Source organism: Glycomyces paridis, from assembly GCF_004912155.1.
Lineage (GTDB): Bacteria > Actinomycetota > Actinomycetes > Mycobacteriales > Micromonosporaceae > Glycomyces > Glycomyces paridis.
On sequence record NZ_STGX01000020.1, the window covers coordinates 56,274 to 111,264 of the forward strand.

Annotated in this window: 56 protein-coding genes, 1 tRNA gene and 1 pseudogene (2 of these 58 only partly in view); 16 read left to right on the top strand and 42 right to left on the bottom strand. The window is 71.4% G+C overall.

Annotation, left to right across the window (positions count from 1 at the left end; all coding sequences use genetic code 11):
* Positions 1–246: the 5' end (the start) of an aldo/keto reductase gene (locus tag E9998_RS21970; protein WP_136531845.1), read on the bottom strand. The gene continues 597 nt to the left of window position 1, outside the view; the window shows 246 of its 843 coding nt (coding positions 1–246); it begins with the start codon at positions 244–246; its stop codon lies off the left edge, out of view.
* Between the two features lie 166 nt (positions 247–412).
* On the opposite strand from E9998_RS21970, the gene mscL reads away from it, so the two are divergent.
* The 3 genes from mscL to E9998_RS21985 all read left to right on the top strand — a co-directional run bounded on the left by mscL (position 413) and on the right by E9998_RS21985 (position 2,673).
* Positions 413–799, top strand: coding sequence for a large conductance mechanosensitive channel protein MscL (gene mscL / locus E9998_RS21975; protein WP_136531846.1), 387 nt, complete (start codon positions 413–415; stop codon positions 797–799).
* Between the two features lie 152 nt (positions 800–951).
* Positions 952–1,773: a VOC family protein gene (locus E9998_RS25565; protein WP_158299937.1), complete on the top strand. Its 822-nt coding sequence runs from the start codon at positions 952–954 to the stop codon at positions 1,771–1,773.
* Positions 1,774–1,866: 93 nt separating this feature from the next.
* Positions 1,867–2,673: a VOC family protein gene (locus tag E9998_RS21985; protein WP_136531847.1), complete on the top strand. Its 807-nt coding sequence runs from the start codon at positions 1,867–1,869 to the stop codon at positions 2,671–2,673.
* A gap of 46 nt (positions 2,674–2,719) precedes the next feature.
* Here E9998_RS21985 and E9998_RS21990 read toward each other — a convergent pair whose 3' ends face one another.
* The 5 genes from E9998_RS21990 to E9998_RS22010 form a co-directional block, all read right to left on the bottom strand.
* The gene (locus E9998_RS21990) at positions 2,720–3,118 is read right to left on the bottom strand and encodes a type II toxin-antitoxin system VapC family toxin (RefSeq protein WP_136531848.1); all 399 of its coding nucleotides are present in this window, start codon (positions 3,116–3,118) and stop codon (positions 2,720–2,722) included.
* Positions 3,115–3,345: a FitA-like ribbon-helix-helix domain-containing protein gene (locus E9998_RS21995; RefSeq protein WP_136531849.1), complete on the bottom strand. Its 231-nt coding sequence runs from the start codon at positions 3,343–3,345 to the stop codon at positions 3,115–3,117. The genes E9998_RS21990 and E9998_RS21995 overlap by 4 nt, the downstream gene beginning before the upstream one ends.
* 94 nt (positions 3,346–3,439) lie before the next feature.
* The gene (locus E9998_RS22000; RefSeq protein WP_136531898.1) at positions 3,440–3,775 is read right to left on the bottom strand and encodes a glyoxalase superfamily protein; all 336 of its coding nucleotides are present in this window, start codon (positions 3,773–3,775) and stop codon (positions 3,440–3,442) included.
* Between the two features lie 152 nt (positions 3,776–3,927).
* The gene (locus tag E9998_RS22005) at positions 3,928–4,971 is read right to left on the bottom strand and encodes a glycerophosphodiester phosphodiesterase family protein (RefSeq protein ID WP_136531850.1); all 1,044 of its coding nucleotides are present in this window, start codon (positions 4,969–4,971) and stop codon (positions 3,928–3,930) included.
* Between the two features lie 117 nt (positions 4,972–5,088).
* Positions 5,089–5,661 (bottom strand): TetR family transcriptional regulator, encoded by a 573-nt coding sequence (locus E9998_RS22010; RefSeq protein ID WP_136531851.1) that lies wholly within the window; start codon positions 5,659–5,661, stop codon positions 5,089–5,091.
* Positions 5,662–5,753: 92 nt separating this feature from the next.
* Here E9998_RS22010 and E9998_RS22015 point away from each other — a divergent pair, with 92 nt between their 5' ends.
* Entirely contained in the window at positions 5,754–6,719 is a 966-nt protein-coding gene (locus E9998_RS22015) for an aldo/keto reductase (protein WP_136531852.1), read from the top strand.
* 49 nt (positions 6,720–6,768) lie between these two features.
* Here the strand turns inward: E9998_RS22015 and E9998_RS22020 are convergent, their stop codons facing one another.
* From E9998_RS22020 to E9998_RS22055, 8 genes are all read right to left on the bottom strand, one after another.
* On the bottom strand, positions 6,769–8,538 hold the full coding sequence (locus E9998_RS22020) for an ABC transporter ATP-binding protein (protein WP_204745595.1): 1,770 nt from the start codon (positions 8,536–8,538) through the stop codon (positions 6,769–6,771).
* A 149-nt stretch (positions 8,539–8,687) separates the two neighbouring features.
* Entirely contained in the window at positions 8,688–10,574 is a 1,887-nt protein-coding gene (locus E9998_RS22025) for a CASTOR/POLLUX-related putative ion channel (RefSeq protein WP_136531854.1), read from the bottom strand.
* Positions 10,575–10,841: 267 nt separating this feature from the next.
* A complete protein-coding gene (gene fxlM / locus E9998_RS22030) occupies positions 10,842–12,068 on the bottom strand; it encodes a methyltransferase, FxLD system (RefSeq protein WP_158299938.1) in 1,227 nt (408 codons plus the stop codon).
* Positions 12,069–12,146: 78 nt separating this feature from the next.
* Positions 12,147–13,004, bottom strand: coding sequence for a hypothetical protein (locus tag E9998_RS22035; protein ID WP_136531856.1), 858 nt, complete (start codon positions 13,002–13,004; stop codon positions 12,147–12,149).
* A gap of 49 nt (positions 13,005–13,053) precedes the next feature.
* Positions 13,054–13,629 (bottom strand): RBBP9/YdeN family alpha/beta hydrolase, encoded by a 576-nt coding sequence (locus E9998_RS22040; RefSeq protein ID WP_136531857.1) that lies wholly within the window; start codon positions 13,627–13,629, stop codon positions 13,054–13,056.
* Between the two features lie 108 nt (positions 13,630–13,737).
* Positions 13,738–14,544, bottom strand: coding sequence for a class I SAM-dependent methyltransferase (locus E9998_RS22045; RefSeq protein ID WP_136531858.1), 807 nt, complete (start codon positions 14,542–14,544; stop codon positions 13,738–13,740).
* A 170-nt stretch (positions 14,545–14,714) separates the two neighbouring features.
* Entirely contained in the window at positions 14,715–15,332 is a 618-nt protein-coding gene (locus E9998_RS22050; RefSeq protein WP_136531859.1) for a LysE family translocator, read from the bottom strand.
* An 86-nt stretch (positions 15,333–15,418) separates the two neighbouring features.
* Complete coding sequence (locus tag E9998_RS22055) at positions 15,419–16,111, bottom strand: YqeB family protein (RefSeq protein ID WP_136531860.1); 693 nt, start codon at positions 16,109–16,111, stop codon at positions 15,419–15,421.
* A gap of 218 nt (positions 16,112–16,329) precedes the next feature.
* Here E9998_RS22055 and E9998_RS22060 point away from each other — a divergent pair, with 218 nt between their 5' ends.
* The 3 genes from E9998_RS22060 (at position 16,330) to E9998_RS22070 (ending at position 18,775) form a co-directional block, all read left to right on the top strand.
* Positions 16,330–17,085 (top strand): VOC family protein, encoded by a 756-nt coding sequence (locus E9998_RS22060; RefSeq protein WP_136531861.1) that lies wholly within the window; start codon positions 16,330–16,332, stop codon positions 17,083–17,085.
* A 141-nt stretch (positions 17,086–17,226) separates the two neighbouring features.
* Complete coding sequence (locus tag E9998_RS26550) at positions 17,227–18,135, top strand: glycoside hydrolase family 19 protein (RefSeq protein WP_136531862.1); 909 nt, start codon at positions 17,227–17,229, stop codon at positions 18,133–18,135.
* Between the two features lie 208 nt (positions 18,136–18,343).
* Positions 18,344–18,775 carry a hypothetical protein gene (locus E9998_RS22070; RefSeq protein ID WP_136531863.1) on the top strand — a complete coding sequence of 144 codons (432 nt, stop codon included), beginning with the start codon at positions 18,344–18,346 and terminating at the stop codon, positions 18,773–18,775.
* A 55-nt stretch (positions 18,776–18,830) separates the two neighbouring features.
* Here E9998_RS22070 and E9998_RS22075 read toward each other — a convergent pair whose 3' ends face one another.
* Genes E9998_RS22075 through E9998_RS22085 form a run of 3 tightly spaced genes read right to left on the bottom strand, consistent with a single transcriptional unit; the run spans position 18,831 to position 22,748 of the window.
* Positions 18,831–20,927: an iron ABC transporter permease gene (locus tag E9998_RS22075; RefSeq protein ID WP_136531864.1), complete on the bottom strand. Its 2,097-nt coding sequence runs from the start codon at positions 20,925–20,927 to the stop codon at positions 18,831–18,833.
* Complete coding sequence (locus E9998_RS22080) at positions 20,924–21,913, bottom strand: ABC transporter substrate-binding protein (protein ID WP_136531865.1); 990 nt, start codon at positions 21,911–21,913, stop codon at positions 20,924–20,926. The genes E9998_RS22075 and E9998_RS22080 overlap by 4 nt, the downstream gene beginning before the upstream one ends.
* Positions 21,914–21,923: 10 nt before the next feature.
* The gene (locus E9998_RS22085; protein WP_136531866.1) at positions 21,924–22,748 is read right to left on the bottom strand and encodes an ABC transporter ATP-binding protein; all 825 of its coding nucleotides are present in this window, start codon (positions 22,746–22,748) and stop codon (positions 21,924–21,926) included.
* Positions 22,749–23,022: 274 nt separating this feature from the next.
* Between E9998_RS22085 and E9998_RS22090 the strand changes: the two genes are divergently transcribed.
* A complete protein-coding gene (locus tag E9998_RS22090) occupies positions 23,023–23,298 on the top strand; it encodes a helix-turn-helix domain-containing protein (protein ID WP_136531867.1) in 276 nt (91 codons plus the stop codon).
* 56 nt (positions 23,299–23,354) lie between these two features.
* On the opposite strand, the gene E9998_RS22095 is transcribed toward E9998_RS22090, so the two are convergent.
* Together E9998_RS22095 and E9998_RS22100 are read right to left on the bottom strand one after the other, a co-directional pair.
* Positions 23,355–23,630, bottom strand: coding sequence for a Smr/MutS family protein (locus tag E9998_RS22095; protein WP_136531868.1), 276 nt, complete (start codon positions 23,628–23,630; stop codon positions 23,355–23,357).
* A gap of 205 nt (positions 23,631–23,835) precedes the next feature.
* Positions 23,836–24,753 (bottom strand): cation diffusion facilitator family transporter, encoded by a 918-nt coding sequence (locus E9998_RS22100; RefSeq protein WP_136531869.1) that lies wholly within the window; start codon positions 24,751–24,753, stop codon positions 23,836–23,838.
* 380 nt (positions 24,754–25,133) lie between these two features.
* Here E9998_RS22100 and E9998_RS22105 point away from each other — a divergent pair, with 380 nt between their 5' ends.
* Positions 25,134–26,357: an MFS transporter gene (locus E9998_RS22105; protein ID WP_204745596.1), complete on the top strand. Its 1,224-nt coding sequence runs from the start codon at positions 25,134–25,136 to the stop codon at positions 26,355–26,357.
* Here the strand turns inward: E9998_RS22105 and E9998_RS22110 are convergent.
* Both E9998_RS22110 and E9998_RS22115 read right to left on the bottom strand, forming a co-directional pair.
* A complete protein-coding gene (locus tag E9998_RS22110; protein ID WP_136531870.1) occupies positions 26,354–26,866 on the bottom strand; it encodes a hypothetical protein in 513 nt (170 codons plus the stop codon). The two genes, E9998_RS22105 and E9998_RS22110, sit on opposite strands and share 4 nt — an antisense overlap.
* Positions 26,867–27,086: 220 nt before the next feature.
* Positions 27,087–28,082, bottom strand: a complete 996-nt coding sequence (locus E9998_RS22115; protein WP_136531871.1) for an AraC family transcriptional regulator — start codon at positions 28,080–28,082, stop codon at positions 27,087–27,089.
* A gap of 133 nt (positions 28,083–28,215) precedes the next feature.
* On the opposite strand from E9998_RS22115, the gene E9998_RS22120 reads away from it, so the two are divergent.
* Positions 28,216–28,650, top strand: a complete 435-nt coding sequence (locus E9998_RS22120) for a DUF6069 family protein (RefSeq protein WP_136531872.1) — start codon at positions 28,216–28,218, stop codon at positions 28,648–28,650.
* A 167-nt stretch (positions 28,651–28,817) separates the two neighbouring features.
* Here the strand turns inward: E9998_RS22120 and E9998_RS22125 are convergent.
* The 12 genes from E9998_RS22125 to hemW form a co-directional block, all read right to left on the bottom strand.
* Positions 28,818–28,891, bottom strand: a tRNA-Met gene (locus E9998_RS22125).
* Positions 28,892–29,039: 148 nt separating this feature from the next.
* On the bottom strand, positions 29,040–29,960 hold the full coding sequence (gene era / locus E9998_RS22130; protein WP_136531873.1) for a GTPase Era: 921 nt from the start codon (positions 29,958–29,960) through the stop codon (positions 29,040–29,042).
* On the bottom strand, positions 29,953–30,306 hold the full coding sequence (locus E9998_RS22135; protein ID WP_240037712.1) for a cytidine deaminase: 354 nt from the start codon (positions 30,304–30,306) through the stop codon (positions 29,953–29,955). Before E9998_RS22135 ends, era begins: the two co-directional genes overlap by 8 nt.
* A complete protein-coding gene (locus E9998_RS22140; protein ID WP_136531874.1) occupies positions 30,299–31,603 on the bottom strand; it encodes a hemolysin family protein in 1,305 nt (434 codons plus the stop codon). The genes E9998_RS22135 and E9998_RS22140 overlap by 8 nt, the downstream gene beginning before the upstream one ends.
* A gap of 6 nt (positions 31,604–31,609) precedes the next feature.
* Positions 31,610–32,083, bottom strand: coding sequence for an rRNA maturation RNase YbeY (gene ybeY / locus E9998_RS22145; RefSeq protein WP_136531875.1), 474 nt, complete (start codon positions 32,081–32,083; stop codon positions 31,610–31,612).
* Positions 32,061–33,128 (bottom strand): PhoH family protein, encoded by a 1,068-nt coding sequence (locus tag E9998_RS22150; protein WP_136531876.1) that lies wholly within the window; start codon positions 33,126–33,128, stop codon positions 32,061–32,063. The genes ybeY and E9998_RS22150 overlap by 23 nt, the downstream gene beginning before the upstream one ends.
* A gap of 141 nt (positions 33,129–33,269) precedes the next feature.
* The gene (locus E9998_RS22155) at positions 33,270–33,623 is read right to left on the bottom strand and encodes an HIT domain-containing protein (protein WP_136531877.1); all 354 of its coding nucleotides are present in this window, start codon (positions 33,621–33,623) and stop codon (positions 33,270–33,272) included.
* A 26-nt stretch (positions 33,624–33,649) separates the two neighbouring features.
* On the bottom strand, positions 33,650–34,375 hold the full coding sequence (locus tag E9998_RS22160) for a 16S rRNA (uracil(1498)-N(3))-methyltransferase (protein WP_136531878.1): 726 nt from the start codon (positions 34,373–34,375) through the stop codon (positions 33,650–33,652).
* 219 nt (positions 34,376–34,594) lie between these two features.
* On the bottom strand, positions 34,595–35,728 hold the full coding sequence (dnaJ, locus tag E9998_RS22165; RefSeq protein ID WP_136531879.1) for a molecular chaperone DnaJ: 1,134 nt from the start codon (positions 35,726–35,728) through the stop codon (positions 34,595–34,597).
* Between the two features lie 15 nt (positions 35,729–35,743).
* The gene (hrcA, locus tag E9998_RS22170; RefSeq protein ID WP_136531880.1) at positions 35,744–36,760 is read right to left on the bottom strand and encodes a heat-inducible transcriptional repressor HrcA; all 1,017 of its coding nucleotides are present in this window, start codon (positions 36,758–36,760) and stop codon (positions 35,744–35,746) included.
* Positions 36,761–36,879: 119 nt separating this feature from the next.
* Positions 36,880–38,022, bottom strand: a complete 1,143-nt coding sequence (locus tag E9998_RS22175; protein ID WP_136531881.1) for a CapA family protein — start codon at positions 38,020–38,022, stop codon at positions 36,880–36,882.
* Between the two features lie 172 nt (positions 38,023–38,194).
* Entirely contained in the window at positions 38,195–39,412 is a 1,218-nt protein-coding gene (hemW, locus tag E9998_RS22180; protein ID WP_136531882.1) for a radical SAM family heme chaperone HemW, read from the bottom strand.
* A gap of 18 nt (positions 39,413–39,430) precedes the next feature.
* On the opposite strand from hemW, the gene E9998_RS22185 reads away from it, so the two are divergent.
* From E9998_RS22185 to E9998_RS22200, 4 genes are all read left to right on the top strand, one after another.
* Entirely contained in the window at positions 39,431–40,195 is a 765-nt protein-coding gene (locus E9998_RS22185) for an enoyl-CoA hydratase-related protein (RefSeq protein WP_136531883.1), read from the top strand.
* Positions 40,196–40,227: 32 nt separating this feature from the next.
* A complete protein-coding gene (locus tag E9998_RS22190; RefSeq protein ID WP_136531884.1) occupies positions 40,228–41,079 on the top strand; it encodes a hypothetical protein in 852 nt (283 codons plus the stop codon).
* A 215-nt stretch (positions 41,080–41,294) separates the two neighbouring features.
* Positions 41,295–42,953 carry an alkaline phosphatase D family protein gene (locus E9998_RS22195; protein ID WP_136531885.1) on the top strand — a complete coding sequence of 553 codons (1,659 nt, stop codon included), beginning with the start codon at positions 41,295–41,297 and terminating at the stop codon, positions 42,951–42,953.
* 189 nt (positions 42,954–43,142) lie between these two features.
* A complete protein-coding gene (locus E9998_RS22200; protein ID WP_136531886.1) occupies positions 43,143–43,847 on the top strand; it encodes a hypothetical protein in 705 nt (234 codons plus the stop codon).
* A gap of 77 nt (positions 43,848–43,924) precedes the next feature.
* Here E9998_RS22200 and lepA read toward each other — a convergent pair whose 3' ends face one another.
* Both lepA and E9998_RS22210 read right to left on the bottom strand, forming a co-directional pair.
* Positions 43,925–45,757, bottom strand: coding sequence for a translation elongation factor 4 (lepA, locus tag E9998_RS22205; RefSeq protein WP_136531887.1), 1,833 nt, complete (start codon positions 45,755–45,757; stop codon positions 43,925–43,927).
* Between the two features lie 195 nt (positions 45,758–45,952).
* Entirely contained in the window at positions 45,953–46,963 is a 1,011-nt protein-coding gene (locus E9998_RS22210) for a hypothetical protein (RefSeq protein ID WP_136531888.1), read from the bottom strand.
* Positions 46,964–47,051: 88 nt separating this feature from the next.
* Here E9998_RS22210 and E9998_RS22215 point away from each other — a divergent pair, with 88 nt between their 5' ends.
* Positions 47,052–47,648, top strand: coding sequence for a TetR/AcrR family transcriptional regulator (locus E9998_RS22215; RefSeq protein WP_204745597.1), 597 nt, complete (start codon positions 47,052–47,054; stop codon positions 47,646–47,648).
* A 201-nt stretch (positions 47,649–47,849) separates the two neighbouring features.
* Entirely contained in the window at positions 47,850–48,122 is a 273-nt protein-coding gene (gene rpsT, locus E9998_RS22220) for a 30S ribosomal protein S20 (protein WP_030157089.1), read from the top strand.
* A 98-nt stretch (positions 48,123–48,220) separates the two neighbouring features.
* Here rpsT and E9998_RS22225 read toward each other — a convergent pair.
* The 7 genes and pseudogenes from E9998_RS22225 to E9998_RS22255 all read right to left on the bottom strand — a co-directional run.
* Positions 48,221–48,448, bottom strand: a pseudogene (locus E9998_RS22225) (hypothetical protein); the annotation flags it as partial.
* The gene (gene holA / locus E9998_RS22230) at positions 48,441–49,433 is read right to left on the bottom strand and encodes a DNA polymerase III subunit delta (protein ID WP_136531890.1); all 993 of its coding nucleotides are present in this window, start codon (positions 49,431–49,433) and stop codon (positions 48,441–48,443) included. The gene holA and the pseudogene E9998_RS22225, both read right to left, overlap by 8 nt.
* Before the next feature lie 606 nt (positions 49,434–50,039).
* The gene (locus tag E9998_RS22235) at positions 50,040–52,130 is read right to left on the bottom strand and encodes a ComEC/Rec2 family competence protein (RefSeq protein WP_158299939.1); all 2,091 of its coding nucleotides are present in this window, start codon (positions 52,128–52,130) and stop codon (positions 50,040–50,042) included.
* A 250-nt stretch (positions 52,131–52,380) separates the two neighbouring features.
* Positions 52,381–53,145 carry a helix-hairpin-helix domain-containing protein gene (locus E9998_RS22240; protein ID WP_158299940.1) on the bottom strand — a complete coding sequence of 255 codons (765 nt, stop codon included), beginning with the start codon at positions 53,143–53,145 and terminating at the stop codon, positions 52,381–52,383.
* Between the two features lie 179 nt (positions 53,146–53,324).
* Positions 53,325–54,173, bottom strand: coding sequence for a DegV family protein (locus E9998_RS22245; RefSeq protein WP_136531893.1), 849 nt, complete (start codon positions 54,171–54,173; stop codon positions 53,325–53,327).
* Positions 54,174–54,186: 13 nt separating this feature from the next.
* Positions 54,187–54,657, bottom strand: a complete 471-nt coding sequence (locus E9998_RS22250) for a hypothetical protein (protein ID WP_136531894.1) — start codon at positions 54,655–54,657, stop codon at positions 54,187–54,189.
* Positions 54,658–54,772: 115 nt separating this feature from the next.
* Positions 54,773–54,991, bottom strand: the final stretch of a protein-coding gene (locus E9998_RS22255) for a histidine phosphatase family protein (RefSeq protein ID WP_158299941.1). The gene runs 438 nt beyond the window's last position; only the last 219 of its 657 coding nucleotides appear in the window; its start codon lies beyond the right edge, outside the window; its stop codon occupies positions 54,773–54,775.

Sequence of the window (54,991 nt, forward strand, 5' to 3'; positions counted from 1 at the left end):
GGCGATCACGAGGCCGTCGGCGTAGGGGTGGAGGGCCTCGGCGATGAGGGACTCGTTGTCCCCCAGGGCGTAGGCGTCGGCGGTGTCGATGAAGGTGACGCCGAGTTCGACGGCGCGGCGCAGGACGGCGACGGCGGCCGCGCGGTCCTTCGGCGGGGTGAAGATGCCCGGGTCGCCGGAGAGGCGCATCGCGCCGTAGCCGAGCCGGTTGACGTTCAGGTCGCCGCCGATCACGATGTCGCTCATGGGTTCGCCTCTCAGAGTGCGTGCTGGTCCACGGCGGTGGTTCCGCCGCCGGTTACAACCGCCCGGCGTCCGGGCTTGTTCCCGTGCGGGTGATATCGGCTCCGCCACAGCGACACCGGGCCGCGCGGCGCTCGGGGGCCCGGGCGCGGATGGGAGGATCGTTGCCATGATCAAAGGGTTCAAAGAGTTCTTGATGCGCGGCAATGTGGTCGAACTGGCCGTCGCGGTGGTCATGGGTGCGGCGATGACCGCGCTGGTGGCGTCCTTCGGTGAGGCGTTCCTCAACCCGCTCATCACGTTGATCACCGGCGGCGCCGAGGTCGGCGGCAGCTTCACCGTCAACGGCGTGGAGTTCCCCTACGGCGCGTTCATCAACGGCATGCTGGTGTTCTTCCTGACGGCCGTGGCGGTGTACTTCGTGATCGTGCTGCCGATGAACACGCTGCGGGACAAGTTCATGTCGACCGAGGAGGAGGCCGAGGTGGTGCGCGAGGAGCAGGTCGTGCTGCTGGAGGAGATCCGGGACCTGCTGCGCGAGCAGCGCCGCGTCTGAACCGTCGTCCGCCGGGCCCGTCCGCAGTGCGCGGGCGGGCCCTCTCGTTTCCGTGCGGGCCGGGCGGGTATTCGGGCGCGACGGCTTGCGCGCGTCGCACCCTCGTGGGACGGTGAGACGTCATTCCGACCTGAGTTGTGGAGGAGCCGATCATGGCGACGTCGATACCGTTGGGCGCCCCGATCTGGGCCGATTCGAACACCCCGGACCTGCGCGGGGACCTGGAGTTCTACACGCGGCTGTTCAACTGGACGAGCTTCGACAGCGGGGAGCAGTTCGGGCACTACACGGAGCTGTGCCTGGGCACGACCGTGTCGACGGCGCGCGCGGTGGCCGGTCTGGGCGCGAACCCGCCCGGCGAGCCGGACCGGCCCGCGGCCTGGGGCGTGTCCTTCCACGTGGACGACTGCGTGCAGGCGGCGGCCGAGGCCGAGAAGCTGGGCGGCACGGTGGTCGGGCATCCGATGCGCATCGGCGACGACCTCGTGTACGCGGCGATGCGCGACCCGGACGGGGGCGCGTTCGGCCTGTTCGAGCCCTTGAACGACCACGTCGGTTTCACCGCGCGGGACGAGCCGGGCGCGGTGGTGTGGTTCGAGTACGTCTACGACGGCGCGCCGGTCGAGGCGATGCAGTTCTACTCGGAGCTGCTGAACTGGGCGCTGAAGGTGCCGGGCGCCGACGAGGTTCCGCACGAGGCGCCCTACGTGGGCCTGTGGACGCACCACGCGGGCGTCCTGCCGGGCGGCTCGGTGGAGTTCGGCGGGGCGCGCATGGCGCTCGGCCCCGAACTGGACCTGCGGCCGCACTGGCTGGCCTGCGTCGGGACCGATTCGGTGGACCTGACGGCGGCGAAGGCGGTCGACCTGGGCGGTTCGGTGGCGGTCGCGCCGGTGGACGACCCGGGCGGGCGCATGGCGGTCCTGGCCTCGCCGTCGGGGGCGCACTTCTCGGTCATGTCTTCCCGGGAGTGAGCCGTTTTCGCCTCCTGGCGGCCGGTCGCGTGCGACGGTGGTCAGGTTAGCCCTGTCGAGTCAGCCCTGTCCGAAGGCACGAAGGAGTGCGCCATGACCTCGATTCCGCTGGGTGCGCCCATTTGGGCGGACTCCCTGACCTCGGCCCTCGAGGACGACACCCGGTACTACGAGCAGCTGTTCGGGTGGGTGTCGGCCGACGCGGGCGAGGAGATGGGCCACTACACGACCTTCGGCGTCGCCGACGGCTCGCCGGCGCCCGGCCGCCCGGTCATGGGCATCATGCCGTGCCCGCCTGGCATGTCGCCCTCGCGCACCTGGAACCTCCAGTTCAAGGTCGAGTCCTGCGACGACGCGGCCGAACGGGCGGCGGCCCTGGGCGCCGCCCTGGTCGAGGAGCCGCAGGACGTGAGCGACATGCTCCGCTTCGCGATGCTGACCGACCCGAACGGCGCGTCCTTCGGCCTGGTCCAGGCCCTCGACCCCGAGACCGGCTTCGGCGTGTACGGCGAGCCGAACTCGGTCTCGTGGGCCGAGTACCACCACGACGGGGTCCCCGCCGAGGCGATGCGCTTCTACGAGGAACTGCTCGGCTGGCAGGTGGTCACGCCCCCTTGGGAGGCCGAGGACAACCCCCGCCCGTACGCGGCCCTGAGCCCCGCCGGCGGCGGCCCCGAGTTCGGCGGCTGCCACGCCGCCGAGGGTTTCGAGCTCAACCTGCCGCCGCAGTGGAGCGTCATGGTCGCCGTCGAGGACGCCGACGAGACCTGCGAACGCTCCGCCGAACTCGGCGGCGCCGTCGCCGCCCAACCCATGGACGTCCCCGGCCTCCGCGTCGCCGGCGTCGCCGCCCCCGGCGGCACCACGGTCGGCATCATGTCCCAACGCCCCTGGACCTGACCGAAACCCGGAGGCCCGCAACGCACACGCGTCGCGGGCCTCTGCGCTAGTCGGAATCTGGAACCCGGATGACGCAATCCGCACCAGGGGCCGCCGCGAGCTTCCGGTCGAACGTCCACAGTTCCGCGGCGAACCGCTCGGCCAGAGCGACGTAGGCCGCATCGTACGAGGTGAAGTTGTGCCGGAGCTCCCAAATGCGGAGCTCGAACGCGGCAGTCGGCACCCGTTCAAGATCCAGCTCACAGAGGTCGAAGAACGCCAGAGCGGCCCGTTCCTCGGTGAGGACCTTCCGGCGGCAGTACTTGCGGAGGATCGACATCACTTCGAGGTTGACGTGCCCTGGCGCCGCCAGCTCGTGTTCCTGGAGCGCGGCTCGGAGCCGTCTGTCGGAATCACTGAAGGACACCAGTGCCGGAGCGAGCACTGAGGCATCGACGACGATCACCGCGAGTCTCGGTCCTCGCGGATCATCGCCACGATCTCGTCGTGGTCGAGTTTCGGTCCGCCTCGGTGTTCGACTCTCGCGAGGACTTCGGCGACCGTGGGCTGCTGTGCTTCGCGGGTGAGCTTGCGATGGAGGTACTCCTGCATCGACATGCCCTCTGCCGCCGCACGGGTCTTCCACACCCGGTGGACCTCGTCGGACACGTTCTTCACCTGGATGTTCTTCATGGTTTCATGATAGCTCTCAAGCATGCGTAGAGCATACGTTTCATGCATTGTCAAACGGTGGATCAGCAAGTCCTCCGCGTGTCGCGGCGATCGCTCAGGCGTTGGGCCGGCCGATTCTGAGGCGGTTGCCGTCGGGGTCGCGGAGTTGGAGTTCGCGGGTGCCCCATTCGGTGTCCTCGGCGGTGGTGGCGAAGGCGGCGGCGATGGCGTCGATGTCGTTGAGGCGCAGGTAGACGACGCCGTCGGGGTGGGCGTCGCCGTGGTGTTCGGAGAGGAAGAGCCGCACCTCGCCGCGGGCGACCTCGACGAAGAGCGGGAGGCCCGGTTCGAAGCGGTGCTCCCACTGCTTGAGGAAGCCGAGCCGCTCGTACCAGGGCAGGGCCGCGGTGGCGTCGGAGACGCGGAGGATGGGAATCGCCTGTTCGTCCATGGGTCCGATCATGGCAGCGGGGTCCGACATGCGGTCGAGAATCGGTGGGCGGCGCGGCCTGCGAGAGGCGATAGGGAACGGCGAGGGGCCGCCCCGGCGGCAGGGCGGCCCCTCTTCTTCCGGTCGCGGCTCCTGGGGGGTCCGCGTCCCGGTCAGCAGTCGCGCGCGGCGACCGCCAGGTCCGGGAAGTCGCTGAAGACCGCGTCGACGCCGAGGTCGTAGAACAGCTCGAACTCGGCCTCGATGTCGCCCCACGCGGCGGGGTCGTCGCCCTCGCGCAGGTTCGCGGGAAGGAACGAGTTCTCGGCGCGGAAGGTCCAGACGTGCACGTCCAGGCCCCGGTCGTGGGCGCGCTCGACGATGTCGGTCGGCTCCGAGATCGAGCCGTCCGCTGCGCGCGGGAAGATGCGGTTCTTGTTGAGGCTCACCGTGTCGAGGGTGTCGGCGTACTCGTCGAGGTCGGCGTCGGAGATGGGGCCCTGGCCGTCGATGTTGAGGCCGATCCGGTTGTCCACGCGCTCGGCGATGTCGAGCAGGCTCTCGTACTCGAAGGACTGCACCCACACCGGCGACCGCTTGCGGTCGAGCTTGCGCTCCTCCAGCAGGTCGGCGAGCGCGTCCTCGATGCTCATGCCCTTGTCCTCGTAGTAGGACGGGTGCTTCATCTCCGGGTAGGTGATCACCCGCTCGTCGAGGGTGTCCACGTAGTCCAGGACCTCGTCGTACGTGACGAGCTGGAACTCGCCGTCGTGCGCGGCGCTCGCGGGGCGCAGGTCGGGCAGGCGCTCCTCGGCGCGGAGGGTCTTGAGCTCGGCGAGGGTGAAGTCGTCGGCGAAGAAGCCGGTGACGGGCCTGCCGTCGACGAGCTTGGTGGTGCGGCGGTCGGCGAACTCGGGGTGGGAGGCCACGTCGGTGGTCTCGTCGAGCACCGGCTCGTGCCGGGCGAGCAGTTCGCCGTCCTTGGTGAGGACGAGGTCGGGTTCGATCACGTCCGCGCCGAGCTCGACGGCGAGGGCGTAGGCCTCCAGGGTGTGCTCGGGGAGGTAGCCGCTGGCGCCGCGGTGGGCGATGACGAGCGGCTCGTCGTGGCGGTCGTGGTGGGGCTTGGCGGCCGCCGGGGAGGCGGTGAGGCCGATCAGCGCGCCGGCGGCGGCGAGCACGGCCGCGCCGCGCAGGAGGGTGCCCTTGCGGGACATGGAGGTCCTCTTCCTGTCGGGGGGACGGGTGCCCTCAGCAAACCGGTCCCGCCCGTATTCGGGCGGGACCTCGGTTGAACGGCGTCTGAAACGTGGCTGAAGAAATGCCTGGTCAGTCTATTTCGGAGAGTGCTGTGCACCGTCCAGGAACACGGCCACGACCGCGGCGCTGGCGGTCTCGGGGCCGATGCCGCCGCGGGCCAGGAGCCGCAGCGCCTGCGTGACGAGGCCGGTGAAGAGCGTGAAGAGCAGTTCGACGGGGAGGTCGGTGCGGATCTCGCCCGCGGCGACGCCGCGTTCGAGGAGGGTGCGGATCGGTTCGGCGAGGCGCCGTTCGAGGTCGGGGGACTTCCGGGGCTCGTCGCCGAGGTTCGCGAGGAAGGCGTAGCGGGACCCGGCGGTCATGAAGGCCCTGCACAGGCGCGAAAGGCCCTCGCGCAGGTCGACGGCGTCGGCGTCGGCGTCCGCGATCCGCCGCTCGACCTCGGCTGCCGCGGCGGCGACGAGTCCTTCGAGGAGGGCCTCGCGGTTGGGGAAGTGACGGTAGAGGGTGGCGCGGCCGACGCCGGCGGCGGCGGCGACCTCGGCGAGCCCGGCGGCGGGTCGGTCGGCGAAGACGAGGGCGGCCGCGGCGAGGAGGCGTTCGGAGACCGGGTCGAGCGGCCGGTCGGCGTCGGTCTGTCGGGTCATGGCAGGAGCCTACGTTAGAGACAAATATGTATTATGATGAGACATCATTGTCTCACGGCGATCCGATCGCCGCTACCCCGACGGGAGACGCCATGCGCACCCGCAGACTCGGCCGCACCGACCGCGAACTCACAGCGATCGGCTTGGGCTGCATGCAGTTCAGCAACACCGGAGCAAGCCGGCGCTTCTACGCCCCCACCGCGCAGGACACCGCCGCCGCCATCGTCCGCACCGCCCTCGACGGCGGCGTGAACTGGTTCGACACCGCCGAGATGTACGGCGGCGGGCACTCCGAGCGCGCCCTCACCACCGCGCTCCGCGACCTCGGCGTGCGACCCGGCGACGTCGCCGTCGCCACGAAGTGGCCGCCGCTGGGCCGCACCGCCCGCAGCATCGGGGCCACCGTCGGCGACCGCCTCGACGCGCTCCAGGGCTTCCCGATCGACCTCCACCAGATCCACATGCCCTGGGGATCCCTGTCCCCCATCGCATCGCAGGTCAAGGCCATGGCCGCACTGCAACTGGAGGGCAAGGTCGGCGCCGTGGGCGTCTCGGGGTTCGGCGCCGCCCAGATGGCACGCGCCGCCGCGATCCTCGAATCGAAGGGACTCACGCTGGCCTCCAACCAGATCCAGCTCAACCTGCTGCACCGCAACGCCGAGCGCGACGGCGTGCTGGAGACGGCGAAGAGGCTCGGCGTCACGCTCATCGCCTTCTCGCCCATGCGGTCGGGGCTGCTCACCGGGAAGTTCCACGACGAGCCCGAGCTCCTCGGGCGCGTCCAGCCGATCCGGCGGGTCCTCGGCGGGTTCAGCACGAGGACGCTCGAACGCACCCGCCCGCTCGTCGACGAGCTCGGAGCGGTCGCCGCCGCGCACGGCGCCTCGCGCGCGCAGATCGCCCTCGCGTGGCTGCTGGAACGCTACGGCGACACGGTCGTCGCCATCCCCGGCGCGTCCCGGCCCGAACAGGCGGCGGAACTCGCCGCCGCAGGCGACCTGCGGCTCACCGAGCGCGAGAGCGCGGCCCTGACGGAGCGCTCCGACCGGGCGCGCTGAGGGCCGCGACGACGGCGGGTCGCGCGGCGGTGCCGCGCGACCCGGGACCTCAGGCGGCCGTGAGCAGCTGGGACGCGGCCAGGCCGCGGTACAGCTCGTCGTTCTCGACCAGCTCGGCGTGGGTGCCGACCGCGCGGACCACGCCGGTGTCGAACACGACGATCTGGTCGGCGCTGGTGACCGTCGAGAGCCGGTGGGCGACGACCAGCACGTTCGTGCGCTCGGCGGCGTCGAGCATGACCTGCTTGAGCGCGGCCTCGTTGGCCGCGTCGAGCTGCGAGGTGGCCTCGTCGAGCAGCAGCAGGCGGGGCTTGCGCAGGAGCGCGCGGGCGATGGCGACGCGCTGGCGCTCGCCGCCGGAGAGCGTGGTGCCGCGGTAGCCGATCCGCGAGTCGAGCCCGTCGGGCAGCTTGTCGACCAGTTCGGTGAGGCGGGCGACCTTGACGACCTCGTCGATGTCGCCGTCGCCGGCGTCGGGCGCGGCCATGACGAGGTTCTCGCGCAGCGAGCCGTCGAGGACCGGCGCGTCCTGCTCGACGTAGCCGATGAGCCCGCGCAGCTCCTCCAGGGGCCAGTCGGCGACGTCGACGCCGTCGACGGTCACCGAGCCGGTGGTGGCCGGGTAGAACCGCTCGATGAGGGAGAAGACGGTGGTCTTGCCGGCCCCGGAGGGGCCGACCAGGGCGGTCAGGCCGCGCCCGCTGGAGGCGAAGGTGACGCCGTGGTGCACGAAGGGCAGGTCGTCGCCGTAGCGGAAGGTGACGTCGGCGAAGGCGACCTGCGCGGGCCCGTCGCGGTCGGTCATGCGCTCGGCCTCGACCGGCTCTTCAGAGTCGAGGTTGGCGACCTCTTCGACGCGGTGGATGGCGGCCAGGCCGGTCTGGAGCTGCGAGAGCGAGGCGACGAGGCCGCTGATGGGCCCCATCAGGTAGAACAGCAGCAGCAGGAAGCCGATGAGGGTGCCGACGTCCATCGCGCCGGAGGCGACGCGCGCGCCGCCGACGCCCAGGACCATCAGGAAGGCGATGTTCACCGGCATGAACGCGGCGACGCCCGCGAGGGCCTCCCAGAAGGAGGCCTTGACGCCCTTGTCGCGGGCGGTGGTGGCCGCCGCGTCGAGCCGGGAGATCTCGTGGTCCTCGGCCCCGGAGGCCTTGACGGTGCGGAAGGCGCTGAAGATGCGCTCCAGGAGCGAGCCCATGTCGCCGAGGGCCTTCTGCGAGTCGACCGTGGCGTTCTGGATGCGCGGCATGATGAACAACATCATCACGGTGACCATGACGACCATGGCCATGGTGGTGCCGAACAGGGCGAGGTCGAGCCAGGCCATGAGGGCGATGCCGCCGAGGATCATGAACGCGTCGGTGACGCCGCCGATGACGGTGGTGCTGGCGACGGTGCGCAGGAGGTTCGTGTCGGAGGTGAGCCGGGAGACGAGGTCGCCGGGCTTGAGCCGGTCGACCTCGGCCACTTGGAGGCGCACGAGGCGGCCGATGAGCTGCCTGCGGACGGTGAGGACGACGTCCTGCCCGGCGATCTGCATGAGGTAGGGGCCGAGGGCGGCGAGGGCGCCGCCGACGATGACGACGGCCGTGAGGTAGAGCAGGGGCCGGGTGAGGGACTCGTCGTTGGAGAGGGTGTCGATGACGTCCATCGCGATGAGCGGCTGGACGAGGCCGACGAGGCCGCCGGCGAAGGAGAGGGCGCCGCCGATGAGCAGCAGGCGCAGGTGGGGGCGGGCGTAGGCCCACAATCGGGTGATCGGGGCCTTGGCCGCGGGTGCTTCGGCGACGGGTGCCGCCGTGGTGGTGTCGGTCATGGTTTCCGGTTTCCTCGTCGAAGCCGTCCGCTGGGTGCCGCGGACGGCTCCGACGCTACCCGCGGGGGACGACATCGGCGTCGGTCCGCGGTCGCATCCGGTCCTCCTCCGTAGGTCGTAGGACCGGCACAGGCGGCGCCCGGGACGCCTCAGTCCTCGGCGAGGACGATGATCTTGTCGTCGGGCTGGACCATGAACTGCTCCAGTTTGTCGGGGTTGAGGTGCACGCCGTAGCTGGGCGCCCGCTGGGCCTGGGCGACCTGGCGCCAGCCGATCGCGGTCTCGCCGCGGCGCCGGGCCGATTCGGCGACGGTGTAGAAGTTGACCGGCGTGCCCGGACGCACGTAGTGGTCGGCGGGCTTGAGGTAGATCTCGGAGCCCTCGGCGCTGAACAGGCTCGCGAACACCTGGGACAGGTGCGGGTTCTCGGCGGTCTGGGTGAGCAGCAGGCTGATGAGCTTGTCGCTGACGATGAAGTCGTCGGCCTGCGTGACCTGCGCGAGGGTGCGGTTGCGGTCGTCGGCCATCTCGGAGACGACCTTGAAGCGGGTGCTGGTGCGCTGGGCCATGTCGCGCAGGTGGAGCAGGGTCACGAGGGTGCGGGAGTCGGCCAGCTGCGGGTCGACGTCGTCGGAGCACAGCGCGATGATGTGGTGGTACGCACCGGGGTTGAGCGATTCGAGCAGGCGCCGGTCGGTCGTGTCGTCCTCTTTGAAGTTGAGGCCCTGGACGCGCATCTGGGGGCCGATCCGGCGGATGGCGTCGGCGGCGTCGGGGTGGTCGGTGACCACGTCGGTGACCGATCCGGGCGCGACGTACTGGTCGAGCTGCTCCAGGATGGTGCGCGAGCGGGCGTTCCAGCCGAGGACGAGGGTGCGTTCGGCCCGGTTCCCGGCCTCGGCGCGGGCGACGATGGCGCTCTCGTCGATCACCGGGCGCGAGCCGTCGAGGCGGATGGCCGAGTCGTCGGCGGCGATGAGGATGAGCTTGTCCCCCGGCTGGAGGATCGCGTTCGAGGGCGGGTTGACGATGCAGCGGCCCTCCTTCGTGAGCACGCCGACGAACGAGGAGGTCCGGTAGGAGTGCAGGGCCTGGCTCAGGGGCCGCCCGAACAGGCCGGGCTCCTCGACCATGTAGATCTCGTCGCCGCCGAAGTCGAGGAGGTCGGTGTAGACGACCGACAGGCCCGACTGTCGGCAGGTCTGGACCATGAGGCGGGCCATGAGGTCGTTGGCGTCCACGACGTGCGCGGCGCGCCCGCCTGCGAGGCGGGCGGCGGGGAGGTTGCGGCCGTCGGCGACGGCGGCGACCACGTGGCAGTTGAGGTCGGCCTCACCGCCCTGGGTGACGGCCAGGAGGCTGCGGACGAGCTGCGCGTCGGGGTCGTCCTCGGCGGAGGTGAGGACGATGATGCTCTTGGCCTGGCCGGGGTTGACGATGGCGATGTCGCCGGGGTCGGCGGGGTCGCCGGTGCGGCAGACGACGTGCGTGGACTTGAGGTCGGGGATCTTCGTGCGGACCTCGTCCTCCATTTCGACCTTGTCGCGGTCGGCGAGAATGGCGATGCACGCGCGCTTCTCGCTCTCATTGGCCTCCACCAGTTCCGAGATGACGATGAAGACCTGATCGGACCATCCGAGAATGACGGTGTGATCTTTCTCAACGACGAGCGAGCGGCCTTTTCGGAGGTCTTCGAGTTTCGCGTCGAGACCGGTCGTGAGAATACCGACCAGTGAGGAGATGATCACGATGCCGCCGATGGTGGTGGCGAACATGATGACCATGTAGGGGAAGCTGTCCTGGTCCCCCGAGATGTTGCCCGGGTCCATGACGTGCAGGAACGAGGTCCACAGGACCGTTCCGAGGCCGGCCGACCCGCCACTGGAGCCGCTCGCGAAGAGCAGCACCAGGATCGCGCATATCGCGGTGAGCGCGAGCGTGATCACGGTGAGCCAGCCGATGAGCGCTTTCGTGCCCTTCGACATCGTGTTGTCGAACCAATAGCGCGCCCGCTGCTTGAAACTGGGCTCGGACATCGAACGTCCCTTCTGAGGATCGGCTGGGGACCGGCCGACTCGGGGCGGAGGCGAGTGGGGCCGGGAGGGTGCGGGGGTGTCGACCATTGTTAGTGCATCGCGTCCACTGCGACCGGTCGGAGCGGCGCCGCGACGGAGGGTCACCCGGGGGTCCGGGCGGCCTTCGGCAGCGCCGTCGAGGGGCGGGGCTGCGACGCGCAGGAGGCGACCCGGTCCACCCTAGAACGACTGGGCGGTCCCCCTCCGGCGGGTCCTGCGGCGGGTCCCCTAGAGGGTGTCCGCCACGGGGGCGACGCGGATGGCGAGCCTGGTGTGGCGCTTGGGCACCGTGAAGCGGGCCTTCGGCGCCGCGGGGCGGTCGGCGTCGACGCGGTGGGCGGCGATCTGGAGGCTCACGCCGTCGCGGCACACCCGGTCCCACACGCGGACCTGCTCGGCGACCCGCACCGCCAGCGCGGCGCCGCTGGGCCCGTGGCCGCGCACGCCGATCTCGTTGCCCTCGCCGACCTTTCTTGAGACGACGTAGGCGAAGTCACGGTCCTCGACCACGGCGGGGTTGGCCCAGCGCATGAGCAGGCGCTGGAGGCCGTGGTCGCCGAAGGGCGCGCTCATGCGCCCGTAGCCTGCGAAGGCGCAGGCGAGCCAGAGGGAGAGCTGGGAGGCGTCTTCGTTCACTTTGAGCCGCACGGTGGTCCAGACGGTGGAGCCGCTGCCGTCGAGGACGCCGCGGACGCCTTCGGCGTCGACTTCGCCTTCGGCGTGGAAGGTGAGGATGCGTCCTTCGGAGAGTTCGACGTCCTGGCCCTCGTGGCTGCCGAGGCCGCGCATGGGCATGAAGCCGCAGCCGACGATGGAGCGGCTGCGCAGGACGCCGTCGACGTAGGCGAAGGCCACGGAGTGCTCGCAGCCGCGGATGCTCAGGGGCGCGACGAGGCGGCCGCCGTCGGCGAGCTGCTCCCACCAGGCGGGCGGGAGGTCCCAGGTGCCGACGGTGACGATGACGCGGTCGTAGGGCGCGCCGTCGGGGTGGCCGAGTTCGCCGTCGCCTTGGACGACGCGAACGCGGTGGCAGCCGAGGTCGTCGAGTGCGGTGCGGGCGCGGCGCACGGTGTCGGCGTCGATGTCCACAGTGGTGACCTGGCCCTCGAGTCCTACGAGGGCGTCGAGGAGGGCGGCGTTGTAGCCGGTGCCCGCGCCGATCTCCAGGACGCGGTGGCCGGGGCGGACGTCGAGCTGTTCGAGCATCTCGGCGACGATGGAGGGCTGCGAGGCGGAGCTGACGGCGTCGCCGTGCCGGTCGCGCTTGGTGACGTACACGTCGTCGGCGTAGGCGGCGCGGAGCGTGGCCTCGGGGAGGAAGCGGTGGCGGGGCACCGCGAGCATGGCGGCCTCGACCGCCGCGCTCCGGACGGCTCCGCTCGTCCGCAGGCCCCCTATGAGCCGGGTCCGCAACTGATGCGCCTCGTTACCGGAAGTGTCGACGTGATCACCCACGGCCCAAGCGTACGTCCGATGTGCCAGGTTCGCCTCCTCCAGTTTCGACCTTTGGAACGCCGGGAGGGCGGGGCGGGTTCAGCCGCGGCCGCAGCGCACGTCGAGCATGGCCCAGAGCGCCTCGCGCTGGGCCTCGGGTACCTCGATGGGGCCGGCGACGGGTTCGGCGCCGTCGACGGCGATCCACACGGTGAAGGCGAACGGCTGCTTGGCGTCGCCGACGGCGTGGCCTTCGCAGCGGAAGGCGTCGAAGCGGAGCGGCACGCTCGCGCCGGTCTCGGGCAGGCCCTCGGTGGCCTCGACGGTGAACAGGACGCTGCCGCGCACGTCGGTGACGGCGAGGTCGGCGCCCGCGAGTGGCTCGGCGGTGAGGACGCCTTCGAGGGTGCCGTCGGCGGCCTCGTGCAGGTCCCCCAGGGAGAGGTCGACGGCCTTCGCGACGGCTTCGGCGGTGCAGGCTTCGCGCAGGAGGCGGTCGAGGGTGCCGTTGGGGTGCGGGAGGTCGGCGGTGACCTCGTGCGCCGCACCGTCCTCGGTGGCGGCGAGGAGGCGGACCGAGGCGGGGGCGGTGGTGGAGTCGATGCCGTCGGGGCAGGAGGCCGCGCCGAGGTCGATGAGGAGGTCGCGGGGGTTGACGCTGGGCGGCACGGTCGCGTCGGCGGTCTGGAGGCCCAAGGGCGCGAAGGAGTCGGAGAGGAGTTCGACGCCGAGGATCTGGACGGGGGCGTCCCCGTGGTTGGTGACGGCGACGGTCACGGTGCCGGGGGTCATGAAGGAGCGGCGGATCTCGGCGGTGGCGGTGAGGTCGGGCGCGGCCGAAGGGCTGACCGCCTCGGGGGCGCGCTCGGGGGCGGGCCCGGCGAGGTGGCCTGCGAACGCGGCGGTGGCCGCGGCGAGCAGGAACGCCGCGAGGAGGCCGATGCGGAGCCGGTGCATCGGTCAAGTCTGGCACCGATGCGGCGGTAGGGGAAGCGGCGCCGAGGGTTCAGCGGTCGGCGGTGAAGCGCGCCTCGGGGTCGAGGCACCAGGCGAGCGCGGAGGGCCATTCGCCGTAGCCGTCGTCCAAGGTGAGGTGCCCGCCGCCGGGGACGATGTCGGCGTCGATGCCCAGCCGCTCGGCGAAGTAGCCGGGGCCTTCGGGGCGGTAGGGGTCGGCGTCGGAGACGACCAGGCGCGCGGACTTCTCGGCGAGGCGGATCGCCCCGAGGTCGAGATGGTCGAAGGCGAAGGGGGCGATGACGTCCCAGTCGAAGGCGGAGGGGCCGGGCGGGCTGACGAGGACCACGCGGTCGGCCGGGGCCGGTTCGGCGGCGGCGAGGTGGAGCCAGGCGATCGTGGAGAGGCTGTGGGCCAGGACGATGCGCTCGCCGCGCATGAGGGCGAGTTCGGCCCGGATGGCGTCGGTCCACCCTTCGAGGGTGGGTCGGTCGGTGTCGGGCAGCTGGGGGTAGAAGACCTGCTCGCCTCTTTCGCGCAGGGCGAGGGAGAGCCGGTGGTGCCAGTGTCCGGCGGGGCGGCGGTTGGTCACGCCGTGCAGGAGGAGGAAGCTTCGGGTCCACATGGCGGGGAAGCTTATCCAGCGCGGCGGGCGGGCCGCCGCGGCTTCCCGCATGGCGGAAGGCCGCGGCGGTCGGAAGGCGCGGTCGGAAGGGGACGTCAGATCTCGGCGTCAGGCCGCTGCGGTGGTGAGCAGGTGGTTGCTCGCGCCGAGGAGCGAGGGCTCGGTCTCGATGAGCCGCAGGCCTTCCATGAGGTGGTCGCGGACTTCGGCGTGGTCGATGAGCTTTTCGAGTTCGGGGATGAGGCCGGGGAAGCCCTGGACGGCGTACTGGTCCGGGGCCGCCATGCCGGCGTCGGCGAACTCGGCGGCGACGTCGCCGGGGTGGGCGAGGTGGGCGGTGGTGAACAGGTTCTGGTCGTAGAAGCGCAGGACGCCTTCGCGCACGACCCGCAGGCTCGCCTCGGCGCTGATGCCCTTGTCGTCGCCGCCCGCCTTGAACAGCAGGTAGTCGCCCCAGCCGGCGGTGCGGTTGATGGTGACGGCCGCGACGAGGCCGCCGGGGCGGGCGCAGCGGCGCGCCTCGGCGAGCGCCTGGACGCGCTGGGCGCGTTCGGTCAGGTGGTAGAGCGGACCCATGAGGAGCACGGCGTCGAAGGCGTCGTCCTCGAAGGGGAGGTCGCGGGCGTCGCCCACGAGCGCTTCGACGCCCGGGAGGGTCGCGGCGACGGCGACCTGGCCGGGGACGGGGTCGACCAGCGTGACGTCGTGGCCGTCCGCGGCCATCCACGCGGAGTGGATGCCGGTGGCGCCGCCGACGTCGAGGATCTTGAGGCCCTCGCCGGGGAGGACGCGGCGCAGGAGGTCCTGCATCCGCGCGAACTCCAAACGACCCCTGGCGTTGCGGGTCAGGCGCTCGCGCTCGTCGCCGCGTTCGTAGTAGGCCTCGATCTCGCGTTCGAGTTTCCATTCGCTCATCGGTCGATCGTGCCCGACCGGACCGGGGGCGGCCAGCGGTTTTCGGGACGGCGGCCGGTCAGGCGGGCGCTGTGAACTCCCGCAAGCGCACAGGGCCGCCCGCCCGGCCGCCGTCGTGCCATTCCACCCCATGGCACCGACACTTTCGCGGGCGGCTCCCCCGGAGCCGGTCAGGTCGCGGCGACCCGCAGTCCGAACGCGACCATGACCGCGCCGGTGACCCCGCTGAGCCAGGCGCGCACGCGGGGCCGGTCGAGCAGGGAGCGCATGAGTTCGATGAGGTTGGCCAGCAGCAGGTACCACAGGAAGCAGACGGACATGCCGACCGCGGCGAGTTCGAGCACGAGCGGGCCGTGCGGGCCGCCGCCGTCGATGAACTGGGGCATGAGCGCGGTGAACAGCACGGCGGCCTTCGGGTTGAGCATGTTGCACATCAGGCCCGAGCGGAACGCGGCCCACGCGCTCATGTCGCGGGCGAGTTCGATCGCCGCGGGTTCGCGCCGCTCCTTGATCGCGGCCCGCAGCGACTTGACGCCGAGGTACACGAGGTAGGCGGCGCCGGCGAACTTGACGGCGGTGAACGCGGTCGCCGAGGCGGCCAGGAGCGCGGCGAGCCCGAACGAGGTGGCGACGACCCACACGCACACGCCCAGACCGATCCCGAACGCCGTCCACACGCCGCTCGACCGGCCCGCGAGGACGGTGTTGCGCACGACCATCGCGAAGTCGGGACCGGGGACGATCGCGGCGATGAGGATCGCCAGCGCGAACAGCAGCGGCAGGGTCATCGGGCCTCCAGGTGTGCGGCGGACCCGATCGTCCCACCGGCGCGGCCGGGCCGCATCAGCACGTTGACGGGGTGCGCCGACCGGGTTCAGGCCGGGTCGGCGAGGCGCCAGTACTGCTTCTTGTCCCTGTCGCGGACGACGACGTCGAGCGCGGCGAGTTCCCCGCGCAGTTCGCGCAGGTCCTCGGCCTTGCCCTTCTCCAGTGCGTGCGCGCGGGCCTTGAGCAGCGCGTCGGCTCCGCGCGGGAGTCCTTCGGCCCCGGGGACCCAGCGGTGGAGCCGGTCGGCGTACGGGTCGCCGTCGGGCAGCCACGCGTAGCCGTGCCTGCGCAGCGCGGCGGCGAGCCGGTCCCGGTCGAGGTCGAACTCGACCTGCGCGAGCTCCTGCCTGCGGTGGCCGAGCACCACGAGCCGCTTGTCCTCGGCGAACACTCCGGCGATCTCGCCCCGCGGCACCGACTCCTCGACGTCCCCGCGGTGCAGCTCGATCCGGTCGTTCCCCACGGTGACCGTCAGCATCTCGTGCACGGCCATGAGCGCCAGGAAGATCCCCAACGCCAGCCCCAACGCGACGGCGACGATGAGCCGCACGGCCTCGGGCAGTTCGGTGACCAGCTCGAACAGGCCCTGGAACGGGAACCACGAGAGCCCCGTGATCCACTCGGCCACGAACGTCAGCCCCCACCCGAGCGCCGCCCCCGCGATCGGCAACCCGACGAGGAACGCCGGCCCCACCCACTTCGGGTCCGCAACGACGGTACGGTCGAGTCCACTCGGCACAACGGGCCTCCCAATCAATCTCCCCGCCACTCTAACCACCCCATCCCACCAGCCAAAACGCCGTACCGCAGTACTACATCCTCCGTCGGCCCCACACCCCTCCCCCCAATACCGAAGTCACCGCACCACCCCGAAACCCGATACCGAAGTCGCACGGGGGGCGGTCCCGCGCGGCGGGAAAGGCGAATCGGGGTCGTGATTCGTACTAGTCTCGGGGCATGGCGATCCGATGGACTACCGCGTTCTGGGACTTCCCCGCCGAGGGCTTCGAGGCGGGGATCGCGTTCTGGCTCAAGGCGACCGGGACGACGCTGTCGCCGCGGCGGGGGCCGGGGGGCGGGTTCGCGACGCTGGTGCCGGCCGAGGGCGACCCGTGCCTGCGGGTGCAGCGCGTCCAAGAGGGCAAGGGCGGCAATCACCTCGACCTGCACGTGGAGGACGTCGAGGCCGAGTCCGAGCGCGCGCAGGTGCTCGGTGCGGCGCTGCTGCACCAGGAACCGGGCCTGGCGGTGCTGCGCTCGCCCGGCGGCTTCGCGTTCTGCCTGGCGGCCCACAACGGCGAGGCGAAGGCGCCGCGGGCCCTCGCGTGGGAGGGCGGGTGGCGCAGCCGGGCCGACCAGGTGTGCCTCGACGTCCCGCCGCAGGCCTTCGACCACGAGTTGGTGTTCTGGCAGCGGCTGACGGGCTGGCCGCAGACGGCCACGAGCTCGCCGGAGTTCCGGCGGCTCCTGTCGCCGCCTGAGCTGCCGCTGCGGTTCCTGCTCCAGCGCCTGGACGCGGCCGAGCGCGGCCGGGCGGCCTCTGCGCACGTGGACCTCGCCTGCTCCGACGTCGACGCCGAGACCGCAAGGCATGAGGCGCTCGGCGCCACGGCCGTGCGCCGGCACCACTGGTGGCAGGTCATGCGCGACCCGGCGGGCCTGGAGTACTGCATCACCGCCCGCGACCCCGAGACGGGCGCCGTCCAGGCCTGAGGCAATTCCGTTCGAGAACCCTTGGGCCGCAACGCGAGTCCGAATTCGTTGGAAGCGGTCGGTTCCGGAGTCTTGTGCGGTTGCGGAGAAATAGTTACCTTTATCTATAAGTAAGGCTTCTTTAAGATATGAGGTGACCCCATGCTCCGTCGACCCCGCCGCCGGCTCCTCGCCACGCTCGGCGCGTTCGTCTTCGCCCTGGCCATCGCCACGGGCCTGCCCTCCTCGGCCGCCAACGCCCAAACCGCATGCGCCGCACCGTGGAACGCCGGAACCGTCTACACCGGCGGCAACGTGGCCTCCCACAACGGCAGCAACTGGACCGCCCAGTGGTGGACGCAGGGCGAGACGCCCGGCACCACCGGCGAATGGGGCGTCTGGCGCAACCCCGTCGCCTGCGGCGGCGGCACCGACCCGGACCCCGACCCGTCCGGCCTCGTCGTCTCCGAGGCCCAGTTCAACCAGATGTTCCCCAGTCGGAACTCCTTCTACACCTACCAGGGCTTCGTCAACGCCACCGCCTCCTACCCCGCCTTCGGCACCACCGGCAGCGCCACCGTCCAGCGCCAGGAGGTCGCGGCGTTCCTCGCCAACGTCTCCCACGAGACCGGCGGCCTCGTCCACATCGTCGAGCAGAACACCGCCAACTACCCGCACTACTGCGACGCGGGCCAGTCCTACGGCTGCCCGGCCGGGCAGGCCGCCTACTACGGCCGCGGCCCGATCCAACTGAGCTGGAACTTCAACTACAACGCCGCCGGCAACGCCCTGGGCCTGCCGCTGCTGACCAACCCGTGGCTCGTCGAGCAGAACGCGACCGTGGCCTGGCAGACCGCCCTGTGGTACTGGAACACCCAGAGCGGGCCCGGGACGATGACCGGCCACGCGGCGATGACCAACGGCGCCGGCTTCGGCCAGTCCATCTGGTCGATCAACGGCTCCATCGAATGCAACGGCGGCAACCCCGCCCAAGTCCAGAGCCGCGTGACGAAGTACCAGAGCTTCACCGGCCTCCTCGGCGTCGCCCCCGGCGCGAACCTCTACTGCTGACGACTTCACCGCTGACCCTCCGAACCAGGGCCGCCGTCGGGATCGGCGGCGGCCCTTCGAAGTGCGGCGATCCCGTTCAGTCGGCGAGATCGGCGAGCCGGTCCACCATCGTGTTCTCGCCTGGGGCGCTTGCCGGTAGTGTCCCACAGCGACGCCGGTGGCACCGGCGGGCGAAGGCCCGGGGCGCCGCTGGGAAAGGAGTCCGTCGGTGGGCGAGCTGCGGTACGAGGTCCTCGACGAGGGACCGGGCACGATCGTGTTCCGGGTCCGCAAGGGCGCGTGGGGCATCTGGGTCAGGCTCGGAGCGAAGGCGCTCGACATCGGCGAGGCGACGGTGCCGCTCACCCCGGCGACGGGCCTCGTCCTGAGCGCACGGGCCGGGGCCAGGATCGGGCCCGACGAGGTCGCAGAGCTCGCCCGCGGCCTCCGCATCGCTCTGGAGCGCAGCGCGCTCGCGGCGCCGCCCCGGGTGATCGCGGTCGAAGAGCTGGTGTTCCCCGGGGCCGACTACCAGCCGAACGGGCCCGCCGCCGCGGGCTACGCGTGGGTCGCGGCGGCGTTCGGCGTGGAGCTGCCCCCGATCGCGATCCGTTTCGACGCCGCCGCGAACGCCTACGAGATCGGGTTCCCGCCGGCGTGAGCACCGCAGGGTGCAGACCAAGGCTGGGAACCCGACTCTCGTGCGGCCGTTCGGTTCAGCCGGTGCGCGTCCGGGTGCGCCACAGCAGCCAGATGAAGTACGGCGTGCCGATGAGGGCGCAGACCAGGCCCGCGGGGATCTGGGCCGGGGCGATCACGGTGCGGCCCAGGGTGTCAGCGACGCTCACGAGGAGGACGCCGATGAGGACCGCGACCGGCAGGACCCGGCCCGAGCGGCTGCCGACGAGGCCTCGCGCGAGGTGGGGCGCGACGAGGCCGACGAAACCGATCACGCCGACCACCGCGACCGCGGCGGCGGTGAGCAGGGCCGCGGCGCCGAGCAGGAGGAGCCGCGTGCGTTCGAGCCTGACGCCGAGCACCCGCGGGGTGTCGTCGTCGAGCGAGAGCAGGTCGATCTCCTTGCGGTGCGCGATCACCAACGGCAGCACCAGGACGAGCGCGGCGACCAGCGGAACGAGCCGGTCGGCCGTCCGCCCGTACGTGGTGCCCGACAGCCACGTCATGGCCTTCGGCGTGTTCCACGGGTCCGAAGCGAGGATGATCAGCGTGATCGCGGCCATCCCCAGCGACCACACGCCGATGCCGATGAGCACCAGCCGCCCCGTGTCGAGCCCGCCCCGCCACGCCAGCGCGTAGACCAGCGCGAACGCGCCAAGCCCGCCCGCCGCAGCGATACCGGTGACCGCCCACGCGCCCGATTCGGGCGCCCAGGTGATGAGCGAGACCGCGCCGATCCCGGCCCCGGCCGTGACGCCCAGCAGGCCCGGCTCCGCGAGCGGATTGCGCAGCACCCCCTGCGTCACCGTGCCCGCGCACGCCAGCGCGGCGCCCGCGAGGATCGCGGCGAGCACGCGCGGGAAGCGCTGCTCGATGATCCACGTGTAGCTCGCACCGGTCTTGCCCGCGAGCCAGTTGACGAGGTCGCCGCCCAGGAGCATCGTGTCGCCCGAGAACATCCCGACGAACAAAGCCCCGACCGACGCGGCCGCGAGCCCGACGAGGATGAGCGCGAACGCGGTCCGGCTGCGGCCCGCAGCACCGTGGAGGATCGCGGGCCGGTCGTCCGAGCCCGCGCTGGTCACCGTGCGCGCCAGCCACACCATGACGCCCGCGCCGAGGATCGTGGTCGTGACGCCCACGGGGATCTCGATGCTCTTCTCCGCGCCGAGGACCGCGCGCACCGCGAGGTCGGCGCCGACGATGACGAGGGCGCCGCACAGGGCACCCAGCGGGATGAGGGCCCGGTGGGCGAGGAGGTCGGGGAGGCGCCGCGCGATCTGGCGGGCGATGACGGGGGCCGCGAGGCCCACGAAGCCGATCGGCCCGGCCACGGTCACCGCGCAGGAGGCCAGCAGCAGCGAGCAGACGACGGTGACGGTGCGGGTGCGGCGGACGTGCACGCCGAGGCTGGAAGCGGTGTCGTCGCCCAGGCGCAGCAGGTCCAGGCGCGGGGCGAGGACCATGACGGCCGCGATCGCGAGCAGCACCAGGGGCGCGGCCTGCGCGGTGGACCCGAACCCGGTCAGGTTGAGACTGCCCGAGCCCCAGGCGAACAGGCCCGTCGTCTCCTCCTGGAAGAGCAGGATCAGCAGCGACACGACCGAGTTCGCGGCCATCGCGGTCGCCGAACCCGCGAGGATGAGACGGGTCGTGGCCGATTCGCCGCCGCCCGCCGACAGCGCGAGCACCAGGCCCGCCGTCGCCAGCGCGCCCGCGAAGGCCACGCCGATGCCCGACAGCAACGGCAGCGTGATCCCGAAGGCCGCCACGGCGGTCACGGCGAGATAGGCGCCCGCGTTGACCGCGAGCGTGTCAGGGCTGGCGAGCGGGTTGCGCGCCACCGACTGGAGCAGCACGCCCGAGGCGCCGAGCGCGACGCCGACCAGCACCGCCCCGGCCAGGCGCGGCAGGCGCGAGCCCTGGAGGACGTTCCACACCCTGTCGTCGGCGGTGCCGGTGACCAGCCGCAGCAGGTCCCCCGCGTCGACGGCCGAAGTGCCCTGCGTGAGATGCAGCGCCCCCAGGGCGACCAGGGCCGCCACCGCGGCGGTGAAGACCGCCGCGGTGACCCGGAGGCGCGGGCGCCTCCGGGCCGGAGCCTCCGGACGCGCCGGGGAGCTCAGCGTGCTCAACTGGCGTAGACCTCGGCGAAGTAGTCGAGGATGGCCTCGGAGGACTTGGGCCCGCCGAAGGTCCAGACGCCGAGCGGCAGCTCGTACAGCGAACCGTCCTTGACGAACTTGAGGTTCTCCCAGATCGCGTTGCCCGCGACGCCGTCGGTGAACAGGTTCGTGCCGTCGGCGTTGTTCCAGATGAACTTCAGCTCGGTGTCGGTGTACTGGGCCATGCCCTCGACGTCGGTGCCGCCCAGGCCCCACGCGCCGTCGGTCTCGCCGGTCCAGGCGTTCTCCAGGCCCACGGCGGTCCCGAGGGAGCCCACGAGCGAGGACGCGGCGAAGGGGCGGATGGCGACCGCGTCGCCCTCGACCCAGCCGTCGGCGTACAGGTAGGGGACGGCGCCGGTGCCGGCGGCCTCGATGGCGGCCTTGGTCTCCTCGATCTTGGCCTCGAAGTCGGCCCACAGCGCGTCGGCCTCGGCGTTCTTGCCGAGGAGGTCGGCGATCATGTCGACGTCGCGGTGCATCCGGCCGAGGTTGTCGGTCTCGCTGGAGCCCTCGGTGACCAGGACGGGCACGAACTCCTCGATCTGCTCGATGAGCTCCTCGTCGTCGGTCTCCATGACGACCAGGTCGGCGCCGAGCCCGGCGATCGCGTCGATCGAGGGCTCCTGGCGGGTGCCGACGTCGGTGACGGTGTCGTCCAGCGGCACGGCCTCGCCGGCCCAGGTGTTGTAGCCCTCGATGTCGGCGACGCCGACGGGCATGACGCCGAGGCTGGCGACGATCTCGACCTCCGCCCATTCGAGCGCGACGACCTTCTGCGCGGGCGCGTCGAGTTCGACGGTGCGGCCCAGGAAGTCGACGGTGGAGACCGGTCCGGTCTCGGCGGTCGTCTCGTCGGCGCCGGAACCCTCCTCGGTGGTGCCGCAGGCGGAGGCGGCGAGGACGGCGGCGAGTGCCGCGGGCACGGCGAATCGCTTGAGGTGGGAGAGCTGCATCGGGTTCCTTCTACTCGGTGGTGGTGCCCGCGAAGCGGCGGCTGTGACGGCCGATGGGCTTGGCGGTGAGCATCCCGGTGACGGGATCGGCGTCGACGCGGATGTCGATGCCGTATGCGGCGGTGAGGTTCTCGGCGGTGAGCACCTCCGCCGGGGTGCCGGCGGCCATGACGCGGCCGTCGTGGAGCAGGACGGCGCGGTCGGCGACCGCGGCGGCCTGGTCGAGGTCGTGGAGCACGACGCCGACGGCGGTCCCGTGGTCGTCGGCGAGGTCGCGGACCAGGTCGAGGATCTCGACCTGGTAGCGCAGGTCGAGGTGGTTGGTGGGCTCGTCGAGCAGGAGCACGGCGGTGTCCTGGGCGAGGCAGGAGGCGAGCCAGACGCGCTGGCGCTCGCCGCCGGAGAGGGCCTCCATGCCGCGGTCGGACATGTGCTCGACGCCGCAGATCTCCATGGCGCGCAGGACCTTCTCGGGCCCTTCGGGGTCGCCGTGGCGCCAGCGCCCGCGGTGGGGGTGGCGGCCGTAGCCGACGACGTCGAGGACGCGGATGCCGCCGGGGACGGGGCGGGACTGGGAGAGGAGGGAGACGCGCCGGGCGAAGTCCTTGGGGCTCAGGGCGGTCGCGTCGGTGCCGTCGGCGAACTCGACGGTCCCGGCGTCGGCCTTGTGGAGGCGGGCGAGGGATCGCAGGAGGGTGGATTTGCCCGAGCCGTTGGGGCCGAGGAGGGCGGTGACGGCGCCGGGTCGCAGGGCGATGTCGGCGTCGTGCACCACGGTGGTGCCGAAGTAGGCGAGTCGGAGGGCGCGGCCGCTCAGTCCGGCGTCATCAGGCATGTAGGCAAGGCTAACCTATCTCATTTTTCTTTGCATCCCGGCTGGTCAGGGGCGTGCGTTGCACCCTCGCGGGGCTTTTGCGACCGGCGCGGTGCCCGATGAGTCCCGTTCGCGCCCAAATGGATCATGCTCCGGTGAGGACGCGCACACCACGCGTAAGAGTGAAATCCGGCGCGGCGCTCTGGACTTGACCGTGCCGGGTGGGGTCGACTGGTCCTAGGCGCCGCAATGCCGATGCACCCCGTGTCGGCGCGGGACGCCAGAGAGGACGAACATGACACCGAATGCGAAGGTGGGGCCTTCGAGTGTCGTCATCGACGAGATCTGGACAGTCGAGCGCGTGAAGTCGCTCGGCGTGATGACGAATGTCGAGACGGCCGCGCAGATCCTGGGGATCGGCCGGACCGTCGCCTACAGGCTGGCCAAGGACGGCGACTTCCCCGTCCAGGTCCTGAGGATCGGCCACAGCTACAGGGTTCCGGTGCTGCGGCTCCTCGAGCTGCTCGGCGCACCGGACGCGCCGCTCGACCGCGACCGCTTCATCGACTAGCGAACCGAAGCGGCGGCGCGCTCCAGGGGGAGGAGCGCGCCGCCGCTTCGCACGTCTCAGCGCTTCTTGCGCTTGTCCTTGTGCTGGAAGTGGACGAAGAGCCGGCCGAAGTTCTTCGAGTCCTTGTCCACCCGGTGGTACAGGGCCTTGACCTCCTTCTGGTCGAGGAACCTGAGCACCTTCTTCTTGAGCTGGCCCGAGCCCTTGCCGGGGATGATCTCCACGAGGTCGATCTTCTTGGCGACCGCCTCGTCGATGACGTCCTTGAGGGCCTTCTCGATCTGGTCGCCCTTGTTGTAGATGTCGTGCAGGTCCAGCACCAGTTTCGCCATGCTCCGACCTTAGGGGGTGTTGCCGAACCCCTGACGGCCGCTGGCCGGTCCATTTGCCCGCTCACTTCGTTGTCGGCGGTCTGGATACAACACCGGTATCCAGACCGCCTTCCGCGGTCTCGGCGACGCTTGCGAGCCGTAACTGTGCAGAGCGAGCGAACAAATGGCCTCGGCCATCGACTCGCCGGGGGTTCGGCAACACCCCCTAGGCGTCGACGCGCGGGATGTCCGGCTCGATGTAGATGAGCTTCGCGGTGGGCACGGCGGCGCGGATGCGCGCCTCGGCGGCGTCGATCTCGGCGGCGACCTGCGAGCCGGTCTCGGAGGAGCCGATGCCGATCTTCGCGGCCACCAGCAGCTCGTCGGGGCCGATGTGCAGGGTCTTGAGGTGGATGAGCGAGTTCGCGTCGCCCTCGTTGATCGCCTGCTTGATCGCGGCGATGTCCTCCAAGGTGGCCGACTCGCCGATGAGCATCGAGCGGATCTCGATCGCCAGGACGATCGCGATGCACACGAGCAGGACGCCGATGCTCATGGTGCCGAGCGCGTCGAACAGCGAGTTGCCGGTGATCCAGGTGAGGCCGACGCCGAAGAGGGCCAGGACGAGGCCGACGAGCGCGCCGATGTCCTCCAGGAGGATCACGGGCAGCTCGGGCGAGCGCGAGCCCTTGATGAACCGCACCCACGACTGCTTGCCGCGGACCGCGTTCGACTCCTTGACGGCGGTGCGCAGCGAGAACGACTCCAGGATGATCGCCACGACCAGCACGATGACGGCCACGAGCGGGGACTCCAGGCCGTGCTCGGTGTCCTGGAGCTTGTGCCAGCCCTCGTACAGGGCGTACACGCCGCCGATGGAGAACAGGACGATCGAGACGATGAACGCGTAGATGTAGCGTTCGCGCCCGTACCCGAACGGGTGGGCGGGGCTGGCCTCGCGCCGGGACCGCTTGCCGCCGATGAGGAGCAGGACCTGGTTCGCCGCGTCGGCCACCGAGTGGACGCCCTCGGCGAGCATCGACGCCGAACCCGTGATCGCGGCCGCGACGAACTTGCTGATCGCGATCCCCGTGTTGGCCAAGAGCGCCGCGACGATCGCCTTGGTGCCGCCTTCTGCTGACATCTGGTCGTCATTCCTTCCACTGAACGCGCCCCGCATCCAGTTGGGGCCTGCACGAGTCTGTCATGGCCTTGCAACCCTCCGACGAGGCCTCAGGTCGCGTCCCGCATGGTCGCTGGCGCGACACCCGTTCGCGGTTTCGAACGGGCGCTCGGCGCGCTACGATCGAGGCAAGGCGACGCCCCGGGAGCCAGCTCCCGGACCGGGCGAAGGAACGTACACCGCCAAGGGGACCTCGTCCCCGGCCGGAGACCGCGGGTCTCCAGCCCCTGTACGGACCCAGCCCGCGTCACCGACGCGCGGACCGAGTGGTGGACCGGTTCCGGCAATGAGAGGCCCTCAGCGGGCCCCTGCCGTGAACCCACCGCTCGGAAGGCCCGTACGTGACCACGCTCGACCGTCCCCTCCCCTCCGTCGCCGCGCCCGAACGCGCCACGACCCGCCAGTGGCTCGCCGTCGCGGCCGTCGCCCTCGGCGTCTTCGTCGTCATGACCTCCGAAGTCCTCCCTGTGGGACTCCTCACGCCCATCGGCTCGGCCCTCGGCGTCAGCGCCGGCACCGCCGGGCTCATGGTCACCGTCCCCGGCCTCGTGGCCGCCGTCGCCGCCCCGCTCGCGGTGGTCTTCACCCGCAGGCTCGACCGGCGCCTCGTGCTCGTCGGCCTAGCGGTGCTCGTCGCCGGCGCGAACATCGGCGCCGCCACGGCCGGGACCTTCGGGCAGCTGCTGGCCGCCCGCGTCCTCGTGGGCCTGTCCATCGGCGCGTTCTGGGCCGTCGCCGGCGGCATCGCGCTGCGCCTGGTCCCCGCCCGGGACGTGCCGCGCGCGACGGCGGCCGTCTACGGCGGCATCGGCGCGGCCACCGTCCTCGGCGTCCCGCTCGGGACGCTCATCGGCGACCACCTCGGCTGGCGGGCCGCCCTGTGGGCCCTCGCCGGGCTCGCCGCGGTCGCGATGGCCGCGATCGCGGTGCTCGTGCCGCGCCTGCCCTCGAACTCCTCGGTGTCCTTCGCGTCGCTGCCGAGACTGGTGCGGCGCAACAGGAACGTGCGCGTCGGACTGGCGTTCACGTTCTTCATCGTGACCGGGCACTTCATCGCGTACACGTTCATCAGCCCGATCCTCCAGGCCAACGGCATCGCCGCCTCGCAGGTCAGCGGCCTGCTCCTGGCGTTCGGAGCGGCGGCGCTCATCGCCACGGTCGCCTCGGGCTCGCTCATCGGAAGGCACCTGCGGCCGACCCTCGCCACGCTCGGCGTGGCGATGGCGGTCGGCATGGCGCTCATGGCCTTCGCGGTCGGCGACCTGTTCTCCGCCACTGCGGTGCTCCTGCTGTGGGGCGCGGGCTACGGCCTGGTCTCCCCCGCCGTGCAGACCTGGTTCATGAACGCCGTCGACCCCGGCGAGGTCGAGGTGGCGACCTCTCTGAACACCGTCATGTTCAACCTGTCGATCGCGGCGGGCTCCTTCGCGGGCGGCTTCGTCGTGGACGCGGCCGCCCCGAGCGCCGTCCTGTGGATCGGCGCGGCCCTGCTCGTCCCGGTCGTCCTCCTGGCCGCCAAGGGCGCCGCGAAGCGGCCCGAACGCGAGCTCGTGAACGCCTCCTAGCGCCTCCGCAGGAGGTGTAGGCCCACCAGGAGCCAGGCGAGACCGGCCTGGCCCTCGGTGGCGGCCCAAGTGACGGCCGGACCGAACGGCTCGCCTAGCGCCAGGCCCGCGCCGACGCCGAGCAGCAGCGCGGGCAGGCCGACCACGAGGGCCACGGCGGTCGGCCGGGGCACCGAACCCGAACGGAGGCAGGCGATGCCGAGCACCGTGGCGCCGATATAGACGAGGTGCGCGAGCGACCAGGCCGGGATGCCGGCGAGGGCCGCGACGCCCTCGGCGTCCTCGGACAGGAGCGGGCCGACGAGGTTCACCAGGTAGCCGACGACCGTGGCGCCCAACCCGAAGCGCACCAGCCCGATCCCCCAGGCGCCCGCCCGGCCCGACTCGTGCCGGAAGGCCCCGAACCCGATGAGGACGAGCACCGCGGCCGCGAGCCCCGCCGCGTTCCATGCGGCCGACTCGTCGGCGACGAATCCGGCGGCGGCGAACACGACCGCCCCGAGCGACATTGAGGCGCCCGCGAGGCGCGGCTTCACGGTCCGGGCGTTTGGGGGCGCTTGCGTCTGCATCTGGGGGGTACTCCAGTCGTTCGGGGGCCGCACTATCGCGGCCCGGAACCCGATGGTGCCGTGGCGAAGCGGCCGCCGACTCCCCCACGCGAACGGCCCCGCTCCCCCGAGAGAGGGAGCCGCACCCCGCACTTCATCATCACTGTTAGGGATGGCCCCCTTAGGCCCCGGCCTTTTCCAGCACCGCCCCGAAGTCCGCCACCGGCTCGGCCCGCAGCGCGGCCGGGACCCGCTCGCAAGCGGGCGCCTCCTTGCGGAACCGCCCCGGCGGCCTGCCGAACTCACGCTTGAACGCGGCCGCGAAGGCGAACTCGGAGGCGTAGCCGACCTGCCGCGCCACCGACGACAAGGGCGCGTCACCGTCCGACAGCAGCCGGGCCGCCAACGTCAACCGCCACATCGTGAGGTACCCCAGCGGAGGCTGCCCGACCAGATCGGTGAATCGGCGCGAGAACGCCGACCGCGACAGCCCCGCCACCTCGCCCAGCGCCGCGACCGTCCACTGCCGCGCCGGATCGGCGTGGATCGCGGTCAGCGCCCCCCCGACCGACCGGTCCGCGAGCGCGTCGCCCCAGCCGCCGAACCGGCACCCCAGCGAGCTGTTCCCTAGCATCGCGCGCAGCAGGTACATGAGGATCGCGTCCACGAGGGCGTGAACGAGCGTGTCGCCGCCCCCGCGCTCGACCCTCAGCTCTTCGTCGAGCAGCGCGACGGCCGCCGCGACCTCTGGCCGGGCGGTCGCGTCCGCCGGCAGGTGCACGAGGTCCGGCAGGTCCGCGATGAGCGGATGGCTGCGCCCCGGAGCGAGCTCGTAGGCCATGCACAGCGCCACATGCGTCGCACCCTCCACATCAGAGCGGAACACCGCGCCCGACAGCAGCGGGCCCGACTCGCACGGCGGATCGGGTTCACTCCCGTGCGAGTCCGCGATGACATGCGCGCCGCCGAGCGGGAGCAGCAGCGCATCGCCCTCCTCCAACCGCAGCGTCCGGCCCGATTCGGTCGTGAGCACCGCGCTCCCCCGCACCATGATCTGGACGCCGAACCCGCCGGGGTGCGCCGGGCGCCGGTTCGCCCACGGCGCCACCCGCGCGAACCGGGCCGCGATCGGTCGGCCGGTGCGCAGCACGGTCATCACATCACTGAGTACGTCCATGCCGCAAGCGTATCCGCGCGCCCCGCGGACGATCGCGTATGAAGCCGGGACGCTCACAGATGGCAGCTAACCGGCACGGCGCATACCTTCGAGGCGTTCCCCTTACACCGCAGCAGATCAACGGAGCCCACCAATGTCCACAACAGAGGACCGAACCACCGTCGCCGCACCCGCCTGGAGGTCCCGCCTCGCCGCCGTCGCCGCCGCCGCGATCGGCGCGGCCCTGGTCGCCTTCATCGCCTCGGTCGCAGGAGCGACCATGGAGGCGGCCAACCCGGGCCAGGACCCGATCCCGATCGGCCCCGTCAACGCCGCCTTCGCGGGCCTCGCCGCCGGCGGCCTCGGCTGGCTCGCCCGAGCGCTCCTGGACCGCTTCGCCCCGACCCGCGCCCGCCTGATCTGGCTCATCGGCGCCTCAGCCGCATTCCTCGTCGAACTGTTCCCGCCCCTGCTCACCGAGGCCACACCCGGCACGAGAGTCGCTCTGTTCGCCATGCACGCGGTCGTCGCCGCAATCCTCTTCCCGATCCTCGGCGCCCGCCGCGATCGTCCAAACACGAGGTCATGACCATTCCGAATCCACACGATCCGTCGCGAGAGGAGACCTGAATTACATTTCCCGGCCGAAAGCGCCGAGAAGCACCGAACATCCTCGCCACGAGCAAATGACGAGCGAATACCAGAAGAGCCGGTTCCCTCTTTCGAGGAAACCGGCTCTCAGCTGGTATTTCTTTGTAGCGGGAGGCGGATTTGAACCACCGACCTCCAGGTTATGAGCCTGGCGAGCTACCGAGCTGCTCTATCCCGCGTCGATGAGATAACTGTACCCCATGCCGTATCGGGCCGCAAAGTGGGGGTTCGGTGAGTGCCGTCACCGCGCAATTCGCCGCCAATTCGAGTGCGGTTCGCGAGTGGTCGGCGAATCGGCCGCGGCCGGAGCCGCGGCCGTTCGGACCGCTAGAAGCCGAGGCGTTCGAGGAGCTTGGGATCCCGCTGCCAGTCCTTGGCGACGCGCACGTGCAGGTCGAGGTAGACGCGGCCGCCGATGAGCTGGGCGATGCCCTTGCGGGCCTTGGTGCCGACCCGCTTGAGGCGATCGCCGCCCTTGCCGATGATGATGCCCTTCTGGCTGTCGCGCTCGACGTAGATCTCGGCCCAGATCTTCTTGCGCGGGCCGCCGTCGGAGTCCTCGTCCTCGACGTCCTCGATGACGACGGCGAGGGAGTGCGGCAGCTCGTCGCGGACGCCTTCGAGGGCGGCCTCGCGGATGAGCTCGGCCATCATGACCCGTTCGGGCTCTTCGGTGATCATCCCGTCGGGGTACAGCTGCGGCGACTCGGGAAGCTTGCCCGAGAGGACCTCGACGAGGGTCTCCAGGTTCTCGCCGGTCTTGGCCGAGACGGGCACGATGTCGGCGAAGTCGCCGAGGGCGGCCACGTTGGTCAGGTGGCGCACGAGGGCGTCCTTGGAGACCAGGTCGATCTTGGTGACGACCGCGACGACCTTCGCGTGGAGCTTGGCGATCTCGCCGGTGATGAACTTGTCGCCGGGGCCGGGCTTCTCGTTGGCGGGCAGGCACAGCCCGATGACGTCCACTTCGGACCAGGTCTGGCGGACGAGTTCGTTCAGCCGCTCGCCGAGCAGGGTCCGCGGGCGGTGCAGGCCGGGCGTGTCGACCAGGATGAGCTGCGAGTCGGGCCGGTGGAGGATCGCGCGGACCACGTGGCGGGTGGTCTGGGGCCGCTTGGAGGTGATGGCGATCTTCTGGCCCATGATCGCGTTCGTCAGCGTGGACTTGCCGGCGTTCGGGCGGCCGACGAAGCAGGCGAAGCCCGCGTGGAAGGCGTTGGAGGCGGAGCCTCCGGCGTTGCTAGGCAAGACGGTTCACCTCTTTGCGGATCACGGTGTAGGCGGCCAGGTCGGCGCTGATCTCACGGGCGGCCTTGAGGCCGTCCTCGTCGGCGGCGGCGCCGAAGACGACGGCCGCTTCGAGCTTGTCGGCGCCGGCCGCGAAGGCCTGGGCCACGGCGGCCTGGAGGGCGGACAAGCGCAGGGACGGGAGGTCCACCGCCGCGGAGGCGTAGGTCCGGCCGATGCCGTCGCGGACGGCCGCGCCGGTGGTCTGCTGGACGCGCCCGGCGGCCCCTCGGGCCAAGGTGACGAGCTTCGCGTCCTCGGCGTCCAGGTCTTCTATGGTCAGGTCGCCTGCGGTCAGGTCAGACATTGATCGTGTGCCTCTCATCGTTCGCGGTGTTCGCCTCGGTGTCGCCGGCCTCGGGCAGGCGCGCGACGCGCACCGTCTCGATGCGGTTGCGACGGCCGACGGTGCCTTCGGCGGTCAGTTCGAGCCCGGCCAGGCGCGCCCGGTCGCCCGCCAGCGGGACCTTGCCCAGTTCGGCGGCGAGCAGGCCGGCGACGGTGTCGACGTCGAGCTCGGGCAGGTCGACGTCGAACAGCTCGGACAGGTCCTGCACGGAGAGGCGGGCGGTGACCCGGGCGGTGCGGTCGTCCAGCCAGGCGACCGGCGGCAGCTCGTCATCGTACTCGTCGGCGATCTCGCCGACGATCTCCTCGAGGATGTCCTCGATGGTCACGAGCCCGGCGGTGCCGCCGTACTCGTCCACGACCGCGGCGATGTGGATGCGCGCGGTCTGCATGTCCCGCAACAGGTCGTCGACCGGCTTCGAGTCGGGCACGAAGGACACCGCGCGCATGACCTCGCCGACGGGCGGGTTCGCGCCGTCCTCGAGGCGCACGAGGTCCTTGAGGTAGACCACGCCGCGCACGTCGTCGAGGTCCTCCCCGACGACGGGGATGCGGGAGAAGCCCGACCGGAGCGCGACCTGCTTGGCCTCGTCGGCGAGCGCGTCGACCGGGAGCCACACCATCGCGGTGCGCGGGACCATGACCTCGCGGGCCACGGTGTCGCCGAGGGCGAACACGGAGGCGATCATGTCGCGCTCCTCGTGGTCGACGGTGCCCTGGGCCTCGGCGGCGTCGACCATCTCGCGGATCTCGATCTCGGAGGTCGCGAACGGCCCCTCGCGGAAGCCGCGGCCGGGGGTGACGGCGTTGCCGAGGAGGATGAGGACCTTCGCGAGCGGCCCGAGGGCGGTGCCGAGGAGGGCGACCGGCCCGGCCACGGCGAGGCCGATCGGGTAGGCGTGCTGGCGCCCGAGGGTGCGGGGCCCGACGCCGATGGCGACGAAGGACACGACCGTCATGACCGCGGCCGAGATGCCGACGGCGAGCCAGGAGTCGTGCCAGGAGTCGAAGGCGACGACGGCGACGATCGCGATGGCGGCGGCCTCGCAGGCGAGGCGCAGGAGGATGAGCAGGTTGAGGTGCCTGGGGAGGTCGGCGGTGATCTTCAGCAGCGACTCGGCGCCGCGGCGGCGCTGCTCGACGAGTTCGGCGGTGCGGGCGGGCGAGACGGCGATGAGCGCCGAGTCGACCATGGCGGCGGCCCCGGCCACGGCGGTCAGTGCGACCGCCGCGGCCAGGAGCGTGTACGGGAGCATTCGGGCCTAGCTCTCCGCCGGTGCCGCGTGTTTGGCGCGCCACGCGTCGAGCAGCCGGTTCTGGAGGCCGAACATCTCCTTGGCCTGCTCGGGCTCGGCGTGGTCGTAGCCGAGGATGTGGAGCACGCCGTGGACGCTGAGCATGTGCAGCTCGTCGGCCGTGGTGTGCCCCGCGTCCTTGGCCTGGGCCTCGGCGACCTCGGGCGAGAGGACCAGGTCGCCGAGGATCGGCGTGGTCGGCTCGGAGGAGTCGGGGCGGCCGGGCATGGCGTCGTCCATCGGGAAGGAGAGGACGTCGGTGGGCCCGGTGCCGCCCATCCAGCGCTTGTTGAGCTCGGTCATGTGCTCGATGTCGACGATGAGGATCGAGAGTTCGGCGAGCGGGTTGACCCCCATCTCGTGGAGGGCGAAGTCGGAGACGGCGCGGATGCCGGCCTCGTCGACGTCGCGCCCGGACTCATTGATGATCTCGATGCCCACGGTTTCCTCGTTGCCCTTTCCTCGGGTCGCCGCGCTGCGCGCTCTCCTGCCCGCCTCGCTTCGCGTCCCACTTCTCGTAGGCGTTCACGATATCGCTGACCAGCTGGTGTCGGACGACATCGTCCGCCGTGAGGGTGGCGAAGTGCACGTCGTCGACGTGTTCGAGGATGTCGCGCACGACCCGCAGTCCCGACGTGGCGTGGTTCGGCAGGTCGACCTGCGTGATGTCGCCGGTGACCACGATCTTCGAACCGAACCCGAGCCGCGTCAGGAACATCTTCATCTGCTCGGGCGTGGTGTTCTGCGCCTCGTCCAAGATGATGAACGCGTCATTCAGGGTACGGCCGCGCATGAAGGCCAGGGGGGCGACTTCGATCGTGCCGGCTTCCATGAGCTTGGGGATGGAGACGGGGTCGATCATGTCGTGGAGTGCGTCGTAGAGGGGGCGCAGGTAGGGGTCGATCTTCTCGAAGAGGGTGCCGGGCAGGAAGCCGAGCTTCTCGCCGGCCTCGACGGCGGGCCTGGTGAGGATGATCCGGGTGATCTCCTTGGCCTGGAGCGCCTGGACGGCCTTGGCCATCGCGAGGTAGGTCTTGCCGGTGCCCGCGGGGCCGATGCCGAAGACGATCGTGTTGGTGTCGATGGCCTCGACGTAGTGCTTCTGGCCGAGCGTCTTGGGTCGGATCGCCTTGCCGCGCTTGGAGATGATGTTCTGCGTGAGCACGTCGACGGGCCGCTCGCCGGGAGCAGCCTTGAGCATGTTCTCGGTGCGCCGGATGATGTCGGGATCGACGTCCTCGCCGTTCTCGATCAACGCGAGCAGCTCCTTCACGAGTCGTTCGGCGGCGTTGAGCGCGCCGTTGAGTCCGGTGAGGGTGATGGTGTCCCCGCGCACGTGGAGGTCGACGCCGGGATTGCGGCGCTCGATGTAGCGGAGGTTCTCGTCGGCCTGGCCCAGCAGCGCCATGAGCGAGCGCTGGTCGCCGACGGTGATCGTGGACGTGATCGTCGAAGTGTGCTGGCCGTTGTCAGAGCTGTCGGTCATAGGCTTCGCCCGCGAGGGCTGTTCGCCACCTGCTTCCTCAAAGCGCGGTCCTCAGCGGCCCCTGGGGTCCGCTGCATGGGTCTCAATGGTAGTTCTCGCATACGACGGGGGACAACGAGTAATCGCAGCGGCGGTGTGATTTCAGGCCGCGACCATCGGTCCGAGCGGTTTGCCGCCGACCACGTGGAAGTGCACGTGGAAGACGTCCTGGCCGCTGTGGGGCCCGGTGTTGGCGATGAGGCGCCAGCCCGACTCGGCGACGCCCTCTTCGGCGGCGACCTCGGCCGCGACCGCGAGCACCTCGCCCGCGAGCGCGGGATCGGCGGCGGTGAGCTCGGCGACGTTCGCGTAGTGGTCCTTGGGGATGACCAGGACGTGCGTGGAGGCCCGGGGGTGGAGGTCGCGGAAGGCGAGAACCCGCTTGGTCTCGCGGACCTTGGTCGAGGGGATCTCCCCGGCGGTGATCTTGCAGAAGATGCAGTCGGCGTCGGTCATCGGGTGATCTTATGCGTCTCGGGCACTCACCAGCGGCCCAGGCGGGCCTGGAGCACCGCGAGGGCGGCGGGCCCGGCGGTGGAGGTGCGCAGGACGGTCTCGCCGAGGCGCACCGGCTCGCCGAACTCGGCGAGCGCGGCGAGCTCGTCGGGGCTGATGGAGCCTTCGGGCCCGATGACGAGGGCGACTTCCCCGGCCTCGGGCAGGACGGCCCGGGAGAGCGGGAGGACGGCCTCCTCGTGGAGGACCAGGACGGTGTCGGCGGCGCGCAGGCGGTGCACGAGCTGCTTGGTGGTGTGGAGTTCGGCGACGTGGGCGAGCCGGGCGCGGCGGGCCTGCTTGGAGGCCTCGCGTGCGGTCGCGGTCCACTTGGCGCGGGCCTTCTCTCCGCGCGGGCCCTTCCACTGGACGATGGATCGTGAAGCGGCCCAGGGGATCACCTCGTCCACGCCGATCTCGGTGAGCATCTGGACGGCGCGTTCGCCCCTGTCGCCCTTGGGGAGGGCCTGTACGACGGTGAGTTTCGGCTCGGTGGTCGGAAGCGTGCGGCGTTCGAGGATGTCGAGGCGCAGCGACCCGCGTTCGGCGGCGGCTACTCGGGCCGAGGCGACGCCCCCGGCACCGTCGGAGAGCAGCAGGGTCTCGCCGGGCTGGAGGCGCTGCACGTCGGCGGCGTGGTGCCCTTCGGGGCCGTCGAGGACGAAGCCGTCGGCGGCGGGAATGGCGTCGACGAGGAATACCGGATCGCTCACGCCGACAGCCTAACGGCGCCGATGGCGGCGGCGGCCGCAACGGCCCCGGGTGTGCGGCCGTGGTCGGCGGAACGGGACGCCGCGCGCTCCGTACGTTGTACGACATACAACGTACGGACATTCCCGACCGAGTCCGTCGCTTCACCGTACGCAGTACGACGTACTGCGTACGGTCTCGCATCAGTGGGGGCCATACTTCGTACGACGTACGAAATAGGTCTAGGCGTGCCCGTTGAAAGCGTCTCTCATTCGGCTAAAAAAACCGCTGCCGCCTTTGACCTCTTTGATCTCTTCATCGCGGAGGCTGGCGAGCTTCTTCAGCAGCTCTTCCTGCTCGGTGTCGAGCTTGGTGGGAGTGCGCACGTCGAGTTCGATGAACAGGTCGCCGCGCGCGCCGCCGCCGCGGAGCTTGGGGACGCCGTGGCCGCGGACCTTCTTGATGGTGCCCGGCTGGGTGCCTGCGACGACTTCGACTTCGACCTGGTCGTCGAGGGTGTGGATGTTGAGCTTGGTGCCGAGCGCGGCCTGGGTCATGGGGACGCGCACGCGGCAGCGCAGGTCCGAGCCCTCGCGGGTGAAGACCTCGTGCGGCTTCTCGTGGACCTCGACGTAGAGGTCGCCGGCGGGGCCGCCGCCGGGGCCGACCTCGCCTTCGCCGGAGAGGCGGATGCGCATGCCGTCCTCGACGCCCGAGGGCACCTTGACGGTGATGCGCCGCCGGGAGCGGACGCGGCCTTCGCCGCCGCACTTGCGGCACGGGTCGGTGATGATCGAGCCGTAGCCCGAGCAGGCCGAGCAGGGACGGGCGGTACGGACCTGGCCGAGGATGGTGCGCTGCACGACCTGGACCTCACCGGAGCCGCCGCAGGTGGTGCACGTCTGCGGTTCGGCGCTGCCCTCGGTGCAGGAGCCCTCGCAGGCGTCGCACAGGATCGCGGTGTCGACGGTCAGGGTCGACTCGGTGCCGAAGGCGACCTCTTCGAGGTCGAGGTCGAGGCGCAGCAGCGCGTCGTTGCCGGGGCGGGTGCGCGAGCGCGGGCCGCGGCGGCCGAAGCCGCCCATGGAGCCGCCGAAGAAGGCGTCCATGATGTCCTCGAAGCCCATGAACGGGGCGCCGCCGGCGCCGCCGCCGGTGCGGGAGAACGGGTCGCCGCCGGCGTCCACGACGGCGCGCTTCTGGGGGTCCATGAGGACCTCGAAGGCGGCGTTGATCTCCTGGAGGCGCTCTTGCGCGTCGGGTTCGTCGCTGACGTCGGGGTGGTACTTGCGCGCCAGCTTCCGGTACGCCTTCTTGAGTTCGTCGTCGGTGGCGTTCCGGTCGACGCCGAGAATGCCGTAGTAGTCCTTAGCCACGTGCGAATCGTCCTGTCAGCGGTTCTGTTCCAAAATCTCGGACACGTACCGGGCCACGGCGCGTACCGCCGCGATGGTGCCCGGGTAGTCCATGCGGGTGGGTCCGAGGACGCCCATGTGGCCGACCACCGAGCCCGGCCCGTATCCGGCGGTGACCACGGTGGTCTCGCGGAAGTCGTCGAGGTGGTTCTCGTCGCCGATGCGCACCGTCAGCAGCGCGTTGGAGTCGGCTCGCCCCAGCAGCTGCATGAGCACGACCTCCTCTTCAAGCGCTTCGAGGATGGGCCGCATCGACCCGGCGAAGAAGTTCCCGGGGCGGGTGAGGTTGGCGGCGCCGGCGACGGCCACGCGCTCCTCGGTGCGGGCGACCAAGGTCTCGACCAGGACCCGCGCCAGCGCCGAGGCGGTGTCGCGCAGTTCGGGGCGGACGAGGTCGGCGAGGTCGGCGATCACGCGGGGCGCGTCGGCGAGTGGGCGGCCCTGGAGCTGCTCGTTGACCAGGCGCCGCAGTTCGAGTACGTCGTCCTCGCTGAGCTCGGCGGGCATCTCGACGTAGCGCTGCTCGACCCGGCCGGTGTCGGTGATCATGACGAGCATGAGCCGGGTCGGTGTGAGCGAGACGAGTTCGAGGTGGCGCACCGAGGAGCGGTTGAGGCTCGGGTACTGGACGACGGCGACCTGGTGGGTGAGCTGCGCGAGGAGGCGCACGGTGCGGGTGACGACGTCGTCGAGGTCGATGGCCTCGGAGAGGAAGCGGTGCACGGCGCGCCGTTCGGCGGCCGAGAGCGGCTTGATCTTGCCGAGGCGGTCGACGAACAGGCGGTAGCCCTTCGCGGTGGGGATGCGCCCGGCGGAGGTGTGGGGCTGCTGGATGTAGCCGGCCTCTTCGAGGTAGGCCATGTCGTTGCGGACGGTGGCGGCGGAGACGCCGAGGGCGTGGCGTTGGGCGACGGCCTTGGAGCCGACGGGCTCCTCGGTCGCAACGTAGTCCTCGACGATGGCGCGAAGCACTTCGAGCTTGCGATCGTCCATCGCCGCCACGTCCCTTCGATCTCGGTGCCGTCCGCCGGGCCCGGGCCCGGTGCCGGCCCCGTCAGGGCCGGACTCAAGTTTGGCACTCCCGGTCCGGGAGTGCCAGTCTACGTGTGGCCTCAGACGCTCGGGAGGTTGAGCGCGCCGTCGTCGGCGACGGTCACTCCGGCGTCCCCGAAGTCGGCGGCGAGCTCGTTGAGGTCGTCGAAGGCGCCGTTGTCGCCGTCGAGCTGGGGGTAGCCGGCGCCGTCCATGCGGGTGGCGAGGGCCTGGCCGGCGACGATGGTGCCGTCCTCGCGGACGGTGATCGACAGGACGGCCGAGCGCCCGAGGGGGCCGTCGGTGGCGAAGAGGTTCTGGCCGCCGCCGAAGTTCCCCAGGGAGTAGGCGATGAGCTTGCCGTTGTAGAACTCCATGCCGCGCAGGACGTGCGGGCCGTGGCCGAAGACGAGGTCGGCGCCGTTGTCGACGCAGGTGCGCGCGAAGGCGCGGGTGTCGCCGCGGTCTTCGCCGAGGTAGTTCTCGACGCCTTCGGGGACGTGCCGGTGGTCGGTGCCCTCGGCGCCGAGGTGGGCGGTGGCGATGACGATGTCGGCCTGCTCCTTGGCGGAGGCGACGAGCGCGGCGACGGCGTCGAGGTCGCGGTTGTCGGTGTAGAACGTGTACGGCGCGAAGCCGACCAGGCCGACGGTGAGCCCGCTCTCGGTCTCGACCAGGCAGACCTCGCCCTTGATCCCGCAGACCTCCATGCCGGCCTCGCGGATGGCGTCCTGGGTCTCGGTGGCGCCGTCGGGCCCGGCGTCCCAGCCGTGGTTGTTGGCCTGGTTGAGCACGTCGAAGCCCGCGTCGGCGAAGACCTGGGCGTATTCGGCGGGCAGGCGGAAGTAGGTGCACTGGCCGCCGCCGCACTTGTCGAACTCGAGGGTCGAGAAGGCGCCTTCGAGGTTCGCGATGATCACATCGCCGCTGAGGGAGTCCTTGACGCCGGAGAAGAAGCTCGCGCCCTCGTCGGAGGCCATCTGGTTCGGGTAGGAGCCGGGCATGGTGTCGCCCACGTGCGTGATGGTGATCTCGCGGGGCGGCTCGGGCGAGGGCGACTCCGAGGGGGTCTCCTCGGCGGCGCCGGCGCCGCCGTCGTCCTCTGCCGGCGGCGGCTCCTCCTCGGAGCAGGCGGCCGCTGCCGCGGCGGCGAGGCCGGCGGCGGAGGCGACGAGCAGGCCGCGGCGGCGGAGGGGGCGCGCGGTGGGCGGTGGCGTGTGCATGGGTGGCGGGCTCCGGTATGGGGGACTGGGGGTCGCCGCGCCGGTCGTCTGCGGCTCGCGCGCCGCGTTGGGGGGCGGTGCGGGCCTCGGGCCGGTGCGGCCTCCAGGAGCTTACGGGGCGCAGGCTCCTGCGTGACGGTGTCAAATCTACGGGCCGCGCGCTCCGGCGTCGTCAGGCGGTGAGGTCTCTCACCACGGCGTCCGCGAGGAGGCGACCGCGCAGCGTGAGGGTCAGGCGGCCGTCGTCGAGGGTCGCGAGCCCGTCGGCGGCAACGCGTTCGGCGGCCTCGGCCCCGGCGGGCCGCAGCTCGTCCACCGGGACGCCGGTGGCGAGCCGGGTGAGCAGGAGCACCCGCTCCAGGTACCGGTCCTCGTCGGTGAGCACTTCGTGCCCGGCCGCGGGCAGGCCCTGCGCCAGCGCGGTCGCGTACGTGGAGGGGTGCTTGTGGTTCCACCAGCGCACGCCCGGCAGGTGGGAGTGCGCGCCGGGGCCGGCGCCCCACCAGTGGCCGCCCTCCCAGTAGATGAGGTTGTGGCGGCAGCGCGCCTCGGGGGTCTTGGCCCAGTTGGAGACCTCGTACCAGTCGAATCCGGCCGCCGAGAGGGCCGCGTCGGCCGCGAGGTAGCGGTCGGCGGCGACGTCGTCGGAGGGCTGGGGCACGGAGCCTGCGCGGATGCGGCGGGCGAGCGCGGTGCCGTCCTCGACTATGAGGGCGTACGCGGAGACGTGGTCGACGCCGGTGTCGACGGCGGCGGCGAGGCTGTCGGCGAAGTCGGCGGCGGACTCGCCGGGCGTGCCGTAGATGAGGTCGAGGCTCACGTGCTCGAATCCGGCCTTGTGGGCGTGCGCGACGGCGTTGAGGGCCTTCTGCGGGGAGTGCTCGCGGTCGAGGATCTTCAGGACGTGGGAGGCGGTGGACTGCATGCCGACCGACAGGCGAGTGAAGCCGCCGTCGTGGAGTTCGGCGAGGTAGTCGGCGTCGATCGATTCGGGGTTGGCCTCGGTGGTGGCCTCGTAGCCGTCGGCGAGGCCGAACTCGCGGTCGATCTCGGCGAGGATCGCGGCGAGGTCGGCGGCGGGCAGGAGGGTGGGGGTGCCGCCGCCGAAGAAGACGGTGTCGACCTTGGGGAGGGCACCTTCGCTGTGCTTCGTGAACCGGTCGGCGGCGGCGCGGATCTCGGCGCGCACGATCGCGGCGTAGGTGTCGCGGGAGACGCCGGAGCCGAGTTCGGAGGCGGTGTAGGTGTTGAAGTCGCAGTAGCCGCAGCGGGAGACGCAGAACGGGACGTGCACGTAGAAGCCGAATCCGGCTTCGAGGGGACCGCCCGCGGCCGCGTCGATCGCGGAGGTGGGGGAAGTCACGGCTGCGGTTGCGGGACTGGTGGACACGCTGACTACGGTACTGGCATGAACGGCAACGATGCTTTGATCAAGTACTGGCCGGCGCGGAACGTGGCCTCGATTACCCTCGACGCCCCGGATCGGCGCAACGCCCTCTCGATCCGGATGATCGCGCAGCTCCGGGAGGCGCTGGCGGCGGCGGTCGCCGACGACCAGGTGCGGGTGGTGCTCATCGACCACACGGGTCCGGTGTTCTGCGCGGGCGCGGACTTGAAGGAGTCGGCGGCGGCGACCTGCCTGGAGGAGCTCCCGGCGGCGCACCTGGCGGAGCTGCTGGCGGACCTCTGCGAGTCGCCGAAGCCGGTGGTCGCCCTGGCGAAGGGCGGCGCGAAGGGCGGCGGGCTGGGCCTGCTGGCGGCGGCCGACGTCACCGTCCTGGAAGGGAACCAGAGTTTCGCGTTCAGCGAGGTGCGGCTCGGCGTGGTCCCGGCGGTCATCGCACCGGTCGTGGCGCGGCATCTGAGCCCCGCTCAGATGCGTTCGGTCTTCCTGCTGGGCGACCCGTTCGAGGCGTATGGGAGCGGTGTGGGCCTCTTCACGCACACGGTCGTCGAGGGCATGGGCGACAAGCGGGCGGCCGAGGTGGTGCAGTCGCTGGTGGCGGGCGGTCCGTCCGCGCAGGCCGGAATCAAAGTGCTCACGGCCACACCGAATCTGCGACAGGAGTTGCGGGATGCGGCCGCCGTGACGGCCGAGTACTTCTTCTCCGAAGAGGGACGGGAAGGTGTCCGTTCGTTCATTGAGAAGCGGGCGCCTTCTTGGGTAGGCTGATCAGCCGTCGACCGACCTGATCGGAGTCTTCCTTGCGCGTGCTCCCGGCCCTGACCTCGCTGCTGCTCGCGGCGGCCCTCGCCGGTTGCGGCGGCGACGTCGACGACCTGCTGCGCCCGCGGCCGACCGGCTGCTACTTCGGCGGCGGCGAGGAGCCGGTGCACCTGACGGCCGAGCAGACCGCGAACGCGGCCACGATCGCGGCGGTCGGGATGCGCGACGGCATGGACGAGCGGGCGGTGGCCGTGGCGATCACCACGGCCATGCAGGAGTCCGAACTCGTCAACGTCGACTACGGGCACCACGACTCGCTGGGCCTGTTCCAGCAGCGCCCGAGCATGGGCTGGGGCACCGAGGAGGAGCTCCTCGACCCCGTCTACGCCTCTTTCAAGTTCTACGAGAAGCTCGACCGCACCGACGGGTGGCGGGACATGACGCTCGCCGAGGCCGCGCAGGCGGTCCAGATCAGCGCCTACCCCGAGCTGTACGAGCAGTGGGAGGACGACGCGGTGGTGATCGCCGCGGTCCTCGCCGGCGGCGAGGAGTCGGGCCTGCGGTGCGTCTCCGGCAGCGCCGACGAGGCCGCCGAGCCGGCGTCCCTGGCCGAGGCGTACGCGTACCAGTGGGGCATCGAGGCGACCAGCGTCGATGAGACGACCGTGGTGATCGGCCCGTACGAGGCGGTGCCGGGCTGGAACCGCGCGGCCTGGGCGGTCGCGCGGTCCTACGACCACGGCATCGAGAGCGTCGCCTACGACGGACTCGTATGGACCCCAGGCGAAGACGGCTGGGTAGAGCCCCAGAGCGAGGACGGCGAGAACGTCGCCGCGACCGAGGACCTCGACCCCGGGACCATCGTCGTCACCTTCGCCTCGGAGGCGTAGAGGACCGCATTCGCTTCAGGCGCAAGGGCATCCGCCACTAGGGGCCCTTGCGCCGCTCTGTTCCCTGCACGTCTTCGGACGGCCGATCCGCCTCAGGCGCACCAGTGTTCGGCCCCGGTTCACCGCCGTGACCTCCGCTGGACCCGGCGCATCAACGCTCGCTTGCTGGGCTGTACGGGTCAAACCCGCGCAACCCCCATCAAATCGAGGTCCACATGCGCCTTTCGCGCCGTATCCTGCTCACCTCCTCCGCCGTCGGCGCCGCGACCGCGGTCCCCGCCGCGGCCTGGGCCGAGACCCGGATCCACCCAGCCCTCCGCTCCGACCCCTTCACCCTCGGCGTCGCCTCCGGCGACCCCGAGCCCGACGGCGTGGTCCTGTGGACCCGCCTGGCGATCGACCCGCTGGCCGAGGACGGTTTCGGCGGCATCCCCGACGGCTCCTACGACGTCACATGGGAAGTGGCGAAGGACGAGCGGTTCCGCCGCCGCGTCGCCTCCGGCCGCGCCGAGACCGCCGCCGCCATCGGCTACAGCGTCCACATCGAAGTCGACGGCCTCGAATCGGGCCGCGAGTACTACTACCGCTTCAAGACCGGGCGCTGGACCTCCCCGACCGGCCGCACCCTCACCGCCCCCTCCCGCCGGTCCATGCCCGCCGAGCTGCGCATGGCCTTCGCCTCCTGCTCCCAGTACGAGCACGGCTACTTCACCGCCTACCGCCACCTCGCCGAATCCCGCCCCGACCTCGTCCTGCACCTGGGCGACTACCAGTACGAGTACAAGGCCGGCGTGTACAACTCCCCCGACGGGAACGTGCGCGACCACGAAGGGCCCGAGACGGTCTCGCTCGCGACCTACCGCCAGCGCCACGCCCAGTACAAGGCCGACGCCGACCTCCAGGCCGCGCACCTGGTCGCGCCGTGGCTGGTCGTGTGGGACGACCACGAGACGGAGAACAACTGGGCCGACGAGGTCCCCGAGTCCGGATCGGACACCCCTGTCCGCGAGGACTTCCTGGTCCGCCGGGCCGCGGCCTTCCAGGCGTACTGGGAGAACATGCCGCTGCGGCGCAGCTCGGTGCCCGAGGGCATCGACATGCAGCTGTACCGGCGCGTCCAGTGGGGCCGCCTGGCGAACTTCCACATGCTCGACACCCGCCAGTACCGCGACGACCAGGCCTGCGGCGACGGCACGAAGACCGACTGCGCCGAGGCGTGGGACGAGTCGCGCACCATCACCGGTGCGGCGCAAGAGGAGTGGCTCATCGACGGGTTCCACGACTCCCGCGCCCGCTGGGACGTGATCGGCCAGCAGGTGTTCTTCACGCAGCGCGACGCCGACGCCGGCGGGCCGCTGCGCACCAGCATGGACGGCTGGGACGGCTACGCGGCCTCCCGGCAGCGCATCATCGACGGCTGGGTCGAGGCCGAGGTCCGCAACCCGGTGGTGCTCACCGGCGACGTGCACACCCACTGGGCCGGCGAGATCCTCCCGGACTTCCCCGCGGCGCAGGGCGCCTCGGTCGGCGTCGAGCTCGTCGCCACCTCGATCACCTCGGGCGGCAACGGGGCCGACTCGGTGCCCGAGGACAACGCGGCCCTGAAGATCAACCCGCACATCAAGTTCCGCAACGCCCAGCGCGGCTACGTCGAGACGGTGATCACCGCCGAGCAGATGGACGTCAAGTTCCAGGTGGTGCCGCAGGTGACCGTGCCCGGCGCGCCGGTGTACACGCGCCGGTCGTACACGATCGCCGACCGCGACCGGACCCTCCACCAGACCTACGACCGCCCGGTCGACGCGGCGACCGCCTCGACGGACGACCGGGTCTTCGCCGACTCGGACGAGAACGTCGACGACACCCTGAACTAGGTTCGGGGAAAGGGGGCGGGGTGCGCCCCGCCCCCTTTGCCGCGCACCGCATTCGCACCTATTCCCCTATTGCGCGGATTGGTCGCTCCCCCACCGCATTCGCACGGAAACGCCGAACCCCCGAAGTCGCATGCGAGGGCTACAGTGATCGGTGATAGTGCACCCGTCCCTATGCCCGGAGCAGCGAATATGACGTACCAACCGCAATCGCCCGAACCGAATCCGTACGGCGCGAACCAAGGCCCGACCGGTCCCGGACCGCAGCCGGGCGCCCCCTCCGACTTCGCGACCGAATGGGGCCTCAAAGAGCACCCCGGCCGCCCCAAGAAGGTCAATCAGTTCACGCAATTGCTGTGGGCGTACGCCGCCGCGACGGTCCTCATCCTCGTGTTCGCGATCATCGCCTCGGCGACCGCGCCGTGGTGGTACGGCACCGGCTTCATCGTCGGCGGCTCGGTCTTCGGCCTCATCACGGGGGCCTTCGCGGTCGCCGTCGCCTATGTCGTCACCAAGGACAAGCTCGGCGGCTTCGGCGCGGCCGACCCGCGCACGCCCCTGTACATCGCCCTCGGCATCCTCGGCTTCTTCTCGCTGGGCGGTTTCGCGGGCGGCTGGACCATCGGCTGGTTCGCGGCGCTGGGCTCCCTGCTCGCGCTCGCGAAGCTCGCTGCGGTCGGCATCGGTTTCTACCTGCTGACCCAGCCCGAGGTCGAGCACTGGCTGAAGTCGCGCCCCGGCAACCAGCCGAAGCCCCCGACCGGGCCGCAGGGCTACGCCCAGCAGCAGCCGCCCCAGGGCTACCCGCAGCAGCCCCCGGCCCCCGGTTACCCCCAGCAGCCGCCGGTCCAGGGCTACCAGCAGCCTCCGGCCCCCGGCCAGCCGCCGGTCCAGTAAGGCCTGCAAGCGAAAGCGAGGGGGACGGCACCGAACGGTGCCGTCCCCCTCGTCGTCTCTACTGGTCCTCGTCTGCGCTAGTCCTCGTCCGTGCGCAGCGCGGCGATGAACGCCTCCTGCGGGACCTCGACGCGGCCGATGTTCTTCATGCGCTTCTTGCCCTCCTTCTGCTTCTCCAGCAGCTTGCGCTTGCGGGAGATGTCGCCGCCGTAGCACTTGGCGAGGACGTCCTTGCGGAGGGCGCGGATGGTCTCGCGGGCGATGATGCGGCTGCCGATGGCGGCCTGGATGGGCACCTCGAACTGCTGGCGCGGGATGAGCTTCTTGAGGCGCTCGGACAGGCGCACCCCGTAGGCGTAGGCCTGGTCCTTGTGGACGATCGCCGCGAAGGCGTCGACCTTCTCGCCCTGGAGCAGGATGTCGACCTTCACGAGGTCGGACTGCTGGGAGCCGTCGATATCGTAGTCGAGCGAGGCGTAGCCCTTGGTGCGGGACTTGAGGTGGTCGAAGAAGTCGAAGACGATCTCGGCCAGCGGCATGGTGTAGCGGATCTCGACGCGGTCGGTCGAGAGGTAGTCCATGCCGATCTGCACGCCGCGCTTGGTCTGGCACAGCTCCATGACCGTGCCGATGTACTCGGTCGGGGTCAGGATGGTGGCCTTGACGACCGGCTCGGTGATCGAGTGGATCTTGCCCTCGGGGAACTCCGAGGGGTTGGTGACCTCGATCTCCTCGCCGTCCTCCTTGACGACCTGGTACACCACGTTCGGCGCGGTCGAGATGAGGTCGAGGTTGAACTCGCGTTCGAGTCGCTCCTGGATGATCTCCAGGTGCAGCAGGCCGAGGAAGCCGACGCGGAAGCCGAAGCCGAGTGCGGCCGAGGTCTCGGGCTCGTACTGGAGCGCGGCGTCGTTGAGCTGCAACTTGTCGAGCGCTTCGCGCAGGTTCCCGTAGTCGGAGCCGTCGATCGGGTAGAGCCCGGAGAAGACCATGGGCTTGGCGATCGTGTAGCCCGGCAGCGCCTCGGTGGCGGGGTTCTTGTTGAGCGTGACGGTGTCGCCGACCTTCGACTGGCGCACGTCCTTCACGCCGGTGATGAGGTAGCCGACCTCGCCGACGCCGAGGGCCTTGGAAACCACCGGTTCGGGGCTGATGACGCCGATCTCCAGCAGCTCGTGGTCGGCGCGGGTGGACATCATGCGGATGCGGTCGCGGGCGCTGAGCTTGCCGTCGATGACGCGGATGTAGGTGACGACGCCGCGGTACACGTCGTAGACGGAGTCGAAGATGAGCGCGCGGGCGGGCGCGTCGGCGTCGCCGGTGGGGGCCGGGATCTGGGCCACGACGGCGTCGAGCAGCTCGGCGACGCCCGCACCGGTCTTGCCGGAGACGCGGAAGACGTCCTCGGGCTCGCAGCCGATGAGGTTCGCGATCTCCTCGGCGTAGCGGTCGGGGTCGGCCGAGGGGAGGTCGATCTTGTTGAGCACCGGGATGATGGTGAGGTCGTTGGCCATCGCCAGGTAGAGGTTCGCGAGCGTCTGCGCCTCGATGCCCTGTGCGGCGTCGACCAGGAGGATCGCGCCCTCGCAGGCGGCGAGCGACCGGGACACCTCGTAGGTGAAGTCGACGTGCCCGGGGGTGTCGATCATGTTGAGCACGAAGCCCTCGCCCTCGGACTCGCCGGAGCGGACCGTCCAGGGCATCCGGACGGCCTGAGACTTCACGGTGATGCCGCGCTCCCGCTCGATGTCCATCCGGTCGAGGTACTGCGCGCGCATCTGGCGGGCGTCGACGACCTCGGTGATCTGCAACATGCGGTCGGCCAGGGTGGACTTGCCGTGGTCGATGTGCGCGATGATGCAGAAGTTCCGGATGGTGTCCGGAGCGGTCGAGCCTGGCGCGTTGGTCACTGTGACCTTCCCTCTCGGCGGCGCTTGCGGGCCGTGGATGTGCCCCGTTCGGACGGGGTGGCTTGACAATTCTGCCTTACGGCCCCGAGGCACCCCGCACACCCAGCGGGAAAAGGCGTCCCGCTCACCACCGCCCGACGGCCCTCGGCCCCGGCCCGCTCGCGCGGGCCGGGGCCGAGGCCGGTCTCAGGTCGCCTACGCGGCGACCGGCACCGCCACCTGGGGCTCGGGCTGCACGGCCTTCACCTTCGAACGCACCGCGCCGATCGTGAACAGCACCACACCGAGCGCCGTCCAGGCCGCGAGCACCCACACGGCGGTCGCGCCGCCGTGCCCGTCGAAGTACGCGGCCGAGCGCAGCAGCGTCCCGCCCGCGCCCGGGGCCAGGTACTGCCCGAACTCGCCCCACGGCGCGGGGAGCATCTCCGGCGAGCTCGCCATGCCCGAGAGCGGGTTGCCGACGAGCATCACGATGACGGCGCCCACGATCACCCCGGCGCGGCCGAGGAGCTTCACGAGCCCGAGGATCAGCCACCCGGTGGCGGCCATCGCCAGCGCCAGCGCGCCGGCCACCGGCAGGTAGTCGCCGCCGATGGATTCGAGGACGTACAGCATGATCGCCGCAACGCCCGCGCCCACCGCGAGCGGGGCGAGGATCGCGGCCGCGATCTGGCGACCGGTGCCGCGCACGTTGAAGCCGATGAGCGCGGCGATCATGATGCCGCCGGCGGCGAGCGGCAGGGCGGAGGCGGCGAGTCCGGCGCCGTTCGGGTCGTCGGCGGGCAGCGCCACGAGGTCTTCGACGGTGACGGGGACGCCGCCCATCTGGGCCGCGACGCCGTCGGCGATGCCGACGACCAGGCGCGAGACCACCGGGGAGGCGGCCGAGGCGGTGTAGACGGTGATGCCGTCGGGTGCGATGGCGAAGGCGGCGTAGACCTCGCGCTCCTCGATGAGGGTCGCGGCCTCGTCGGCGTCGGCCGCCGCGGTCACGTCGAAGCCGTCGGGTTCGGCCTGGTCGAGTTGGGCCTGGACCTGGTCGGCGGCCGAGTCGGGGGCGACGACGGCGATGGGGACCTCGTGCGGGCCCATCCCGGTCGAGGGCCAGGCGAATGCGAGAGTGAGGACGCCGACGATGAGCGCGAGACCGGCGCTGAGCGCGATCACCCGTCCGATCGGGGTGCGCTCGGGGGTGGAGGTTTCCATGATGGTTTCCAATCATCGTTAAGATACGGCTCGTATCTTGCTAGGCTCAACGTAACATAAGAAACGATCCGTATCCAGAGGGAGTCCGGTGAAGCGCAGGACAGCGTCCAGACGCCGCGGTGAAGAGCTCGAACAGGCGATCCTCGACGCCGTGTGGGCGGAGTTCAGCGAGGTCGGCTTCGCGAAGCTCACGATGGAGGGCGTCGCGAAGCGAGCCGGCACGAGCAAGCCGGTGCTGTATCGGCGCTGGTCGAGCCGGGTGGAGATGCTCATCTCATGCATCGCGAGCCGCATCCCGAAGGCGGACGCCGTCCCGGACACCGGGAGCCTGCGCGGCGACATGGTCGCGTTGCTCACCGTGGCGAGAGAGCGCATGACCCTGATCGGCCAGACCGCGATGCTCGGCATGCTGGCCGAGGTCAGCAAGGACCCAGACGTGCGGGAGGTCCTGCTCGGCGGGCTCGCGAGCGAACTGGTCAACCTGCTGTACCAGGTGGTGTACCGGCGCGCGATCGACCGCGGCGAACTCGCCGAGGAGCACCTCACCCCGCGCCTCCTCAGACTCCCGACCGACTTGGGGCGCAGCGAGTTCCTGCTGTTCGGCACCATCTCGGACGAGGCGATCGACAGCATCGTCGACGAGGTGATCCTGCCCGCGCTCCGCGCCCGCGGCGCGGCCGTGTGAGGGCCCCGGGGTAACGTGCGCGACAGCGGGTGACCGGCGTGCGAACCGGCCCTTCGACCTGGTGTAATCTGGCTCGCGGTCATGCTCCCAGGGCGTGTGCGATGCTCGGCTCCTGGTAACGTTGACAGGCGCTCGGAGTGCCCTCTGCCTCCGACGCGATCAATTAAGGAACCAAGCAATCACGAAACTGAGGCTTCACGCGTGGCGAACATTAAGTCCAAGGAAAAGCGCATTCTGACGAACGAGAAGCGCCGGATCCGCAACAAGTCTGTGAAGTCGTCGCTGAAGACCGCCGTCCGGAAGTTCCGTGAGGCGTCTGCCACCGGCGACGTCACCGCTGCCGAGACGCACCTGCGCGCCGCCAGCCGTGAGCTGGACAAGGCCGCCACCAAGGGCGTCATCCACAAGAACCAGGCCGCGCAGCGCAAGTCCAAGCTCGCCGCGGCTTACAACAAGCTGTCCGCGGCCGCGTAAGCGCAGCCTGCGAGGAGCACAAGCTTCAGAAGGCCCGGGGGCGACGCCCCCGGGCCTTCGGCGTTCCCCGCGGCGGTTCAGCCGCGGTCGTGCGCGCCCGCGATGACGTCGTTGATCTTCACCATGGCCGCCACCGCGAGCGGCAGGACGAGCACCACCAGCCACGGCACCAGTTCGGTCAGCGCCATGAGGACGGCCAGCGCCACGGACCCCTCGAACAGGACCACGCACCAGACGTGGGAGAGGTGCAGGTGCTTGAGCCGCAGGGTCCTGGCGTACCAGGGGCGGCGCAGCCGGGCCACTCGTCCGTGGCGGTACTCAGACACGACCGGACCTTCCTGAAGCGCTCAACCGGGTGATTTCGAGGACCGCGTGTTCGAGGGCCCAGCCGCGGTCGTCCGCGCCGCCCTTGACCTCGCCGTTGAGGCGGGCGCAGACCCGCATCGCCTCGGCGAGGGCGTCGGCGGTCCAGTTGCGGGACTGCTTTCTCGCCTTCTCGATCTGCCAGGGGGCCATGCCGAGCTGCCCGGCGAGCTGCGCGGCGCCGCCGCGTTCGGCCGCGACCCGTGACAGGTTGCGGACGGCCATCGCGAGCGCGTCGGCGATCGGCACGGGGTCGACGCCGACCTGCATGGCCCAGCGCAGCGTCCCGAGGGCCTCCCCGGCGTCCCCGGCGATGGTGGCGTCGGCGACGGCGAAGCCGGAGACCTCGGCGCGGCCCGAGTAGTACTGGGCGACGCTCTCCTGGGTGATCTTCCCGTCGGTGTCGGCGACGAGCTGGGCGCACGCGGAGGCGAGTTCACGCAGGTCGGAGCCGACGGCCTGGATGATCGTGTCCGCGATCTCGGCGGAGGCCGACCGCGGCGAGGCCCCGGCGTCGCGGAGCTCGCCGCGCACGAACGCGACCCGGTCGGGCTGGCGCTTGATCTTGGAGACGCGCACGGTCTCGACGTCGAGCTTCTTGAGCCCTTCGGAGAGCGCCTTGCCCTTGTTGCCGCCGTTGTGGCAGACGGCGAGGTAGATGCCGGGCGCGGGCTGCGCGGCGTAGGCGAGGACCGCCGCCGCGGTGTCCTTGTCGACGTCCTGGCCCGTCTCCACGACGGCGACGACCGCGCCGCCGAACAGGGTCGGGCTGGTGAGCCCGGCGAGGGCGCCGGTGGTGAGGTCGGCGCCGCTGACGCGGTTGACGGCCGGCGCGGGATCGTGCTCGGGCATCTCGGCGCGGACCGCCTTGACGTACTCGGCGGCGGCGCGCTCGGCGAGGAATTCGTCGTCGCCCAGGATCAGGCGGATGGGTTGGAGTGCTGCCACCGGACCATCCTTTCATGCCGACCGCATCCCCACGGGTTTCGACCGGGCCATCGTCTCCCGCGCAACCCCCGATCGATGCCGCCCCGTACCGGACAGGTCCGAGCCGTCCGGAAACCAATCACCCAAAAGTGCGTCACAACCCGACCACGCACCGCCAACTGCCGAACCCCGCCGCGCCGGACTGTCGGCCCCGAGTCGCCCTTGTCTTCGGGGGCACTGTCATCGGGGCACTCGAAACCGCCACACCCGACTCCACCACGCCAAGCCCCGCCACACCCGATTCCGCCATACTCAAGCCCGGGGTCCGCACCACCCCACCCATGTCACACCCCCGCGCCACTCTTGAATCGGGGGGACCTGCGAACCGACACGCCCGACTCCGGGGGCCGGAGCCCGTCGACCTCTATCGGATCCCCGAGCCGCTCTTGTATCGGGGCTCGGAAACCGAAACTGCCTACCCCAGGGAGCCGGAACACATCGTCCCCTGCCGAACTCTCGCGCCGCCCCATTCCATTGGGCCCTCCAAACCGACACGCCCAATCCCGGGGGCCGGAGCCCCCTTGCCCCCTGTCGGAGCCTCCGGCGCACCCGCCTCCGCGCCCCCCCTCACGCTCCCGTCATCACCTCGAATCGGTCGCCGTTGCGCACCACCGTGATCCGCCCGTCCTCATCCGTCCGGAACACCAGCGCCCCGCGCTCCTCCAGCACCGCGAGCGGCCCCGGGTCCGGATGCCCGTACTCGTTGCCCGCGCCCACGCCAACAAGCGCCACTGCCGGGTCGGCCGCCTCCAAAAGCTCCCGCACCTGAAACGCCGACCCATGATGCGGCACCTTCAAGACGTCCACGTCCAGCGCCGCGCCACCCGCCAGCAGCGCCCGCTGTCCCTCCAGCTCCACGTCCCCGGTCAGCAGGACGCTCGTCCCCGCGACCTCGGCCCGCAGCGCCACCGAGTTATTGTTCGGGTCCGACCTGGTGCCGCTCAACGGCTCCGGAGGCGGCGCCAGCACCTCCAGCCGCGTCGCCCCGAACGCGAACACCTCCCCCGGCACCGCCGCAAGCACCGGCACCGCCCCGGCCGCCTCCTCCACGAGGTCGTACCCGTAGCGGGCCTCGCCCGGCGGCGGCGCGAGCACCGCGCCCACCTCGCGACCCTCCATCGCCCCACCGATACCGGCGGTGTGGTCGATGTGGAAGTGCGACAGCACCAGCAGCGCGATCCGCTCCACCCCGAGGTCGTCCAGGCACGCGTCGACCAGGGCCGGGTCGGGCCCCACGTCGACCACCACCACGTCCTCCCCCGCCGGCAGCACCAACGCGTCGCCCTGGCCCACATCGCACATGGTCACGACCCACCCGGACGGCGCGCCACCGGTCCACAGGCACGCGGGAACCGCTCCGACCGCGGCCGCGGCGAGCACCGCGAACACGGGCCGACGCAGACGCCGCGAATGCAGCGACCAGATCAGCACCGCGAGCGCCGCCCCCGAACCGAGACCCCACCACACCCCGCCCGGCAACGGCAGCATCGCACCGGGCACCTCGGCCCCCGTGCGCGCCAACCAGATCAGCCAACGCGTCGGAACCGCGGCCAACTGCGCCGCGACCTCTCCGGCCGGCACCCACACCGCCGCCGCGGCGGCCGCGCCCACCGAGAGCACCACCACCGGTGCGGCCACCAGCGCCGCCAGCAGGTTCACCGGCACCGACACGAGGCTCACCCCGCTCCCGAGCCCGACCAGCAGCGGCGTCACCGCCACCTGCGTCGCCATCGGGATCGTCACGGCCAGCGCCACCGCCTGCGGCCAGCCGCGGTGTTCGAGCGGCTTCGCCCACCGGAACGCCAAGAGCAGCAACCCGACGCAGGCCGCCACCGACAGCGCGAACCCCGCCTGCGCAGCCATGTCCGGGTCGGCGAGCACCAGCACGAGCACCGCCGTCGCCAAGGCGGGCATCGCCGCGCGCGGACGCCCGGCGGCCAGCGCCAGCAGCGTCATCCCCGCCATCACCGCCGCCCGCAGCACGCTCGGCTGCGGCCCGGCGACGACCACGATCGCCCCGGCCGCGACCGCGCCCGCGAGCACCCGCGCCCTGGGGCCTGCGCGGCAGGCCGTCGCCACCGCGAGCACGGCCCCGACGATGAGGCTCAGGTGGTAGCCCGAGACGACCACGAGGTGCACCAGCCCGGTCGCCTTGAAGTCGGCGGCCGTCTCGGCGTCCATCATGGAGGTGTCGCCGACCGCGAGCGCCGGGATCAACCCCGCCTCGGGTTGGGGAACGACCGCCACGGCGGCCGAGAGCCGTTCGCGCACATGGTCGGCGAACCGGTACGGCAGCGACGGCGGCCCTTCCGGTTCGGGCGGGCCGCGGGCGCTGACGATCGCGGCGGTGAGCCGCCCGGCATCGGCCTCGCGGAGCACGGCGGGCACCGCCAGGCGCTGCCCGGCGGTCGTCTCGGCCCATTCTTCGCCGCTGGCGACCAGGAGCACCTTCCAGTTCCCTTCGAGGGTCGCCCCGTCCGTGGTGAACGAGCGCAGTCTCGCGCTGGCGGTGACGAGGTCGGGCCGACGCGACGAGGCCTTCGGAACGCTCTGGAGCACCAGCTCCGCCTCCCCGTGGGCCTCGGCGGCAGTCATCGCCGCGAGCTCGGGATGGTCACGGGCCGCGACGTGCACGGCGGTGACCCCCGCGCCGAGCATCCCTCCGAACGCGACCGTGGCGGCGGCGGCGCCGAGGCCGCGCCGCCACCGCGAACCCGCCAGAGCCAGTGCGAGGCAGACGGCCGCAAGGGCGGCGCCGATCGCGGCCGTGCCGTACAGGACCGCGAGCCCGGCCGCCCACACCCCGGCGGCTGCGAGCGGCAGCCGCCGGTCGCGGCGGACCACTTCCGAAGGGGCGGGCCGAAGATGGAACTCGGCGCTCACGAGGCGCACCTCCTCTCCGGCCCGTTCACAGCGTCACCTGCTCGCGGAGCTGTTCGAGGAGGGCCGAGCCGATCCCGGACACGTCCGACAGCTCGTCGATCGAGGAGAAGCTGCCGTGCTCGTCACGGTAGGCGATGATCCGCTCGGCGAGCACCGGCCCGATGCCGTTGAGGGCGTCCAGTTCCGCGGGCCCGGCGACGTTGATGTTCGCCAGCCCGCCGGCGGCCGCGTCCCCTGCTGCGGGCGCCGCTCCCGAGGCCGCGGCGTCGGGCACGGCCACCAGGTCCCCGTCCGCGACCACGCGCGCAAGGTTGAGGAAGCCGGGGTCGGCGCCCTCGGCGAGCCCGCCGGCGGCCTCGATGGCGTCGGCGACCCGCGCGCCCGCCTCCAGCTCCACGATGCCCGGCTCGTTGACCGCCCCGGCCACCGAGACCACGATGGTCGCCGGAGCCGCGTCCGAGGCCTCCGGGGCCGCTGCGGGCACGGTCGCGGCCGGTTCCGAGTCGGGCCAGGACAGCACCGTCACCGACAACCCGACCGCCGCGACGACGACCGCGACGGCGAGCAGCACCCAGCGGTTCAGATGCGAAAGGCCCAAACGGGTCTGGAGCCGTTCGACCCGCTCCTCGAACCGTCGGGCGCGGCCCGCGTCGAGTTCGGGTTCGGGTCGGGCGTCCCCGGTGGCGGCGTCGACGGTCTCGTTACAGACCCGGTCGACATCGGAGTCGTTGAGTCGCATTCTGAGCCGCGCGGCGAGGGCGCCGTGCTCGGGTGGTTGATCGCGTTCCATACCGGGGACAACGAGCGGAGGACACGGCCGATACCCGCGAATTTTCGACCTGTGGACAACCCGGATCGACCCTGTGGACAACCGCGATCGGTGTGGACGAAGCCGCAGCGAGCGGTCATAATGCGGCCGAGCCGTCTCGACGCCGCATTCGCCGGGAACTTGCGATAAGCGCGCGGGCCTCACGTCGTCCGGCGGGTGATCACGCCGACCAGGCCCGGCCCGCAGTGCGCGCCCACGGCCGCGTCGACCTCCGTCACGTCCATGCGCTGCAACCGGTCCGCGAAGTGCTCGGCGAGCCATCCCGACAGGGCCTCCGCGCGCCGCTCCGCGCCGAGGTGGTGGACGGTCATCTCGACCTCGGCCCCGCCCGCGTCGGCCACCGCGAGCGCCGCGAGCCGCTGAAGCCCCCGGGTCGGTGTGCGCACCTTCTCGACCACGTCGATCCGGCCGTCGTCGATCCCGAGGATGGGCTTCACCGACAGCGCGGTGCCCACGATCGCGCGGGCCGCGCTGATCCTGCCGCCGCGCCGCAGGAACTCAAGGGTGTCGAGGTAGAAGTATGTGGTGGTCCGGCTGACCGTCTCCTGCGCGGCGGCGGCGACGGCGAACAGATCGGCGCCCTTCTCCGCGGCGACCGCGGCGGCGAGCGCCGGATAGCCGACCCCCATGCCCGCGTTCAGCGAGTCCACGACCGCGACGCGGCCCTCGAACCCGACCGCGGCGGCCTCGGCCGCGGCGACGGTCCCCGAGAGCCTGCCCGACAGGTGCACCGAGACGACGCCGCTGGCGCCCTCGTCCAGCAACCGCTGGTACGTGGCACGCAGCTCCTCGGGCGGCAGGCCCGACGTCGTCACCGACCGGCCCTCGCGCAGCGCCCGCAGGATGCCGTCACCGTCGATGTCCTCGCCCTCGCGGTACTCGGTGCCGCCGATCAGCACGGGGATGCCGAGCACCGTCAGGCCGCCGTGGGCGGCGCGCAGCGGTTCGGACAAAGCCGAGGTGGAATCGGTAACAACGACGACGGTCACGCCGCCACACTACCTAATCCGCGGATTCGGCGTCTTCCACCACGAACGGGGTGCCCTGCTGGCAGGTCGACATCATGCCCGCGTCGACCTGCCCGTGGAGCGTGACCTGCGCGCCCGCGTACACCACGGAGGCGTCGTAACTGCCGAAGATGCCGTACACGGTCCCGTCGTATTCGAGGACGAGGCAGCCGGACTCGATGCCGGACTCGACGGTCCCGGTGATGGTCGTCTGCGAGTCGGAACCGGACTTGGACGGCTCGCCGAGCGACGGGTCCAGGTACGGGGTGGTCTCCTCGGGCACGGGGCTCTCCTCCTCGGTGGTCTCCGGGACGGAGGCCGTCTCGGTCGTCTCGGCTCCGGTCTGCGTCTCGACGTCCCCTCCGGAGCCGTTCCCGCACGCGGCGAGTCCGACGAGGAGGAGCGCACCGGCGAGCAGACCGGTCGGGCCCGCGAGCCGCCTGGTGCGAAAAGTGTGCGTGTCCATGCCGGTTTGACGTCTCCGATCCCGGCGCGGTTGCACCTCGGTCGAAGCCTACGTCCCGCGCCGGGCCGCGTCTCGCAGCGGAGCCCAGTCCGGTCTCAAGACCGGGTCCCCACCGCTACCTGCTGGCCTGCTGGCCCTTCGCGAGCGGGCTCGCCCCGATCGTGTGCGCGGCGGGTACGCCCAGGTTGTACCCGAACAGGCGCCACTTGCCCGAACGCATCCGCCGCAGGTCCGCCCAGTGGGCGTTGTCCATGCCGGAGAGGCCGCTGGTCGGACCCTGCTCCCAGCCGAGGATGCCGCCGACGATCTGCCTCGCCGACCCGCCGTGGCAGAC

What these genes read in the sequence shown, in the direction of transcription:
- E9998_RS22020 (WP_204745595.1), bottom strand. Translation starts at nt 8,538, where the DNA reads ATGACCGACACCACCACGGCGGCACCCGTCGCCGAAGCACCCGCGGCC.
- E9998_RS22100 (WP_136531869.1), bottom strand. Translation starts at nt 24,753, where the DNA reads ATGTCAGCAGAAGGCGGCACCAAGGCGATCGTCGCGGCGCTCTTGGCC.
- E9998_RS22150 (WP_136531876.1), bottom strand. Translation starts at nt 33,128, where the DNA reads ATGACCGACAGCTCTGACAACGGCCAGCACACTTCGACGATCACGTCC.
- E9998_RS22110 (WP_136531870.1), bottom strand. Translation starts at nt 26,866, where the DNA reads ATGTCGCTCGGGGCGGTCGTGTTCGCCGCCGCCGGATTCGTCGCCGAC.
- E9998_RS22060 (WP_136531861.1), top strand. Translation starts at nt 16,330, where the DNA reads ATGGCGATCCGATGGACTACCGCGTTCTGGGACTTCCCCGCCGAGGGC.
- E9998_RS22090 (WP_136531867.1), top strand. Translation starts at nt 23,023, where the DNA reads ATGACACCGAATGCGAAGGTGGGGCCTTCGAGTGTCGTCATCGACGAG.
- E9998_RS22115 (WP_136531871.1), bottom strand. Translation starts at nt 28,082, where the DNA reads ATGGACGTACTCAGTGATGTGATGACCGTGCTGCGCACCGGCCGACCG.
- E9998_RS22015 (WP_136531852.1), top strand. Translation starts at nt 5,754, where the DNA reads ATGCGCACCCGCAGACTCGGCCGCACCGACCGCGAACTCACAGCGATC.
- E9998_RS22040 (WP_136531857.1), bottom strand. Translation starts at nt 13,629, where the DNA reads ATGTGGACCCGAAGCTTCCTCCTCCTGCACGGCGTGACCAACCGCCGC.
- E9998_RS22185 (WP_136531883.1), top strand. Translation starts at nt 39,431, where the DNA reads ATGAACGGCAACGATGCTTTGATCAAGTACTGGCCGGCGCGGAACGTG.
- E9998_RS26550 (WP_136531862.1), top strand. Translation starts at nt 17,227, where the DNA reads ATGCTCCGTCGACCCCGCCGCCGGCTCCTCGCCACGCTCGGCGCGTTC.
- E9998_RS22140 (WP_136531874.1), bottom strand. Translation starts at nt 31,603, where the DNA reads ATGCTCCCGTACACGCTCCTGGCCGCGGCGGTCGCACTGACCGCCGTG.
- E9998_RS22035 (WP_136531856.1), bottom strand. Translation starts at nt 13,004, where the DNA reads ATGCACCGGCTCCGCATCGGCCTCCTCGCGGCGTTCCTGCTCGCCGCG.
- E9998_RS22155 (WP_136531877.1), bottom strand. Translation starts at nt 33,623, where the DNA reads ATGACCGACGCCGACTGCATCTTCTGCAAGATCACCGCCGGGGAGATC.
- E9998_RS22135 (WP_240037712.1), bottom strand. Translation starts at nt 30,306, where the DNA reads ATGTCTGACCTGACCGCAGGCGACCTGACCATAGAAGACCTGGACGCC.
- E9998_RS25565 (WP_158299937.1), top strand. Translation starts at nt 952, where the DNA reads ATGGCGACGTCGATACCGTTGGGCGCCCCGATCTGGGCCGATTCGAAC.
- E9998_RS22250 (WP_136531894.1), bottom strand. Translation starts at nt 54,657, where the DNA reads ATGGACACGCACACTTTTCGCACCAGGCGGCTCGCGGGCCCGACCGGT.
- hrcA (WP_136531880.1), bottom strand. Translation starts at nt 36,760, where the DNA reads ATGGACGATCGCAAGCTCGAAGTGCTTCGCGCCATCGTCGAGGACTAC.
- E9998_RS21985 (WP_136531847.1), top strand. Translation starts at nt 1,867, where the DNA reads ATGACCTCGATTCCGCTGGGTGCGCCCATTTGGGCGGACTCCCTGACC.
- E9998_RS22235 (WP_158299939.1), bottom strand. Translation starts at nt 52,130, where the DNA reads ATGCTCGGCGCGGGGGTCACCGCCGTGCACGTCGCGGCCCGTGACCAT.
- E9998_RS22005 (WP_136531850.1), bottom strand. Translation starts at nt 4,971, where the DNA reads ATGTCCCGCAAGGGCACCCTCCTGCGCGGCGCGGCCGTGCTCGCCGCC.
- E9998_RS22080 (WP_136531865.1), bottom strand. Translation starts at nt 21,913, where the DNA reads ATGCAGCTCTCCCACCTCAAGCGATTCGCCGTGCCCGCGGCACTCGCC.
- E9998_RS22200 (WP_136531886.1), top strand. Translation starts at nt 43,143, where the DNA reads ATGACGTACCAACCGCAATCGCCCGAACCGAATCCGTACGGCGCGAAC.
- E9998_RS22120 (WP_136531872.1), top strand. Translation starts at nt 28,216, where the DNA reads ATGTCCACAACAGAGGACCGAACCACCGTCGCCGCACCCGCCTGGAGG.
- E9998_RS22210 (WP_136531888.1), bottom strand. Translation starts at nt 46,963, where the DNA reads ATGGAAACCTCCACCCCCGAGCGCACCCCGATCGGACGGGTGATCGCG.
- E9998_RS22240 (WP_158299940.1), bottom strand. Translation starts at nt 53,145, where the DNA reads ATGGAACGCGATCAACCACCCGAGCACGGCGCCCTCGCCGCGCGGCTC.
- E9998_RS22010 (WP_136531851.1), bottom strand. Translation starts at nt 5,661, where the DNA reads ATGACCCGACAGACCGACGCCGACCGGCCGCTCGACCCGGTCTCCGAA.
- mscL (WP_136531846.1), top strand. Translation starts at nt 413, where the DNA reads ATGATCAAAGGGTTCAAAGAGTTCTTGATGCGCGGCAATGTGGTCGAA.
- E9998_RS22175 (WP_136531881.1), bottom strand. Translation starts at nt 38,022, where the DNA reads ATGCACACGCCACCGCCCACCGCGCGCCCCCTCCGCCGCCGCGGCCTG.
- E9998_RS22195 (WP_136531885.1), top strand. Translation starts at nt 41,295, where the DNA reads ATGCGCCTTTCGCGCCGTATCCTGCTCACCTCCTCCGCCGTCGGCGCC.
- E9998_RS22000 (WP_136531898.1), bottom strand. Translation starts at nt 3,775, where the DNA reads ATGGACGAACAGGCGATTCCCATCCTCCGCGTCTCCGACGCCACCGCG.
- E9998_RS21995 (WP_136531849.1), bottom strand. Translation starts at nt 3,345, where the DNA reads ATGAAGAACATCCAGGTGAAGAACGTGTCCGACGAGGTCCACCGGGTG.
- E9998_RS22050 (WP_136531859.1), bottom strand. Translation starts at nt 15,332, where the DNA reads ATGACCCTGCCGCTGCTGTTCGCGCTGGCGATCCTCATCGCCGCGATC.
- E9998_RS22045 (WP_136531858.1), bottom strand. Translation starts at nt 14,544, where the DNA reads ATGAGCGAATGGAAACTCGAACGCGAGATCGAGGCCTACTACGAACGC.
- E9998_RS22085 (WP_136531866.1), bottom strand. Translation starts at nt 22,748, where the DNA reads ATGCCTGATGACGCCGGACTGAGCGGCCGCGCCCTCCGACTCGCCTAC.
- E9998_RS22025 (WP_136531854.1), bottom strand. Translation starts at nt 10,574, where the DNA reads ATGTCCGAGCCCAGTTTCAAGCAGCGGGCGCGCTATTGGTTCGACAAC.
- E9998_RS22095 (WP_136531868.1), bottom strand. Translation starts at nt 23,630, where the DNA reads ATGGCGAAACTGGTGCTGGACCTGCACGACATCTACAACAAGGGCGAC.